At 51.2% G+C, this 57671-nt stretch carries 38 protein-coding genes and 1 riboswitch (1 of these 39 cut by a window edge); of the genes, 32 read left to right on the forward strand and 6 right to left on the reverse strand.

Annotated elements, in window-relative coordinates; all coding sequences use genetic code 11:
* Both GQY55_RS22270 and GQY55_RS22275 read right to left on the reverse strand, forming a co-directional pair.
* On the reverse strand, window positions 1–2265 hold a 2265-nt coding region (locus GQY55_RS22270; protein WP_201452212.1), incomplete at its 3' end, for a X2-like carbohydrate binding domain-containing protein.
* Between the two features lie 512 nt (window positions 2266–2777).
* On the reverse strand, window positions 2778–3698 hold the full coding sequence (locus GQY55_RS22275) for an AraC family transcriptional regulator (protein WP_160044116.1): 921 nt from the start codon (window positions 3696–3698) through the stop codon (window positions 2778–2780).
* Between the two features lie 250 nt (window positions 3699–3948).
* Here GQY55_RS22275 and GQY55_RS22280 point away from each other — a divergent pair, with 250 nt between their 5' ends.
* From GQY55_RS22280 to GQY55_RS22330, 12 genes are all read left to right on the forward strand, one after another.
* The gene (locus GQY55_RS22280; RefSeq protein ID WP_160044117.1) at window positions 3949–5748 is read left to right on the forward strand and encodes a class I mannose-6-phosphate isomerase; all 1800 of its coding nucleotides are present in this window, start codon (window positions 3949–3951) and stop codon (window positions 5746–5748) included.
* Window positions 5741–6652 (forward strand): ROK family protein, encoded by a 912-nt coding sequence (locus tag GQY55_RS22285; RefSeq protein WP_160044118.1) that lies wholly within the window; start codon window positions 5741–5743, stop codon window positions 6650–6652. The genes GQY55_RS22280 and GQY55_RS22285 overlap by 8 nt, the downstream gene beginning before the upstream one ends.
* A gap of 171 nt (window positions 6653–6823) precedes the next feature.
* Window positions 6824–9280 (forward strand): glycoside hydrolase, encoded by a 2457-nt coding sequence (locus tag GQY55_RS22290; protein ID WP_160044119.1) that lies wholly within the window; start codon window positions 6824–6826, stop codon window positions 9278–9280.
* A gap of 372 nt (window positions 9281–9652) precedes the next feature.
* Window positions 9653–10291, forward strand: a complete 639-nt coding sequence (locus GQY55_RS22295) for a YhbD family protein (protein WP_160044120.1) — start codon at window positions 9653–9655, stop codon at window positions 10289–10291.
* A gap of 2 nt (window positions 10292–10293) precedes the next feature.
* Window positions 10294–11010 carry a hypothetical protein gene (locus tag GQY55_RS22300; RefSeq protein ID WP_160044121.1) on the forward strand — a complete coding sequence of 239 codons (717 nt, stop codon included), beginning with the start codon at window positions 10294–10296 and terminating at the stop codon, window positions 11008–11010.
* Window positions 11011–11042: 32 nt separating this feature from the next.
* Window positions 11043–11783, forward strand: a complete 741-nt coding sequence (locus GQY55_RS22305) for a cytoplasmic protein (RefSeq protein WP_160044122.1) — start codon at window positions 11043–11045, stop codon at window positions 11781–11783.
* 22 nt (window positions 11784–11805) lie between these two features.
* Complete coding sequence (locus GQY55_RS22310) at window positions 11806–13335, forward strand: MDR family MFS transporter (protein ID WP_160044123.1); 1530 nt, start codon at window positions 11806–11808, stop codon at window positions 13333–13335.
* A 110-nt stretch (window positions 13336–13445) separates the two neighbouring features.
* Window positions 13446–13601 (forward strand): hypothetical protein, encoded by a 156-nt coding sequence (locus GQY55_RS31070; protein ID WP_201452213.1) that lies wholly within the window; start codon window positions 13446–13448, stop codon window positions 13599–13601.
* A gap of 46 nt (window positions 13602–13647) precedes the next feature.
* Entirely contained in the window at window positions 13648–14394 is a 747-nt protein-coding gene (locus GQY55_RS22315; protein ID WP_160044124.1) for a 4'-phosphopantetheinyl transferase family protein, read from the forward strand.
* A 164-nt stretch (window positions 14395–14558) separates the two neighbouring features.
* A riboswitch (cyclic di-GMP riboswitch) is annotated at window positions 14559–14659 on the forward strand.
* Between the two features lie 104 nt (window positions 14660–14763).
* Window positions 14764–21627, forward strand: coding sequence for a non-ribosomal peptide synthetase (locus tag GQY55_RS22320; protein ID WP_236575791.1), 6864 nt, complete (start codon window positions 14764–14766; stop codon window positions 21625–21627).
* A gap of 123 nt (window positions 21628–21750) precedes the next feature.
* Window positions 21751–22095 carry a hypothetical protein gene (locus GQY55_RS22325; protein ID WP_160044125.1) on the forward strand — a complete coding sequence of 115 codons (345 nt, stop codon included), beginning with the start codon at window positions 21751–21753 and terminating at the stop codon, window positions 22093–22095.
* A gap of 92 nt (window positions 22096–22187) precedes the next feature.
* Window positions 22188–23462, forward strand: coding sequence for a methyl-accepting chemotaxis protein (locus tag GQY55_RS22330; protein WP_160044126.1), 1275 nt, complete (start codon window positions 22188–22190; stop codon window positions 23460–23462).
* Window positions 23463–23596: 134 nt separating this feature from the next.
* On the opposite strand, the gene GQY55_RS22335 is transcribed toward GQY55_RS22330, so the two are convergent.
* Window positions 23597–25033 (reverse strand): VanW family protein, encoded by a 1437-nt coding sequence (locus GQY55_RS22335; protein WP_160044127.1) that lies wholly within the window; start codon window positions 25031–25033, stop codon window positions 23597–23599.
* A gap of 209 nt (window positions 25034–25242) precedes the next feature.
* Between GQY55_RS22335 and ftsE the strand changes: the two genes are divergently transcribed.
* The 5 genes from ftsE to GQY55_RS22360 all read left to right on the forward strand — a co-directional run bounded on the left by ftsE (window position 25243) and on the right by GQY55_RS22360 (window position 31149).
* Window positions 25243–25929: a cell division ATP-binding protein FtsE gene (gene ftsE, locus GQY55_RS22340; protein ID WP_160044128.1), complete on the forward strand. Its 687-nt coding sequence runs from the start codon at window positions 25243–25245 to the stop codon at window positions 25927–25929.
* The gene (gene ftsX, locus GQY55_RS22345) at window positions 25919–26833 is read left to right on the forward strand and encodes a permease-like cell division protein FtsX (protein ID WP_160044129.1); all 915 of its coding nucleotides are present in this window, start codon (window positions 25919–25921) and stop codon (window positions 26831–26833) included. Before ftsE ends, ftsX begins: the two co-directional genes overlap by 11 nt.
* Before the next feature lie 78 nt (window positions 26834–26911).
* A complete protein-coding gene (locus GQY55_RS22350) occupies window positions 26912–28189 on the forward strand; it encodes a murein hydrolase activator EnvC family protein (RefSeq protein WP_160044130.1) in 1278 nt (425 codons plus the stop codon).
* Window positions 28190–28284: 95 nt separating this feature from the next.
* Window positions 28285–29745 (forward strand): S41 family peptidase, encoded by a 1461-nt coding sequence (locus GQY55_RS22355; RefSeq protein ID WP_160044131.1) that lies wholly within the window; start codon window positions 28285–28287, stop codon window positions 29743–29745.
* 90 nt (window positions 29746–29835) lie between these two features.
* Complete coding sequence (locus GQY55_RS22360; protein ID WP_236575792.1) at window positions 29836–31149, forward strand: PDZ domain-containing protein; 1314 nt, start codon at window positions 29836–29838, stop codon at window positions 31147–31149.
* Between the two features lie 52 nt (window positions 31150–31201).
* Here GQY55_RS22360 and GQY55_RS22365 read toward each other — a convergent pair whose 3' ends face one another.
* Together GQY55_RS22365 and GQY55_RS22370 are read right to left on the reverse strand one after the other, a co-directional pair.
* Window positions 31202–32002, reverse strand: coding sequence for a flagellar motor protein MotB (locus GQY55_RS22365; RefSeq protein ID WP_160044132.1), 801 nt, complete (start codon window positions 32000–32002; stop codon window positions 31202–31204).
* Window positions 31986–32786, reverse strand: a complete 801-nt coding sequence (locus GQY55_RS22370; protein WP_160044133.1) for a flagellar motor protein — start codon at window positions 32784–32786, stop codon at window positions 31986–31988. Before GQY55_RS22370 ends, GQY55_RS22365 begins: the two co-directional genes overlap by 17 nt.
* 174 nt (window positions 32787–32960) lie before the next feature.
* On the opposite strand from GQY55_RS22370, the gene uvrB reads away from it, so the two are divergent.
* The 7 genes from uvrB (at window position 32961) to galU (ending at window position 46004) form a co-directional block, all read left to right on the forward strand.
* Entirely contained in the window at window positions 32961–34952 is a 1992-nt protein-coding gene (gene uvrB / locus GQY55_RS22375; protein WP_160044134.1) for an excinuclease ABC subunit UvrB, read from the forward strand.
* A 152-nt stretch (window positions 34953–35104) separates the two neighbouring features.
* Complete coding sequence (uvrA, locus tag GQY55_RS22380; protein WP_160044135.1) at window positions 35105–37966, forward strand: excinuclease ABC subunit UvrA; 2862 nt, start codon at window positions 35105–35107, stop codon at window positions 37964–37966.
* 376 nt (window positions 37967–38342) lie between these two features.
* Window positions 38343–38552 carry a hypothetical protein gene (locus GQY55_RS22385; RefSeq protein ID WP_160044136.1) on the forward strand — a complete coding sequence of 70 codons (210 nt, stop codon included), beginning with the start codon at window positions 38343–38345 and terminating at the stop codon, window positions 38550–38552.
* Window positions 38553–38852: 300 nt separating this feature from the next.
* A complete protein-coding gene (locus GQY55_RS22390) occupies window positions 38853–39992 on the forward strand; it encodes a S1C family serine protease (protein WP_160044137.1) in 1140 nt (379 codons plus the stop codon).
* 34 nt (window positions 39993–40026) lie between these two features.
* A complete protein-coding gene (locus GQY55_RS22395) occupies window positions 40027–41925 on the forward strand; it encodes a copper amine oxidase N-terminal domain-containing protein (RefSeq protein ID WP_236575793.1) in 1899 nt (632 codons plus the stop codon).
* A gap of 536 nt (window positions 41926–42461) precedes the next feature.
* Window positions 42462–44978 carry a U32 family peptidase gene (locus GQY55_RS22400; protein WP_160044139.1) on the forward strand — a complete coding sequence of 839 codons (2517 nt, stop codon included), beginning with the start codon at window positions 42462–42464 and terminating at the stop codon, window positions 44976–44978.
* A gap of 141 nt (window positions 44979–45119) precedes the next feature.
* Window positions 45120–46004: a UTP--glucose-1-phosphate uridylyltransferase GalU gene (gene galU, locus GQY55_RS22405; RefSeq protein WP_160044140.1), complete on the forward strand. Its 885-nt coding sequence runs from the start codon at window positions 45120–45122 to the stop codon at window positions 46002–46004.
* Between the two features lie 116 nt (window positions 46005–46120).
* On the opposite strand, the gene GQY55_RS22410 is transcribed toward galU, so the two are convergent.
* Window positions 46121–48580, reverse strand: a complete 2460-nt coding sequence (locus GQY55_RS22410) for an O-antigen ligase family protein (RefSeq protein WP_160044141.1) — start codon at window positions 48578–48580, stop codon at window positions 46121–46123.
* Between the two features lie 110 nt (window positions 48581–48690).
* Here GQY55_RS22410 and GQY55_RS22415 point away from each other — a divergent pair, with 110 nt between their 5' ends.
* The 8 genes from GQY55_RS22415 to GQY55_RS22450 all read left to right on the forward strand — a co-directional run.
* Complete coding sequence (locus GQY55_RS22415; RefSeq protein WP_328803757.1) at window positions 48691–49980, forward strand: glycosyltransferase; 1290 nt, start codon at window positions 48691–48693, stop codon at window positions 49978–49980.
* Between the two features lies 1 nt (window position 49981).
* Window positions 49982–51058 (forward strand): mannose-1-phosphate guanylyltransferase, encoded by a 1077-nt coding sequence (locus GQY55_RS22420; RefSeq protein ID WP_160044142.1) that lies wholly within the window; start codon window positions 49982–49984, stop codon window positions 51056–51058.
* A 30-nt stretch (window positions 51059–51088) separates the two neighbouring features.
* Entirely contained in the window at window positions 51089–52054 is a 966-nt protein-coding gene (gene gmd, locus GQY55_RS22425; RefSeq protein ID WP_160044143.1) for a GDP-mannose 4,6-dehydratase, read from the forward strand.
* Window positions 52055–52138: 84 nt separating this feature from the next.
* Window positions 52139–52891, forward strand: coding sequence for an ABC transporter permease (locus GQY55_RS22430; protein WP_236575794.1), 753 nt, complete (start codon window positions 52139–52141; stop codon window positions 52889–52891).
* Window positions 52891–54132 carry an ABC transporter ATP-binding protein gene (locus GQY55_RS22435; RefSeq protein WP_160044145.1) on the forward strand — a complete coding sequence of 414 codons (1242 nt, stop codon included), beginning with the start codon at window positions 52891–52893 and terminating at the stop codon, window positions 54130–54132. The genes GQY55_RS22430 and GQY55_RS22435 overlap by 1 nt, the downstream gene beginning before the upstream one ends.
* The gene (locus tag GQY55_RS22440) at window positions 54114–55541 is read left to right on the forward strand and encodes a methyltransferase domain-containing protein (protein ID WP_160044146.1); all 1428 of its coding nucleotides are present in this window, start codon (window positions 54114–54116) and stop codon (window positions 55539–55541) included. Before GQY55_RS22435 ends, GQY55_RS22440 begins: the two co-directional genes overlap by 19 nt.
* A 33-nt stretch (window positions 55542–55574) precedes the next feature.
* Window positions 55575–56681, forward strand: coding sequence for a glycosyltransferase (locus tag GQY55_RS22445; protein WP_160044147.1), 1107 nt, complete (start codon window positions 55575–55577; stop codon window positions 56679–56681).
* A protein-coding gene (locus GQY55_RS22450; RefSeq protein ID WP_160044148.1) for a glycosyltransferase family 4 protein crosses the window boundary here: on the forward strand, window positions 56678–57671 show its 5' portion. 50 nt of this gene lie beyond the right edge of the window; 994 of the gene's 1044 nt are visible here — the first part of the coding sequence; the start codon lies at window positions 56678–56680; its stop codon lies off the right edge, out of view. Before GQY55_RS22445 ends, GQY55_RS22450 begins: the two co-directional genes overlap by 4 nt.

The following is a 57671-nucleotide window of genomic DNA, read 5'->3' on the forward strand; positions in this document are numbered from 1 at the left end:
CAAGTAGGCCTTCGAAATCGTAACGGTGTCGCCGGACAACGTGTAATCGATACCTGACGTAAGCGGGGCTGCTCCATTGGCGATGCCGCTCAGCGTATTGCCGTTTAATGTCAACGTTGTCTTCACATCGGCGTTGGCCGTCGCCCCGGCATACTTGTCAAAGGTTGCTGCCGAAGGATTGATCGCGCTATTGCGAGGCGTCGAATCGGATACGGCGATGGTCATTGTCTGGTCCGCTCCGCCGCTAAACGTAAAGGTCAAGACCGACGTACCTGTCGGCTGCGCGTTCAAGTAGGCCTTCGAAATCGTAACGGTGTCGCCGGACAACGTGTAATCGATACCTGGCGCAAGCTGGGCTGCTCCATTGGCGATGCCGCTCAGTGTATTACCGTTTAGTATTAGCGTCGTTGTAACATCAGCGTTGGCCGCCGAGCCCTCGTATTTATCGAAGCTAGCGACCGCGGGATCGATCGCGCTGTTGTCAGGCAAAGGCACGATATTCGTTACATTGATTTTTTCCACGGTTTCGTTGCCTGCCAGGTCTTTGGCATACACGGAATATGTACCGTTTCCGGCGGCGGCAAAGCTCTTCGGAATCAGGATATCCGTTCCCGCGTTCGCGAATGCGGCGGCGTTATTGTCCCCCGGAAGCCACTTCAGATTGGCCAGAGCATTCGAATTCCCGTAGGTCTCTACCGTAACCGTCATGATGACAGGGTCATTCGTCGGCCCCGTCGTCGATGGAAGGATCGAGACGGATGGCGCATCCGGCATGGTGACCGTGATACCGATCGGGTTTGTCTTCTCTGCCAGGTATAGGCCGTCCCCCTCATATGCGGCTGTGACATGATGAAGTCCCGGCTGCAAGGAGGTAAGTTTCAATTGGGCGTAACCTTGGTCGTTCAGCATGACGCTGCCTAATGGCTGGTTTCCTTCACTGAATGTGATGCTGCCTGAAGGTACGCCGAAATTTCCTGTCACGGATGCCGTAAACGTGATCGGCTCAAGATAAGTGGATGTCGTCACCGACGAGGTGAGCGATAGCTGCGGCTTCATGGGGATTTTTTTCGGCGTCATTTGCGCGCCGCCCCCGGAAGTATTGTCTCCGAGGAGATTTTGCTTGCCCCAGGACCACAATCGTCCGTCCGCGTCAAGTCCATAGGATGCTCCGTAACCTCCATAAACGGAGACGAATGTGACAGGAGTTCCGTTATCCAAGGCCTGCACTTTATGGGGAGCGGCGTTGACGGTTGTGCCATCCCCCAGCTGACCGGAATCGTTAAGACCCCATGTCCACATGTCGCCATGCTCATCGAGTGCCAGCACATGCTTCAGTCCCCCGGAAATCCGGACGAATGTGGCGGGGGTTCCATTGTCCGTTATGGAGAGCTTGGTTGGAATCCAGGTTTCCGGGAGAGCTTTATCGCCAAGCTGGCCCTGATCGTTGCCGCCCCATGACCATACGTTTCCGTCCGTATCGATGGCCAACGCTAAAAACGGGCCTGTCCCATAAGTGGATCCTGCAGAAATCGATTGGAACTTCACTTCTTGGCCGCCGTCTATCAAAGTATGCTGCGAAGGACGATAGTCGGGCTGATAGAGGGTCCAAAGGCGCTGCCGGGAGTCAAGCGCGATCGCAAGCTCGTCATTCGCTTCCAGGGCATCAAAGACGACCGGATCGCCGTTGGGGTAGGTTAACTGCTGTTGGATAGGAACGGTTGGATCGGCCGTATACGTTCTCTGTCCCCATATCCATAACTTGCCGTGGACGTCCAAGGCAAAAGAAGAAGAACGCGCGGCGGCAATCTCTTTAAACTCGACAGGGGCCCCTCCGTTCTTTACGTCGATCTTTGTCCAGTTGATCACATTCGCTGTTGTTTGGCCTAGTCCCAGCTGCCCTAGCACGTTTTGCCCGGCCCCCCACAATCGGCCATTGCGGTCCAGAGCTATCGCATGATTTAAACCGACTTTGATTTCCTTGAATGACACCGGTACCCCGTTGTCCATTACATTGATTTGAAGAGGGGTGTAAGAATCGGACGTTGTTCCGTTACCGAACTGACCGGAAAGATTGGAGCCCCATGCCCAAATCCGGCCGCTCGAATCCAGCGCCAAAGTCGTATCCCGTTCCGTCGCCACCGAAGTGAACATCAAACCCGCCCCCGCTGCTTCCGCCTGCGGCGGTTGAACGAGAGTCAAAGGGGAAAGCAGCAGCATCAGGCACAGCAACGCAGCAATACGGCTTTTCATAAACGTTTTCGTCATCGTCATTTTCCTCTCATATAGTCTCGTGCCTATGCATAAAAGAGTTTGAGTACTGGAAGCCCCGGATTCGTCGAGTAAGGCAAGTTTTTATCGTCCTAGCACCTCCTTTTTCGATAGCCTGCCATCGCGATTTTCTGAACATAGGGAAAGTTTCTAACACGCTGCTCGCTTGCGCACTTCTTTCCCGGTTTTATGGACGTCCCTCAACCGTTTGCGGCATCCATTGCCGGTGAGGCTTAAGGACGGCATATACCAATACGTACACATGATTAATATATCGTCTTCCCGGGAATCTCTCGATAGATTTTTGCGAAATCCTATTAAAAATGTCGTCGATAGGCGATCCGCGCTGATTCAGGGGGAGCAAACGCATACATACCGCAGAGTGAAAAGGCTGACCCTCATTCATCATCCGGTATCAGCCTCTTTAAATTATATTGTGCTTTGATAAAGGTCCGAATCAGCATGGGGGCTGCATCGGGCCAAGATTCTTTTTGCGGGGTCACATGGCGTTATTCCGTAAAATGAGATTTTCCGGAACGTCCCTCCGTAAACTGCGCGCGCCTGAATTTGGCGGGGGATACGCCGAGCTTTTGGGTGAAAATCCGGGTGAAGTAGTGGACCGATTGGAATCCGCACCGGGAAGCGATGTCCTTGATGGACAAATCCCCGTGTAACAGCAGCTGCGAGGCGAGTTGGACCCTGTGTTCCTGAATATAGTGGACAAAGGTTTGGTTCGTATGCCGTTGAAACAATCGCGTCAGATGCCGGGGAGAAATATGAAGATGGCCCGCGACCTTCGGCAGCGTCAGCTCTTCGCTCAAATTGTCGTGAATAAACAGCTTCGCCTGCCGGAAAAGGATGTTTTCTTCCCAGGCATGATCTGCCGGGTGCGGCAAAACGCTTTCCCGTTGAGGCCCGTGAAGGGCCGGAATGGACAGCAGCAGGGAAGCGGAGGCGTGCTTCAGCAAGGCGGGGACGACAGGTTTTTGTTCATCGAAGATCGATATGACCGTTTCCCATAAATGGCCCAAAGGTTCGGCATCCGCGCCGTACACGACGGGCTTTGCCCGCTCCATAAGCAGGCGGTAATCTTCGACGGCGTTTGCCCCGGTGCGCTCCCCATCCACCTCGAAGGCTACATAGACCAGCGTGAGTCCCGCGACGCTTCGGATTTGATGCCATATGCCGGGCAAGGACAGGAAAGATGTCCCCTTGCTGATCGGATACTCGGTGCCGTTATCGATGTATGAACCGCTGCCGTCGACGACATAACAGGCTTCGAAAAACGAGTGGCGATGCAGGGCATTGTCGAAATGTTTGGGCATAAACCCCCAATAAAGAATCGAAAGACTGAAGTCCTCCGTTTCGATTCGGGTCAGCTGACGGTTGCATATGTGGTTGGCTTTGCGAAAGCTGGTTTCGATGGACATGAGGAAGCTCCCCTAAAATGTATTCGGAAAGGCGGCGCGTGGTTGGTCCGTTTATTGCAAAAGGATGGCCCGTTCATGCAAAGACGCCCGCAAGGTCCTTTTGTACAATGTTACACGAGTTCGTTTTCGTTTGAAATACGGCAGTCCGGATGATCGCGCAAAAAGAAAAGGAAGTGGAAACACGGCGCTTGCGCCGGATGCCGGTTCGGATGTTTGATCGAAAGACGCGGGTGGGAAAGGAAGGAACGATATGTTTGAAAAAAGACCGCTGAACCCGGTTCGTCAAGCCGTGCTTGAAGACGGGATTCTGCAAGGATACGAGGCCGTTCTGGAGAGGGCGGTTTCCCAAGCGCATGGCCAAAGCGGCCATGTTGCCACGCTTGTGATCGACGGGACGCACGGGACCGACTTTCAGGCGCTGCTGAGACGTTTGATCCCTTACGCGGAAAAGCAAGGGTTTCGTTTCGCCGCCGCGGATACCTACGGTTATTTGAAATCGGGCACGGAGCTCCGGAACCACTTTCGGCGGAACATCACCGATAACCGTGCTTTCGGGTACGTCGCGGAAGGCAGCATTGAAGAATATTTCGTGAGCGATGCGAGGGAACGCTTTGCGGCATACGCAGCGGAGGTATCGGAATCTGCGGCGGAGCCGACGCTGTTCGTCGTTTTTGGTCCGGGCGCTTTATGGCTGTGCGACGGCCGCTGCGATGCATCGATGTATCTCGACGTTTCCCGGGAGTACCAGGAGAAAGCCCATAAACAAGGGCTGCTGAACTTCGGGTTCGCGTGGAACGCGGATGCCGTGGAAGCCTACAAAATCGCTTATTTCGTGGAATGGCCGCTCTTGGAGGCTTATCGCAAGGAACGCTTGGAAGCCTTCGACCTGTACGTCGACATGAATGATCCCGACCGGCCCGTCCTGCTGACGATTCGCGATCTGCTTGCCGTTATCCGCGATATCGCGCGTTATCCGCTGCGCGTCAAGCCGTTTATGATGCCGGGCGTATGGGGCGGGCAATACATGAAGCGGCTCGCGGATTTGCCGGAGGACATGGTCAACTGCGCCTGGAACTTCGAGCCGATCGCGCCGGAAAATTCGCTGCTCGTGACGTATGAAGGGCGGGTCGCGGAAATTCCGTTTTTGCTTGTGATGGCGTATGCCCATCTGGAAATGATGGGAGCGCGCAACGTCCGTTTGTTCGGCGATTATTTCCCCGTGCGGTTCGACTACCTGGACACGATGGACGGCGACAATCTTTCCTGCCAGGTTCACCCGAAGCAGCCCTTTATCCGGGAGCGGTTCAACGAGTTTATGGAACAGCAGGAGTCGTATTACGTCATGGAAAAACAGGGCGATGCCAAAATCTATCTCGGTTTGACGGAGGGATGCGCGCCGGAGGCGCTTCGCGAAGCGGCCGAACGTTCCCAGGTTACCGGGGAGCCGATCGCCTTCACGGATTACGTTCAGGAATGGGCGAGCGAAAAAGGCAGCTTGTACCTCATTCCGACAGGCACGGTCCACTGCTCGGGAAAGGACAATTTCGTGTTGGAAATTTCCGCGACGACCTGGTGGTTTACGTTCAAAATATACGATTACGCGCGAAAGGATCTGGACGGCAAGCCGCGGCCGCTGAACATCGATTACGCCTTCGAGAACATCGATTTTTCGCGAACAGCGGAGTGGGTACGGAAGAACCTGATCCCGGGCCCGAAGCTGCTGGGAACCCAGGGAAGCAACGAGGAATACGTGCTTGGGGAAAGGGAGGATCTGCTGTTTTACGTCAACCGCATCCATTTGAACGACCGCTGGGAGGATGCCACCGGCGACGAGTTCGTCATGCTGAACCTGGTCGAAGGGGAATCCGTGCGGATCGTTTCGCTGGAGGACGAAGCGGCATACGCCGAGTTTCGTTATGCGGAATCCTATATCATCCCGGCTTCGTTTGGCGCCTATGCCATCGTTAATTTGGGCGAAGGACCGTGCAAGCTGATCAAGGCGGGCGTTTCGAAATCGTGGAACATCAGCTTGGTGGATGCGGATGAATGAAGGCGTGTTGGCTTTTGATGTCGGCGGTACGTACGTGAAGGCGGGCATTGTGGGAATCGACGGGAGCTTGTTCGGGCCTCTTTGTTCTTTTCCCGCGAGATCCGGCGATCCGAAGGAGGCGCTGCTGCAGTATTTTACGAAGCTGGTGGCGACTCAGGGGAAGCGGATTCCTGACGGATGCGCCATTCGGGGCGTAGGGCTGGCTTTTCCGGGCCCTTTCGATTATGAACGGGGGGTCTGTCTCACCCGGGGCTTGAACAAGTTCGAGGCTTTGTACGGTGTCAATCTCAAGGAGGAATTAACGGCCAGAATCGCTGCAATTCCGGAACTGGAAGGGAAATGGAGCGGCGCCCCGGCGGTTGTTATTGAAAATGACGCGGCTTTGTTCGCGCTTGGCGAATACGCCTTTGACGCGGGAAGGTCCGGGGTAAGGACGATGTATCTAACGATCGGTACGGGGCTTGGCTCCGCTTTCTTATGCCGCGGTAAGCTGATCAAACGGGGCGTCGGGGTTCCCGAAGGCGGCTGGCTGTACCGGCTCCCCTACCGGGAGGGCGTGCTGGACGATTATATTTCGCGCAGGGGCATCGTCCGGCTTGCCGAAGAGTTGGGGATCCAAGGGATGACGTCCGGAGAAGAGGACGTGAAACGTTTGGCGGAGCGGGCGTATGCCGGCGAAGCGCAGGCCGTGCAATTGTTCAGCCATTTTGGCGAAAGGCTGTCGGAGGCGCTGCTTCCCTGGCTCCGCTCCTTTCGGCCCGATTCGGTCGTGATCGGCGGGCAAATCGCCAAATCGGCGGACCTGTTCGTTTCAGATCAGCTCGGCGGCGTTCCGGTTCGAATTGCGGCGGATACGTCGATAAGCGTGCTTAGAGGGGCAAGCCGGCTTTTTGTCGACATGTAGGGTGCAGTATTCGCTTCAGTTTCTCCGATTCTTTGAATGAAATTTGGCATGAGATGCTTAAATTTCGGCTCAACATCATCATTAGTGATTTAAAAATAACGAGAGTAACGGAAGGGACGGAATCGGTTCTTCCGATTTTATTAAAAAATCTTCATGATGGGAGAGGTACTCATGAATAAACCAACCCGAAAATGGCGCATGTTTGTGATTCACCATTCGCATACCGACATCGGTTACACCGATCGGCAGGAGCGGATCGAGCAATACCATGTCGATTTTATCCGCCAGGCCGTCAACATTTCCAAAGACATCCGGTCCGGAAAACGCGAAGAATGGCGGGGGTTCACATGGACCTGCGAGACGTTTTGGGCAGTGGAGCGGTTTTTGAAGGAAGCCGGCGGCGAAGAGCAGCGGGATTTTGCGGAGGCGGTGCGGCTGGGAGACATTGAACTTTCGGGAACCTACCTGAACATGACGGAGCTTGCCGACGAGGACCTGCTCAGGTCCATCCATGCCAAGGCGGCCGCATACGGGCGCTCCATCGGCCGTCCCGTGGATTCGGCGATGACCGCCGACATTAACGGCTACAGCTGGGGGTATGCGCAAAGCCTGCTGGATGCGGGCATTTCGCATCTGTTTTCATGCATTCATACGCATCACGGCATGTTTGCGTTGGGCCGCAAGCAGACCCCGTTCTGGTGGGAAACGCCGGACGGCAGAAAGCTTCTCGTATGGAACGGGGAGCATTACATGTTCGGGAACGAGCTGGGCCTTTGCCCGGACGGGGTCGGCAGCTACATGATCCGGGACGAATTCCGGACGCCGGCGATCGTGGACAATCGGGAAGAGATCATGGAAACGCGCATCGAACGGTATTTGTGCAAGCTGGAAGAGGAAGGATACCCGTACGACTTCGTTCCGGTCATGGTATCGGGACTGGCGACGGACAACGGCTCGCCGAACGGCGAAATCGCGCGGGCCATTCAGGCATGGAATGAACGGTATGGGGATGGAATCGTATTGGAAATGTCCACGTTAAGCCGGTTTTTCAGCCATTTGAAGAAGCAGGAGGCGGAAATTCCGGTGTACCGCGGGGATTGGCCGGACTGGTGGTCGGACGGGGCCGGCTCCACGCCGATGCAAACCCAATTATTCAGGGATGCCCAGCGGACGCTGCGGAAGGTGAAAAGCTTGGACCCCGGGCAGCAAATCGTCGGCATCCAGGAACTGGCCGACATCGAGCAGGAGCTTGTAATGTATGCCGAGCATACATGGGGATTTCACGCCTCGGTGCATTCGCCTTGGCACTGGAACGTGCAGATGCTCGAAGCGCGCAAGCTTGCCTTTGCGGCGAACGCCAGCCGTTTGGCGCACCGGGCGTTGGATAAAGTGCAGCGCGCTTTGGGCGGGTCTCTGCTTCATCCCGGACGCCCCTTCCGTTACCGGGTGGCCAATACGGAGCGGCACGCATTAAGGCAGCTGGCGGATTTCGAATGGGACGGCTTCGAAAACGAACGCTTCAAGGACGGCATGGAAGTGGTTGACGAAAGCACGGGGCAGGTTGTTCCCCACCAACCTGGCGTTCAGTGCGCCACGGTTGACGTGAATCTCATGCCCGGGGAACGGAAGCAGTACCTGATCCGTCCCGCCAAAACGCCGCCAAAGGCAAAAACGACAAGCAACGTCAAGCTGGTCGGCGCCGATACGGTGTACGACATCGAGGATATGTACCCTTCGGGCGAGGCGATGGACGCATGCGTCTTTTCGCAGCATGGCGCTGAATCCCCGTATGTGAACATCCGCTGGAACGAAGAAGGGATCGTATCCTGGGTCATCAAAGAAACGGGAGAGGATTTGATACGCAAAGACCGGAAACACGGCGCGTTTACGCCTGTATATGAAGTGACTCCTGCGGATGGCCCCGTGAATCCGGGAAGCATGTATGCCGTGCGCAGCGCGATGGGCCGAAACCGCAAGGGGATGAACGTCCAGCGTTCCGCCGGCCGGCTCACGAAGGCCAAGGCCGTTTCGAACGGCCCGTTGTATGGAGCGGTGGAGCTGCAGTTTGAAACGCTTGGAATGAGCTGTTATTCGGTATTTCTGAAGCTTCATGCAGCGTCGAGCCGGGTCGACGTCTCCGTTCGTTTCCACAAGGACAGCGTATGGGAACCGGAAAACGTCTATATTTCATTGCCGTTTACTTCCGGAATGCCGCATGCCGAGACGTTGTGGCTGGATAAAGCCGGAGCGCCCGTCCGTCCGTGGATCGACCAGCTGCCGGGAACGCTGCTGGACTACTATTGCATTCAGGAAGGACTGTCCTATGTAGGAGAAAACCGTGCCATTATGATCGCCGCGCCGGATACGCCGCTCGTGCAGTTAGGATCGCTTGAATACGGGAAACGGCTGCTTCATACGCAGCAAAACGAGGAGACGGAACGCCACCTCTACGTGTGGGCCATGAGCAACTATTGGGAAACCAACTTTAAGGCGACGCTGGGCGGGTTTTACGAATTCCGCTATTTCATCGAATGGAGCAAGGACGTCGGGTCGGCGGAAGAAGCGATCGGCCGGTGCAAGGCCCTGAGTGCCGGGGCTGCCGTGTGGCGGACGCAAGCGGACGCATAACATCGGATCGCCAAAATATATTGTAAGATAGGATTTTGCAAACATCCCAAAAGGTTATCAATCCACCGCATATCGAGCGTAAGAGCGGGACGGTTTCGTTCGCTCTTATACCGGCAGCCGGTAGCGATGGGAGGCGATGTTTGCAGCGTCCTGCAGGCAAGTGGAGCAGAATTCATCATTCTGCTCTTTGTTTTATTTTCGGGAGCAGTTTCCTATTTCGGGCGGACCCCACCGGGTACCGATTCGTTCGTTCGAAGCCATCTTTGTTCTTGGGGGTTATCTTACCGCGAACCCGCAAATCATAAAAAATGTTTTAAACCCATTTACAACGTAACAATGTTATGTTACATTATGGAGCGAGGAGGCGGTGTCATGAACGAAGAGGATCTGATTTCGAAAAAGGAACTGCTGGAGCTGACGGGGATCTCCTACGGACAATTGTACCGCTGGAAGCGCAAAAACTTGATTCCCGAAGAGTGGTTCGTCCGCAAGTCGGCTTTTACGGGGCAGGAAACCTTTTTTCCGAAAGATAAAATCATGCAGCGAATCGAACGCATTAAAAATATGAAAGACGGCCTGTCGTTGGATGAGCTGGCGGACGTGTTTTCCCCAAGCTCGAACGTCCAGTCGATGTCTTCGGCAAAGCTTGTAAAACGTAACATTGTTACAAACATTTCGCTGGCTTTGTTTGAGGAAGTGGCCGGGAGCCAGGAGACGCTGCCCTTTAACGACATTTTGACGGTGTACGTGCTGCAGAAGCTGCTGCAGGGCGGGGATATTACAAGGGATGAAGGCCGGATGCTGATTGCCGTCATGCGGGAGCATTACGGAGCGCTTGCAGCCAAACCGTGCGAGCTCGCGCTCGTGCGGAAAATGGGGGTCCCGCTCATGTTTTTGGCGGAATCCGCGGAGCATGTTTATTTCGACCAGGAAACAAAGTGGATTTTTCGGCTGCCGCTTGCGGCCATCATTGAGGAATTGAAACTGAAATTAAACGAAACGGAGGCATGAGGATGGAAAGAACAGAAATGCGCATTTCCGGGATCGGCAATTCGCAAGGCGGATATTATTCGCATGTCAGGGTGGACGGCATGGCCAAAATCAACGGGGACACCGACTGCATTTCCTTCGACAGCAACGGCACGTTAACGGTGGAGGGATCGCTGCAAAGCGAATCCGTCACGATGAACGGAACGGCGAAGATCGAAGGCCGGGCCAGCGCGAACCGCATGATGTTGGATGGGCTCGTGACCATTAAGGATCAAGCCGTTTGTCATGAAACGCTTTCGGCCAACGGACGTCTGTCGATCGCGGGCGGGCTGATCGGCGAGAAGGTTGAAATCTTCGGCAGTTTGAAATCGGGCGGCGGCGTGCAGTGCGAAACGTTTAACGTTCACGGCGGATTCAATATCGACGGTTTGCTGAATGCCGGAATGATCGACGTCAAACTGAGCATCCCCAGCAAAATCAAAGAGATCGGCGGGGATGCGATTTCGGTGAAACGCTTCAAAAAAGTAAGCGTCCTCGAGCAGTTTGTTCCGGCGTTTTCCGCCCGGCTTCAGGCGCAGGTCATCGAAGGCGACGAAATCGACCTGGAATATACGGAGGCGGATATCGTCCGGGGGAATGTCGTGCGCATCGGCAAAGGCTGCAAAGTCGGCCGCGTGGAGTATAAAGACCGGTTGATTCGGGAAGACGATGCGACGATCGGAACGGCTCATCAGATGTAATATATGTTCATATAACAAGGAGGTACAAACATATGGCTATGAACGGAAATCCAAACGGAACCCGCGGCGATTTGAAAATTACCGGGAACGCCCAATCGGGAGGCGGTTTCTTCCGCAACGTCAAAATCACGGGAGATGCCGTCATCAATAACGATACGGAATGCGAAATGTTCAAGTGCCTGGGCGGTTCCGAGGTGAAGGGATCGTTACGGGCGGGAAGCGTATCCTGCAACGGCACGCTTAAGGTTGCGGGAAGCGTAAGCGGCGGAAGCGTCCGGACGCAGGGCGATCTGCGGATCGGCGGCGACTTGGCGGTTCAAAGCGTCTCCATCTCCGGCGAGTTGACGGTCGGCGGACGGGTATCGGCGGAAAAGGCGAAAATTACGGGGGAACTGCGCGCGAGCTCGGATTGCCAGATGGAAGAGCTGTCTGTCCGGGGAATGGTCGACGTAAACGGCATGCTGAATGCCGAGCAGGCGGATTTCAAACTGCACGGGCACAGCCGGCTGCGCGAGCTGGTCGGAAGCCAGATCACCGTCAAGAGAGGAAGCGGCATGTCTCTTCTCGGAAGTTTGTTCATGGGATCGGACGGCGTGCTTACGGCGGAAACGATCGAAGGGGATACGGTCATGCTGGAAAACACCAAAGCAGCCGTAGTGCGCGGACGCAGCGTCACCATCGGCGCCGGCTGCCGAATCGGGCTGGTGGAGTACAAGGACGATCTCAAAAAGGACAACGAAGCGGTCGTTTCACAGTCCGTCAAAATCGGATAATTGGGGAGGGGCAGAACATTTTATGGCTGCTGTGAAAAAGAACAGGCTGGGATTCATCGTTGCCGGGCTTTTGCTCGGCATTTTGATCTCGGCCATCGACAATACGATCGTGGCGACCGCCATGGGAACGATGATCGGGGACTTGGGCGGGCTCGACCAGTTCGTTTGGGTGACTTCGGCGTACATGGTGGCCGAAATGGCGGGTATGCCGATTTTCGGGAAGCTGTCGGATATGTACGGCAGGAAAAGGTTTTTCATTTTCGGGATCGTCATATTCCTGATCGGCTCCATGCTGTGCGGCACTGCGCATTCGATTACGGAGCTCAGCATCTACCGCGCCATTCAGGGCATTGGCGGCGGCGCGCTCATCCCGATTACGTTCACGATCATTTTTGACATTTTTCCGCCGGAGCAGCGCGGCAAGATGTCGGGGATGTTCGGCGCGGTATTCGGCATCGCCAACCTGTTCGGCCCGTTGATGGGGGCATACATTACGGATTATTGGCATTGGCGCTGGATTTTCTATATTAACGTCCCGCTGGGGTTGATTGCGTTTTTTCTCGTCGTATTCTTTTACCGGGAATCGCATGAGCATTCGCGGCAAAAAATCGACGTTTGGGGTGCGGCAACGCTTGTTGGCTCCGTGGTCAGCCTCATGTTCGCGCTTGAGCTCGGCGGCAGCAAATATGCGTGGGATTCTTTCGCCATTATAGGATTGTTTGCGGCGTTTGCCGTGCTGTTTATCGTCTTCCTGCTCATTGAGCGCAAAGCGGCCGAACCGATCATTTCGTACGACATGTTCCGGAAAAGGCTTTTCGCCGCAAGCAGCGCGGCTGCATTGTTTTACGGCGCGGCGTTTATTACGGCGGCGGTGTACATTCCAATTTTCGTCCAGGGCGTCATGGGAGGAAGTGCGACTAACTCCGGACTGATACTACTTCCGCTTACCCTGAGCTCGGTTGTCGCTTCGCAGGTCGGGGGCATGCTTTCCGTCAAAATGACGTTCCGCAGAATCATGGTTTTTTCGGCCGTCGTGTTTTTGCTCGGCATGTATTTGCTTGCCACCATTACGCCTGACACGTCCCGGACCTTACTCACCCTGTATATGATTATTACCGGTTTCGGCATCGGCTTCTCGTTTTCCGTGCTCAGCATGTCGGCCATCCAGGGGATGGAGGCGCGGCAGCGCGGCTCGGCGAACTCGACCATTTCCTTCCTGCGTTCGCTTGGGATGACGATCGGGATCACGATTTTCGGCATCATTCAGCGCAATGATTTCAAGAGCCAGCTGGCGGAAAAGCTGGGAGACGCGGGAAAAGCGATGCCTGCAAGCGCCGACCCGCAGCATTTGCTGTCGCCCGAGACGAGGGCGCTCATTCCGCAGCCGGTCATGGAAAAAATCAGCGCGGCGCTGTCGCTTTCCGTCGACCATGCATTTTTGTGGGCGCTGCTTCCGGTATTTTTTGCCCTGGTATCGGTGTCGATGATGGGAGCGGGGCGGATGCAGTTCGCCAAAGGGCCTTCGCCGGCGTCGTCGAAATCGAAGGCATAAGGGATCGTTGAGCTTATTCTCCGTTCCGGTTATGGGTTTCTGGTCGACAAGGGCTCCGGATTGGGTAATACTTGAATAAAATACGGTCAACAGTAGGAGGCTGGTCAAGGATGAAGGTTATCATTACCCAAGAGGAAGCCGTGGAAAAGGGAATTTGGTCCGAAGTCATGGGCATGTTCGGCATGGATGACGAAGACGAGGTGTGGCCGGCCGAGGAATTTATTTTGACCGAGGAGCAGGCGCGCAAGCTCAAACTGATTCCTTGACGGGACATGGCGACGATCGCACGGGAGGGGCAGAAATACGAAGAAGGTGGAAGGCATCGCAACGATATATACCGTAAATCTTAAAGATTGGCAGGATGGGGCGCATATTCGGAGGCTGCTTGCCTACTTGCCCGACGAGGTAAGGACCCGGGCCGCAACATACAGGTCGGAACGGGATGCGGACCGCCGGATCGTTTCGGATGCGCTGAAGCGGGTGGCGGCTTGCATGGAAAACGGTCTTCGTCTCAACGAGATCGAGCTCTTCAGGGATGGTTTCGGCAAACCATCCCTGAAGGGCTTTCCGGACTATTTTTTTAACGTGTCCCATTCCATGGATTGGGTCGTGTGCGCCGTAAGCGCAAAAGGAATGATCGGCGTCGACGTCGAACGCGTCGGCGGCGCCGAAGCGGAAGCGGCCGAGCTTTGTTTCACGCCGCGGGAGCTTGCGGAATGGAAGATGCAACCCCCTGAGAGGAGGGACGCGTTCTTTTTCGAGTTATGGACGCTCAAAGAAAGTTATGCCAAGGCCGTCGGCCAAGGGCTTTCGATCGGATTATCTTCGCTGGAAACGATCCGGCATCAAGAGACGGCGCATATCATGCGACAAGGCCGGGTCGATTCCGGGCTGCGTCTGCGGCTTGTTCCGCTGGACCCCGACTACAAGTGTGCCGTCTGCATGCCGGCCGACGAGCGAACGGTCCAATGCCGCCGTTTGTTCCCGGACGAGATGCTGGCTTGCATGAAGTCGTTTGACGGTCATTCAGACAGCGATGTACGGCGCATCTTCCATTGATAACCTATGGAATTTCCCATAATTTCGGGATATAGACACTTTTATTACCTGTTTATGGAAAGATCTAACCTGTACTTTATATTTAAACATGATATATTTAAAGTGTATTTTCAGATGATTTCATTTTATTTTCTGTAAAATCTGAAATATTGTACTTTGAAAACTCAAGCTAAAGGTAAACCTGCCGAAAGTCAGGGACACAAAGCTAAAGGGGCTTCGAGCGTCAAGATTTCCGGTCTTTACGCCATGCCAGCCAGCTGCCGAAGATGTTTTCGCAATCGAAGCAACTCTACTCTCGGCAAGTAGAGTTTTTTTTGTTTTTTATTTTTTAACGATCCAAACCTATGAAGAAGCAAAGGAAAGATGAACATGACGGTGCTAACAACTGGAAAGTCGAATTTGGATGAATGGAAATGGTATGTGAACCAACTCGAGGAACGGACGATCCTGCGCATTCATTCCGGAAAGGCGTCCATTCCGATGCTGAAGGTAACGCATCCTTGGCAGGAGGAAGCAGGTCGGAATATCCGCCGGGCATGCGAAACCGCGGGAATTGATCCGAACGCGCTGCTAAGCGCGGCCTGGAGCGTTCTCCTGATCCGGTATTTGCGGAGGGAGGAGGCCGCGTATGCCGTGATCGGTTCAGGGGAGCGGGCGTACCCGTTCATTGCGAAAGCGGATGGGGCGACCTCGCTCGGTGCGCTCGTGACGCAGGTATCCTCCGCCATGGCCGAGCATGAGCTGAAATCGTCGACGTTCGGGGAAATCGCCGCCCTATGCGCCGGCTCTGATGAAGGATCGGCTGTGTGCAATACGGCCGTTTTGACGGGTGAGGGCTTCCGGCATGAGGAATTGCAGGGGAAATTTGATCTGGCCGTCTCGCTGAACGGGGACCGTGCCGGCGGTTTCGCGGTTTGGTATGCGGACGGCGCGTTTTCGGACGAATTCATTCGCCGGATGTGCGTGCATCTGCAAAACGTCATGACCGCCTGGGCGCAAGCTCCGGACATGACGATCGGCAGCGTTCGGCTGCTTGCGGAAGATGAGGAAGCGTTGTTGGCCGGTTGGAATCAAACGGCCGCTTCGGCCGGATTGGACCGGACGGTCCATGGATGGTTTGAGGAAAACGCCCGAAAAAATCCGGATCGGGTCGCCGTGGTTTACAAAGGCGAATCTTTGACTTACGGCGAGCTGAACGAGCGGGCGGACAGATTGGCCCGGATATTGGCCCGCAAGGGTGCGGGCCGGGAACGAATCGTCGGCATCATCGCGACGCCGTCCCTTGAAATGATCGTCGGGACGCTGGGGATCTTGAAATCGGGAGCGGCTTATATGCCGATCGACCCCGCCTATCCGGCCGACCGCATTTCATACATGCTCGAAGACAGCGGAACGGAGCTGCTTGTCACCGAGCCCAAGGTGAAGCTGGACGGACAAGTCCGCTTCCAAGGCGAGACGGTCTGCGCGGCGCAGGCATCCGTGGATACAGTTTCCGAGGCGGAGGATTCAGGCGTCGAAACCCAGAGGGTCCGTGAATACCCGGGACCGGATGATTTGGCTTACGTGATCTATACGTCAGGTTCGACGGGCCGTCCGAAAGGCGTGACGGTCGAGCATCGCTCGCTTGTCAATCTGTGCGCGTGGCATATCCGGGAATTTAACGTGACCGACCGGGACCGGGCGACAAAATATGCGGGTTTCGGCTTCGATGCCTCCGTATGGGAGATGTTCCCGTATCTGGTGTCGGGTGCGGCCATCCACGTCATTCCCGAAGAAATTCGGCTGGACTCCGGAAGATTACATACATATTTCAAACAGAACGAAATTACGATCAGCTTTTTGCCGACCCAATTCTGCGAGCATTTCATGACGCTGGATCACCCGACGCTGCGGGTCCTTCTGACGGGCGGGGATAAGCTGAAGACGTTCAGCAAGCAAACGTACGACCTATACAACTGCTACGGACCGACGGAAAACACGGTGGTGACGACTGCCTATAAGGTGACGGAGCTGACGGCGAACATTCCGATCGGCCGTCCGGTCGATCATGTGAGAGTTTACATCGTGGACGCCTACGGCCATCCGCAGCCGGTCGGGGTCGCCGGCGAGCTGTGCATCGCCGGAAAGGGGCTCGCGCGCGGTTATTTGAACCAGCCGGAGCTGACGATGCAAAAGTTTGTTCCCGGAGGCACAACCGGAGAAGAACGTTTGTACCGCACGGGCGACTTGGCGAGATGGACGGAGGACGGCGTCATGGAGTTCCTCGGACGGATCGACCATCAGGTGAAAATCCGCGGCTTCCGGATCGAAACGGGCGAAATCGAACACCGGCTGCTGCAGCATCCGAACGTGTCCGAAGCCGTGGTCATCGATCTCGAGGACGCCTCGGGCGCCAAATATTTGTGCGCGTACGCAGTGGCGGACGGAGCGTTTTCTTACGGCGAGATGAAGGCGTTTTTGACGGAGCAGCTGCCGGATTACATGGTGCCTTCCAAGCTGGTGATGCTGCCGGAGCTCCCGTTGACAGCCAACGGCAAAGTCGACCGGCGCGCGCTTCCGGCACCGGAAGTTTCATTCGATGAAGAAAACTTCGAAGCGCCGGTGGGCCAGCGCGAGGAAGAAGTGGCGGCATTATGGGGCGAAGTGCTCGGACTGGCCCGCGTGGACGCATGCGAATCGTTTTTCACGTCGGGCGGGGATTCGCTGAAGGCCGTCCTCCTGCAAGCCAAGCTTGAACGGCAATTCGGCATATCCGTCCCGGTGACACTGCTGTTCGAGCGGCCGACGGTCCGCGGGCAAGCCGAATGGATCGAGCAGGCGGTTCGAAGCGCATCTTCAGAAAACGAGCATGCGGCAGGGATCGAGCTGGCTGACACTAGCAAGGATCGCATTCTCAAAGTTTCCGCGCGCGACAGCTATCCCGTCGCATCCGCCCAAAAAAGGCTTTACTTCATCGAGCAGATGGAACAGGTCGGCACCGCCTACAATGCGCCGTTTGCGTTCCGGATCGAAGGGAAGGTCGACGAGCGGCGTCTGGAACGGGCATTCCGCGCGATGATCGCCAGACACGATGCCTTCCGCACATCCTTCCAATGGGAAAACGAAGAGATCGTACAGCGGCTGCATGGCGAGGTCCCGTTCGAGCTCGTGCTGCAGGAAACGTCGGAGGACGGCATGAATGAACTCATTCAATCTCTTATCATGCCGTTTGACCTGGCAAAAGCGCCGCTCATGCGGGCATGGCTCATCCGCTATGGCGATGGGGACCGCTGCGTGCTGCTGGTCGATTTCCACCACATCGCCGTCGACGGCATTTCGGCGAACGTCTTTTTCGATGAGCTGTCCCGGTTGTACCGGGGCGAATCGCTCGAGGAGCCGGCGATCGGGTTTGTCGATTTTGCCGTGTGGGAGGCGGAATCGTCCCAAAGAAAGGCAAACGGAAGTCAAAAAGCTTATTGGGAAAAAACGCTGTCCGGCGAGCTTCCGATCCTGCAGCTTCCGACCGACCGGGAACGCCCGGCCAAGCAGAGCTTTGCGGGAGACACGGTCACGCTGAGGCTTCAAGCGGAAGATGCAGCCCGTCTGAAAAAATTCGCGCTCGACTCGGGCGTTACGCCGTTTATGGTGCTGTTTGCGGGATATCATGCGCTGCTTTCCCGGTACACGAACCAGGAGGACATCATTACAGGCGTTCCGGTTGCGGGGCGGCTGCGCGAGGAGTTTTACGCCCTGATCGGCATGTTCGTCAACACGCTGCCCGTCCGCTGCTATCCGGAAAAGCGCAAACCTTTCATGCAGCTGCTTCAGGAAGTAAAAACGGCGCTGCTCGAAACGTTCGAGCATCAGGATTACGAGCTGGAGGAGCTGGTGCGCTCCTTGAACATCCCGCGCGATCCAAGCCGGAACCTGCTGTTCGACACGCTGTTCGTCATGCAAAATACGGGCAAGCTTGAGCTTTCGCTTGAGGGAACGGAAACATCCCTTTATCCGTACGTCCACCCGATTTCGAAATACGACCTGATGGTCGATTTGACGGAGGAAGAGAGCGGCATCCGGATCGATTTGCAGTTCTGCACGGATTTGTTCGAACGGGAGAGCATTGAATCCTTTGGAGCCCGTTTCCTGAAGCTGTTGGACGATGCGATGGTTCATCCCGGCAAAATGCTGTGCGAACTCGAGATTTTGAGCGAGGACGAACGGAAATTCCTGGTCGAAGGGCTGAACGCAACCGATTCCGCTTACCGCGACCAGATGACGATTCACGGGTTGTTCGAGGAACAGGCCCGGCGTACCCCGGACAAACCGGCGCTTGTTTTCGGCACGCGCAAGATGTCCTACCGCGAATTGAACGAACGCGCCAACCGGCTTGCTTACACGCTGCGCGCCAAAGGCGTCGTGCCGGATCAGGTCGTCGGGCTGATGGTTGACCGCTCCTTCGAGATGATCGTCGGACTGCTTGCCATTCTCAAGGCAGGCGGCGCCTATGTGCCGATCGATCCCGAATATCCGCAGGACCGCGTCGTCTACATGCTGGAGAACAGCAACACCCGGCTGCTGCTGACGCAGACGCATCTGGCCGGCCAAGTGTCCTTTGGGGGCGAAACGCTGCTGATCGACGGCGAAGAAGCTTACGGCGACCATACGGACAACCTGCCGCAAGTGAACGGCCCGTCCGACCTGCTGTACGTCATTTATACATCGGGCACGACCGGAAAACCGAAGGGCGTCATGATCGAGCACCGGAACATCGTGAACCTGCTTCATTTTGAATACGAGGCGACCAACGTCGATTACAGCGGCAACGTGCTTCAATTCACCACGATCAGCTTCGACGTCTGCTCCCAGGAAATTTGGTCGACGCTGCTGGCCGGCGGCACGCTGCATTTGATTACGAACGAGCTGCGGATGAGCGTCGGGGATTTGCTGGACCATATCGAAAACATGGGCATCGAAATCCTGTTTATGCCGGTATCGTTCCTGAAGTTCATTTTGAACGAAAAAGAATATGCGGACCGCTTCCCGTCATCGGTGAAACATGTCATCACGGCCGGGGAGCAGCTGATCGTGCCGGAAAAATTCCGGGCGTACCTGAAGAAACGAGGCGTGTATTTGCATAACCATTACGGCCCTTCGGAAACGCATGTCGTGACGACGCATACGATCGATCCAAACGGCGTCATTCCGGAGCTGCCTCCGATCGGCAAACCGATTGCCAATACGCAGATTTACATCGTAAACGAACATCTGCAGCCGCAGCCCGTCGGCGTCGCCGGAGAGCTGTACATTGCCGGGCATAACGTCGGACGGGGTTATTATAACAACGAGGAGATGACCCGGGATCGCTACGTGCCGAGCCCGTTCGTTCAAGGCGAACGCATGTATAAAACCGGCGATTTGGCGAGATGGACGAAGGAAGGCACCATCGAATTTTTGGGCCGGCTCGACCATCAGGTCAAAATCCGCGGTTTCCGCATCGAGCTGGGCGAAATCGAGAACTGTCTGCTGAACCACCCGGCGGTGTCGGAAACGATCGTCGTGGCCAAGGAAGACGGCAAAGGCGGCCACTATTTATGCGCGTATTTCACGGCTGCGACCGACATGTCGGTCGGCGAGCTGAGGGAGCATATCGGCAAATCCCTGCCGGATTACATGATTCCCTCCTATTTCACGCAGCTGCCGGAGATGCCGCTGACGCCGAACGGAAAAATCGACCGCAAGGCTTTGCCTGAACCCGATGCGTCCCAAGGCCGAAGCCGGGATTACGCAGCGCCGAGAACGGAGACGGAGCGGGCCGTGGCCGAGGTATGGCAGGCCGTGCTTCAGGTGGACCGCGTCGGCATCCACGACAATTTCTTCGAGCTCGGCGGCCATTCGCTGAAGGCGACCATCGTTGTCGCAAGGCTGCAGAAGCAGTTCGAAATCGGCATGAACGATATGTTCGAGCATCAGACCGTTGCGGAGCTGGCAGGCAAAATCAAACCGAAGACGGGCCATCTGCACAGCAGGCTGGAACAAGTGAAGGAGCTGTACGCCAGCTTAAAGAATATCGACGTTTCTGCCGATAAATCCATTTATGAAGAGCGTAATCGGGATTACGAGCGGATCGACACGGCAGCGGTGAACGGTTACGGCGGCATTCTTCTGACGGGAGCCACGGGATATTTGGGGGCCCATTTGCTCTGCGAGGCGATGACCGAAAAAGATTGGGACGTTTACGCGATCGTCCGGGCCGCATCGGACGGCGAAGCGGAAGCGCGGCTGAGACAAAAATGCGACTATTATTTCGGGCCCGACTGGTTCGATCGGTATCGCGATCGCATCAAGGTTTACGCGGGCGACATCATGAAAGAACGCCTTGGGCTGGAGGCTGCCGCGTATGCGTCGCTGGCGCAGCGGACGGACGCAATCGTTCATTCGGCCGCCAATGTCAAACATTACGGAAGTTACGCCGATTTCGAGCTGCAGAACGTGAAAGCGACGGCCCATTTGCTTGATTTTGCGGCCGAAGGCCGTCCGAAGCATATGCACCATATCTCCACGCTCGGCGTGGCGACAGGCGTCGTGGAAGGGGAACGGCATATCTGCTTTACGGAATATGACCTGGATAAAGGGCAGCGGTTCGAAAATTATTACGCCAAGACGAAATATGAGGCGGAGCGTCTCGTAGCGGCTGCCCGGGAGCGGGGGATCGTTACGAACATATACCGGCTCGGCAACATCGTCTTTCATTCCGAAACGGGAAGATTCCAACAAAATATCGCGGACAACGCGTTCTATACGACGATGAAATCGTTCCTGGAGCTTGGCATCGCGCCGGGAGAGCTTAGCGACTTCGACTTTACCTATGTCGACCAGTCGAGCAAGGCGATCCTTCTTCTTGCCGATTGCGGGGCGCTCCGGAACGAAACGTTCCATATCGCCAATCCGCATGAAGCGAATATCGGCGCCGTTGTGCGGGAGAATCCGTTCGGCAAGCCCGTCGAGCTGCTGCCGTTCGACAAATTTGTCGATTATTTGGGAGAGCGGTACGACGACGACCGTTTCAAACGCATCATCGAACAGATCATGCTTCATTACGGCTGGATGGAGGAGAACCTTTCCACGACATTTTTCACCATCTTCACGGCCAAAACGACGCAGATATTGTCGAAATTTGGCTTTTCGTGGAGTGCGCTTGATCAACAAATGATCCATGGGATGTTTAAGCATAGCAGAAAAGAAGGATTTATCTAATTCGACATAATTCTACATAATTCGGTAAATTCTTCTTTACAAATCTATTATTTTTGCTTATGCTAAAACCAATATATTCTATTCGGGATGTTCAACGTCCCGACAAAAATGGGGGAGAAGAGCATGTACACAATTAATTATGATGCTGGACTGAACCGCGTGATCGTCAAGGTAAGCGAAATTAACAAGGACAACGTGAACCAGTACATCGAAGACTTTTCAAAAGAGCTTGAAAAAGTGAAGCCAGGATTTACCGGTTTGACCGATTTGAGCGAAGGCAAGCTGTTCACGATGGACGTCGCTGAAAAGCTGAGCCCTCTGGGAGAGCTCTCCGTTCAAAAGGGATTGACTAAATGGGCTTATTATACGGGATCTGCCGTATCCAAGCTTCAAATGAAGCGGATGTTCGGCGAAGTGGTCGATTCGTTCGAGAAGCTGGAAGACGCGGAAGAATTTTTGAGAAGTTAATAAATGAGGATTTTGCAAAAAAACTGAAATAGATTACGCACCCGATGTCCCGCGGACATCGGGTGCAACCGGATAGGTGGGGGAGATGCACCATGAAAGTCGAAAATTCCGACTTGCAAAAGCAGTATAGAATGATCGGCCTGAAAGGCGCCGGATGTTTTGCGGGGGCCGTCGTCGTCATCAACCTGATTTGCCTGTTATGCGGACTCCCCGTATGGGCGGGGTTGATCGCGAGCCTGGTGCTCGGGGCGCCGGCCGGCTATTTCATTACGGCATGGCTGCTGCGTTCTGCAGGGGCCGGGCAGCAGGGCCTGTTCGCAAGCGGCAGCGCAAATTCGGCAGAGCATCACGCAGGAAGTACGGGAGACCATTTACATAAGTTTGGGCTTCAATACAAGGAACTGTCCGATGAGTTCAATACCCGTATCTCACGGATGGCCGGCACCATCGATGAAGTCAAAGCAAGCGCAGAGATGGGCTTTTATGTTTCGGACATGATCAAGGAAGCGACGCTTGGCGTATCCGGGGATGCAGGCCAACAGACCGAAATGATCCGGACGAGTTCCAATACGGTGGGAGACGTGGTAAACGCCATCCGGCATATCGCCGGGAGCGCCGACGAAGTCGCTGCGGCGGCGGGCGAATCGTCCGAAAAGTCCGCCGAGGGCCAGGAAGCGATTTTGGCTGCCATAAAACAGATGGACGAAGCGAACACAACGGTTCATACCTTGGTCGAAATGATGAACCGGCTTGACGAAAGTTCCCGCGAGGTCGTATCATTCGTGGCGATGATCCGGGAGATCGCCGAGCAAACGCATCTGCTATCCTTGAACGCGGCCATTGAAGCGGCGCGGTTCGGGGACGAGGGCAGAGGGTTTTCCGTCATTGCCAGCGAAATCCGGAATCTTGCGGAGCAATCGTCCAATTCGGCCAAGCAGGTCACGCAGGTCGTTTCGGTCATCCTGAAAGAAACGACTCAGGCGGTGGCGTCTACCAAATTGGTAGCCGAGCAGGTAGGCGACGGGCTGAAAGTCGTCAACCAAGCCGGAGAATCCTTCGAATTCATCAAGCTTTCGATCGGCGAGGTCGCCGGGCAAATCCAGGAGGTATCCTCGGCCGTGGAAGAAATCGCGGCAGGGGCGGAGCAGTTAGTCGTAAGCATGGAAAAAACGGAAGAAATCGCGGTCAAAACGATGTCGGAAATGAACAGCGTAACGCAAGCCGTAGAAGAGCACCACTCCATCATGGAGCAGATTTCAAACGCGACCGAAACGCTGAGCGCGTATTCGAAAGAGCTGGACCTTTCCATTCAAAAGTACCACGAATTGCTGGGCGATGCCGAGCAGCCTGCAAAACTCGTAAGCTAGGGAACATTCGCTATGACGATCGTATAGCTCGACCGGACTTATTCCGCGTATTATATATGGTACGAATACAGGCGGCCTTTTCGCTTTCAAGCGAAAGGCCGCCTGTCGTTTTCTGCAACCGATTCCTGTGTATCCTAGAAATTCGGCCCGCTGATTCCGTCCTCGACGATCTGCTCCTTTGAGCCCGAAGAATCGCCGTCCGTGTCCGCGCCTTTGGAATTTACGGCTATCAACCGGTTTTGCGGACGGTAGGTGTCCCGGGAGACGCGCTTCCGGTCAACGATCTCGCCGTTTACTTTTTTGATCTGATAGGTTTCCACGACATACCCCGGCTTGCCTTCTTGGAGCACTTCCTGGGCGCCGACCGGAATGTCTTTGTTCTGGACGTATTTTTCCGTCACGGGGAGCGTTTCGATGGTTCGCGATTCCAGATCGTATTCGGTGTTTTGCGGGAACGTGCCGAAAAATTTGACGGTTAAATTGTTGCCTTCCACGAAAGCGCGGATCAGCAGCGACTTGCCGGTCGTATTTTTGAAACGGAAATTGATGGAGCCTTCGGCGAACGTGGCGTCAAGGCCTTTGGGAAGATAGCTGACCGGCAAGGAGTGGTTGCGGCGTTCGACGATCTCGAGTCCGGTCCGCAGCGCCGCGTTATATACGGTACTGGACACCTGGCAGATGCCGCCGCCGATCCCCGGCACCAGCTTTCCGTTCAAAATGACCGGGGCTTCGCGGAAACCGTATTTTGCCTCGGCTTTTGCGATCACCTGGGCATAATCGAATATTTCCCCCGGTTTCAGGACCATCCCGTCGATCGCCTTGGCGGCGGAACCGACATTGTATACCCGTCCCGCGGCGCTGGAGCCGAGTCCGGTGCTGAACTCGATGATTTTCCTTTCGATGCCTTCCCCCTTCAGGCTGTCTATGGTCACTTTCGGTTTCAAGCTATATAAAGGAAGCTTTATCTTAAGCGGCACGCTCGCGTCATCCGGGTCCGGGAAGCTTTTGGGGATGAGGGATGTCAGCGTTTGGGTAAAGGTATCCCAATCAATCCGGGAAACCGATACTTCCGGCGTATACACCACTTTGTCGTTTTTGGTAATGCGGCGCGAGGCGTTGACGGGGCTGCCGAATTGCTTTTCCTCCCATCCGGGATGAAATCGCTCTTTGAGCACCCCCCGATTCCAGTGCGGGGACAGCGCCCAATCCTGCCCAAACTGCCTGCGCGCCTTGAGCCGGTCCATCCAGCTGCCTTCATAGAGGGAAGCAACGGCTTTTTTGAAGGCATCGGCCTCGAATGTGACGCCCGCCTCTTTCAGCGTCATGTTGACGTCCCTCGCGTTTTTAGCCGCTATTGTTAGCGTAAAGGGCTGTCCCTCGAGCTTTTTGATTCGGGTGTCCAGCTCCTTGAGCACCTCGTCCTTTTTCATCCCGCCGACGTCCCAACCGCCGATCCGGACCTGTTGAGGAATCGTGTTTTGGCCGATATAAATATGGATGCCTCCCGCAGCGACGGAACCGACCAGCATGATCGCGGCGATGACGATCAGCGCCAAATGAATTTTTTTCATGGCTCCCACCTTTTTCGCTTCTTATTAAACGCAGTTGATGCCGTCTTTCAAATATATGTAAAGAAAATGGAAAAATATCAGGTACTCAAAAGGTAACAAATTTGTTACAATAAAAAACATCGTGATGATTCCGAAAGATTTTTAAAGGAATTAGCTGGAATGTGTCGAAATTATAATGGCTAATTATGTAATTAGGAAGTGATAATGAAGTGATCGAAATGCAGGATGTGTGGAAGACGTACCCGAACGGAACCCATGCGCTTCAAGGGGTGTCCGTCAAGATTGACCGCAATGAATTCGTTTATGTCGTCGGCCCGTCCGGCGCAGGAAAATCGACATTCATGAAGCTTATTTACCGCGAAGAGGTCCCTACCAAAGGGCAAATCTCCGTAAACGGGTTTAATATAGGAAAGCTGAAGCAGCGCAAAATTCCTTACGTCAGACGCAATATCGGCGTTATTTTTCAGGATTTCCGCCTATTGCCGAAGCTTACCGCTTACGAAAACGTGGCGTTTGCCATGGAAGTCATCGAAGCCCCGAGAAGACAAATGAAAAAACGCGTCATGGAAGTGCTGGACCTTGTCGGCCTGAAGGCCAAAGCGAACCGCCAACCGGCCCAGCTCTCCGGCGGGGAGCAGCAGCGCATCGCCATTGCCCGCGCCATCGTCAACAATCCCTCGGTTATCATCGCGGACGAGCCTACAGGCAACCTCGACCCCGAAACGTCCTGGGGCATCATGCAGCTGCTCGACGAAATCAATTTCCGCGGAACGACCATCGTCATGGCCACCCATAACAAGGATATCGTGAACACGATGCGCAAGCGCGTCATCGCGATCGAACATGGCAACATCGTGCGGGACCAGCTGAGAGGAGAATACGGATATGACTTTTAACACCTTCTTGCGGCATTTGCGGGAAGGGGCGAAAAACATATTCCGCAACGGCTGGATGTCCGTCGCATCGATTATATCCATTATCGTATCTCTATTCATTTTGGGCGTATTTATTCTGCTTGTACTAAATGTAAACGCCCTCGCTGACAAAGCGGACAAGCAGGTCCAGATCCGGGCATACCTGAATTTGAACGTGGACCAGAAGCTTCGCGAAACGGTGCAGAAAGAAATTGCCGCCATGCCGGAGGTCAGCAAGATCGACTTCATTTCCAAAGAGCAGGGGCTTGAGGAATTCCGCAACAGCATGGGCGATGAAGGCAAAGAGCTGCTCGAAGGTTTCGACAAGGACAACAATCCGCTTCCGGACGCGTTCAAGATCGAAGTATACGAGCCGACGACCGTTCCGTTCGTCGCCAAAAAAATCGAAGCCCTGAACACGAGCCATGCCGACCAGCAGCCGATCATGAAGGTGAAATACGGCAAAGGCACGATTGAAACGCTGTTCAAAGTGACGCGCATGGTGCGCAACATCGGCTTTGTTTTCGTAGCCGGGCTTGCCGTCATGTCGATGTTCCTCATTTCCAACACGATCCGGGTCACCATCCTTGCGCGGCGCAGGGAGATCGGGATCATGAAGCTGGTAGGCGCGACGAACACGTTTATCCGCTGGCCGTTTTTCGTTGAAGGGACGCTGATCGGCTTGATCGGTTCGATCATTACCGTTGCGGTCCTGTTTGTAGGATACGACCGCCTGGCCGCATCCATCGGTTCCGATTTCACGCTGCAGATGTCGCTGCTTCCCGTAAGCGCGCTCTGGCAATGGGGAGGCCTGTTGGTCGTCCTCGGCGTCCTGATCGGCATGTGGGGCACAACCCTTTCCATGCGCAAATTTTTGAAGGTTTAGACGACTCACGCGGGAAAACAGCCCGAGCCTAGGGCGACTCCATACGGAAGATTATTTGAAAAGGATGGGGAGCGCAAGTTGAAAAAGATAGCTTCAGTACTTGCCGTTGTCTTGCTGGCGGCGGCCGTTGTCCAGCCCTCCGAGGGCTACGCCAAGAAGAGAACCGTCGACGAAATCGAACATGAGATGAGAGTGCTTCAACAGCAGGCGCAGGCGGCCAAAGCCCAGAAGGAAAAGGCCGAGTCGCAAAAGCAGGAAGCGCAGCATTACAAAAATAAAACGACGCAAAATTTGCAATACGTGCTGAACCAAATCGAGCAGGTCAGCAACAAGATGACCAAAATTTCGGTCCAAATCGACGAAACCCAGGACAAGCTGCGCGAAACGGCAACCCAGCTGGACGCGGCGGAAGACCGGATCCAGTCCCGGGAAAAAATGCTGGAATCCCGCGTCAGACTAATGTACACGGACGGCAGCGTTTCTTATCTGGAGGTGCTCCTTTCCTCGACAAGCTTCTCCGATTTCCTGGAGCGGGCGGACACGCTCAAGAACTTCGTGGACCAGGACAAGGATTTGCTGGAGCAGCATAAGAAGGATAAAGCGCTTGTGCTGGACAAGAAAAAAGAGCTCGAAGGGCAGTATGCGAAAGCAAAGGATCTTTACGCCGAGATGGAAAACCAAAAAGCCATCCTGGACGAAAACGAAAAGCAGAAGCAAATTCTGATCGCCAAATACGATCAGCAGATCGAGGAATCCGACGGAATCAGCGATGAACAGGACGCCTTGCTCGTGAGCCTGGTAAGCAAACGTTCGGCGCTGCAGCAGGAGAAAAACAAGCTGAAGGCCGAAGAGGCGGCCAGACGCGCGGCGGCGGCGAAAGCGGCAGCAGCGAAGAGGGCGGCGGCGGCCAAGAAAAAGGTCAGCACATCCGTGGCAAGCTCCGGAGGATTCTCCGGCAATGGCGGGCCGCTGTACATGCCGGTAAGCGGAGCACGGGTATCCTCGGGATTCGGCCGACGCGTGCATCCGGTGACGCATGAAGTCGGCAAAATGCATACGGGCGTCGATTTGGCGGTTCCGGAAGGAACGCCGATCCACGCAGCCGATGAAGGCACCGTGACGCTTGCCGAGTGGTGGAGCGGATACGGATACTGTGTTATTATCGATCATGGAGGCGGGATGTGGACGCTGTACGGCCATATCCGCAGCGGCGGCATCAAGGTGAAGGTCGGCGAACACGTCAGCCGCGGCCAGGTGATTGCCGAATCCGGATCGACGGGACGGGTAACGGGTCCGCATCTGCATTTCGAGGTCCGCGAGAACGGTACGCCTGTGAATCCGATGCCTTATTTGTAATCACATAAATATTCCGTACAAGCCGGACATATACTACAATGGTTAGGACTGGTCCCTACAAGGCTTGGCCGGAAAATAAAAGGCGGTGATCACACATGAAAAAACGTACGGTCGTAGTACTGGTCCTTCTGGCGATGGTATGCGGGAGCGGGCTCACGTTCGCTTTGACGGGTTCCAGCTTAGCCAACCAGGCCGCGCTGGGGCAGGGCGTGCTCGCAAGCGCAGCCAGCGGCCTGAAGCCGGATGAAGTGAAAAAATTGGGCACGGCCCTGGACCTCATCCAGTCGAATTATTATCAGGACGTGGACCGCACCAAACTGCTCGACGGCGCGATCAACGGGATGACGCAATCCCTTGACGACCCGTATTCCTCTTATATGGGCAAAAAGACGGCCGAAGAATTCGAGGAGACGATCGAAGGTTCGTTCAGCGGCATCGGCGCCGAGGTTTCTTCCGAAAACGGCAACGTCGTCGTGGTGTCCCCGATCAAAGGTTCGCCTGCGGAGAAAGCGGGCATCCGTGCGAAAGACGTTATTCTGACCGTCAACGGCGAATCGCTTCACGGCCTGGAGCTGAACGATGCGGTAGCCAAAATCCGCGGCCCGAAAGGCAGCGAAGCCAAACTGACGATCAAACGCAGCGGCTCGGCCGCGCCGATCGAATATACGATTATCCGCGATGACGTCGACGTCGAGACGGTGAAGGCCCACATGGAGCCGGGCAAGATCGGTGTCATCGAAATCACCCAATTTTCGCTGAATACGGGCGAACGCTTCAAGCAGGAACTCTCCACGCTTGAAAAAGAAGGCATGAAAGGCCTGGTCATCGACGTCCGCAACGATCCGGGCGGCGTATTGTCCGTCGTCATCGACATCGCCGAGCAGTTCGTGCCGAAAGGCAAAGTGATCGTTCAAGTCGAAGACAAAAACAAGAAACGGGATCAAACCCTCTCGAAGGGAAGCGGCAAACCGTATCCGGTGACGCTGCTGATGAACAAAGGAAGCGCCAGCGCGTCCGAAATTTTGGCAGGAGCGCTGCAGCAGTCGGCGGGAGCGAAGCTGATGGGCGAAAACTCCTTCGGCAAAGGAACGGTGCAAACAAGCTTTAACAAGCAATTTGACGACGGCAGCCTGCTGAAAATCACGATCGCCAAGTGGCTGACGCCAAACGGAAGCTGGATCCATCAAAAAGGGCTCAAGCCCGACATTGCGGTAGCGCAGCCGGACTATTTCTCGGTGGCGCCGATCAACAAAAATGCGACGTTGAAGTTCAATATGAACAGCGACGACGTGAAAAACGCGCAAGTCATGCTTGACGGTCTCGGTTACAAGCCGGGGCGCAAGGACGGATATTTTGACGAGAAAACCGCTTCCGCGGTCAAATCGTTCCAGAAAGCGCAGAAGCTCGGGGTAACCGGCGCCGTCGACGCCAAAACCGCCGAAGCGCTCGAGACGGAATTGATCAAAAAAATCCGCGACCCGAAATACGATAATCAGCTGAAGTCAGCGATTGCCGAGGTTCAGAAGGAAATTACGGCAGCTGCGTCGAAACATTAAAGAAGGCTCCCTGAGCCTTCTTTTTTCTTTGCTATCGATGTCCGCTGAAATCGAAGGTTTCGGATCATCCAGAAAGGAGAGTGACGTCATTTGGAAGTCGCTTTGGAATTGTTGTGGAACTTTACGGATGCACTTGTACAGCTGCTGCTGCAGCCGTTTTACTATATTTCGATCCTGTTCGTAATGCTGATGTACCGCAGGCAGGTGCTGCTGGAACGCAAGCTTTTCCATGTGAGGCTTCACAGCTGGGGGCTTCAGACATGGCGTACTTTTATCGGGGGATTGCTGGCCGGCATTTCGGTGTCGCTCGTCATCGCTTTCCTCGGCATTTCGCTTTCGCAGGAAGCCGTCGTTTGCATTTGGATCGTCGCGATCATTTTGCTGCTTTTCCGCGTAAGGTATTTATGTTTTGCTTATTCGATCGGCGTTTTGGGCGTCATCCAATTCGTACTTGGCTTTTTCCCGGGCTTCAGTCCGGCGGGGCTTGCGGGAACGGCCGTCGATACGGTTAGGGGACTCGACATCCCTGCGCTGCTGGCATTGGTCGCCGTTTTGCACCTGGCCGAGGCTTTGCTCGTGAAGCTGCAGGGCGCGGGTTTTGCGAACCCGCTGTTTATGGAAAGCAAACGCGGCAAGCTGGTCGGGGCGTATCAAATGCAGGCGTTTTGGCCGATCCCGCTGTTTTTGCTGATTCCGGCTCACACCGGCGGAGCGGTGCTCCCGTGGACGCCGCTGCTTGGCGGAGACGGCTGGAGCGCGGGGTTCAGCATGGCGGCACTGCCGGTGGTCATCGGCTTTAGCGAAATGACCCAAAGCATGCTGCCGCAGGCGAAGGCGGGAAAAACGTTCAAGCGGCTGCTTGCGTACAGCATCGTTTTGCTGGGACTCAGCCTGCTTGCCGCATGGTGGAAGCCGCTGGCGATCGTGGCCGCGGTCGTCAGCATCCTTGCTCATGAAGGGCTGTTATGGTACAGCCGCCTGGAAGAACAGCAGAACAGCCCGATGTTTGTCCACCCGCAGCAAGGGCTGAAGGTGCTCGGCGTCATTCCGGGCAGCCCTGCCCACGAGCTGGGTATCAAAGCCGGGGAAACCGTCGTGAAAATCAACGGCATCGGCATCCGGTCGAAGGAACAGATGCATGCCGCCCTCCGGAAAAATCCGGCCTTCTGCAAGCTCGAAGTGCGCAATTTGCAGGGGGAAAGCAAGTTTCTGCAGCGCGCGATTTATGCCGGTGATCATCATCAGCTTGGCGTCATCCTGGCGCCGGACCCGGATGCCGGAGTCGTTCTGGTCATGAAGCCGGTCAGCATTTTTCAGCTCCTGGCCATGAAGGTCCAGGCCAGAAACAAAACGAACGAGGTGCAGCTCGGCAAGCCGCATGAAGGGGATTCGGCCCAGATGTGATGACCGGGGCATGCAGCTTAAAAGGCGAGGAACAAGAAGTTCCTCGCCTTTTCTATTCCTTTAACTGCCGCAGCACGATGATTTCCACGCGCCGGTTTTTCTGGCGGCCCGCCTCCGTGCGGTTGTCGGCTGCCGGCCGGGTATCTCCATAACCCGCATACTGAAAGTTGTTGGCGTCCAAATGCTTTTCATCAAGGAAATAACGAAGGACGGACAGCGCCCGGGCGCCGGATAGCTCCCAATTGTCTTTATATTGCGATGCATAAACGATCGGCAGGTTATCCGTATGTCCTTCGATGCTGATGACGGTGTGCAGCTCCTTGAACAAGCTGGCGAGCTTGTCCATGACGGGCATGGCCCCCTTCTTGAGATCGGCCTTGCCGACATCGAACAACAGCTTGTCGCTCAGCGTAATCGAGATTCCCTTCGGCTGGTCGGCGACGAAAATTTGGTCTTCGAGCTTGTTGTCCTTCACGTATTTGGAGATGACCTTCATCAGGTTTTGCAGCTCCTGCTCCTGTTTGCGGAAGGCAAGCTCGCGGTCCGAGAGCTGGTCGGCCCCCTTTTTTTGCTGATCGGATTTCTGTGCGGTGTCCGGATTTCTGTGCGTATATTTGTCCGCGGTGCCCGTAATGCCCGAGCCTTGGCTCAGAAGCGAATCGCCGCTGCGGAACGTATGCTGGAGCGATTGCGTAATTTCCTTGTATTTTTCGGTGTCGAGCCGGCTCATCGCAAACATCATCACGAAGAAGATCAGCAGGAGCGTGATCAGGTCGGCGTAGGTAATCAGCCATCGGTCCTGGCCGTTTTCTCCGCCTTTGTCCCGTTTTCGCCGGTTACTCCGCTGTCTCATGGAATCCCTCCTTCATCGCGGGCGCGGAAGCGGCATTACGTTCTTCGGGCGTGAAGGACAGCAATTTTTTGCGTACAAGGTTCGGGTGCTCGCCGTTTTGCACGGCCAAAATGCCTTCGATCAGCAGCTCCATCGTTTGAATTTCATCGGCGCTTCGCGACTTAATTTTTGACGCAATGGGTAAAAAGATAATATTGGCGATGGCGACGCCGTATAACGTGGCCGTAAAAGCGACCGCGATGGAAGGCCCGAGCTCCGTCGGCTCGGTCAAGCTTCCGAGCACGTGGATGAGACCCATGACCGTGCCGATGATCCCCATCGTCGGGGCGTACCCGCCGGCGGATTCGAAGATTTTGGCATAACTTTCGTGCTTGTGCTCGACGGCATCGATTTCGAATTCCATGATCTGCCGCAGCAGCGCTCCTTCCGTTCCGTCGACGACCATTTGTATGCCTTCGCGAAGGAAGGGGTTCGGATGGTTCTCCACCAGTCCTTCGAGGGACAGAACTCCGCTCCTCCGGGACGACGTGGCCATGTTGACCAAGTCCTCGATCAGCTGCTCGGTATTGTCCGTCTGGCGGGTGAAAGCAAAACGCAGCGCTTTGGGAATCGTTTTAAGCTTTGCCAACGGGAAACTGATAACGACGGCAGCGATGGTGCCGCCGAATACGATGAGCGCCGCCGCTCCCTGCATAAGTCCATTAATTTGGCCCCCTTCCCATAAGAAGCCTCCCACCAGTGCGGCAAGGCCTGCCAGAATGCCAATGATCGTTGTAATTTCCATGTTATCGTTACCACTCCTATTCATGAGTTAGGGTTTGCATAGCGCAATCGTTCAGAGTATAATAGACGGGAACAAGCATTCCTATTTAAGCAAGGATTTCCTATTCATATTATCGGGAAATCTCGACATATAGTTTAGAATATCTATTTTAGATGATGAGGGTGATGTTGGGCAATGAGTGATATTGTCGTTAGTACGAAACCGTTTGAGCTGATATCGGACTACAAGCCGCAGGGCGACCAGCCCAAGGCGATCGCGGAGCTGGTAGAAGGGCTTGAGCAGGGGAAAAAACATCAGACTTTGCTTGGCGCGACGGGGACCGGCAAAACGTTTACCATTGCGCAGACGATCGCCAAGGTAAACCGTCCGACGCTGGTCATCGCCCATAACAAAACGCTGGCCGCCCAGCTGGCGAGCGAATTCAAGGAATTTTTCCCGAACAATTCGGTGGATTATTTTGTCAGCTACTATGACTATTATCAGCCGGAAGCTTATATCCCATCATCCGATACCTATATCGAAAAAGATTCGAGCATCAACGAGGAAATCGACAAACTGCGGCACTCCGCGACGAGCTCGCTGTTCGAACGCCGCGACGTCATCATCGTGGCCAGCGTGTCCTGCATATACGGCCTCGGTTCGCCTTCCGAATATTCTAGCCTCCTGCTGTCGTTGCGCATCGGCATGGAGAAACCGCGGAACCAGATCCTGTCCCGGCTTGTCGATATTCAATACCAGCGGAACGACATCAACTTCGTCCGGGGGACGTTCCGCGTTCGCGGCGACGTGCTTGAGATTTTCCCGGCGTCGCAAGGCGAACACGCCATCCGGGTCGAGTTTTTCGGGGACGAAATCGAGCGGATTACGGAAATCGACGTCCTTACGGGTGAATTGATCGGAGAACGTGAGCATGTCGCCATCTTTCCGGCCTCCCACTTCGTTACGAAAGAGGAGACGATGCGGATCGCGCTGAAAAACATCGAGCGCGAGCTGGAAGAACGGCTTGAATATTTCCGTTCCGAGGGCAAGCTGCTGGAGGCCCAGCGGCTGGAGCAGCGCACGCGCTACGATATCGAGATGATGAAGGAGATCGGTTTCTGCTCCGGGATCGAGAACTATTCCGGTCCGCTGACCTTCCGCGAACGCGGCGCAACGCCTTATACGCTGCTGGATTATTTCCCGGACGACTTTTTGATCGTGGTCGACGAGTCCCACGTCACCATCCCGCAGATTCGGGCCATGTACAATGGGGACCGGGCGCGGAAGACGGTGCTGGTCGATCACGGATTCCGGCTGCCTTCGGCCCTCGATAACCGTCCGCTTCAATTCGAGGAGTTCGAGGACAAAGTGAACCAGATCATTTACGTATCGGCCACGCCGGGACCTTACGAAATGGAGCATTGCAATACAATGGTCGAGCAGATCATCCGTCCGACGGGCCTGCTGGATCCGGTTATCGAGGTGCGTCCGACCGAAGGGCAAATCGACGATCTGATCGGAGAAATCCGGGAACGGATCGATCGTGACGAACGCGTGCTGGTGACGACGCTTACGAAGAAGATGGCCGAGGATTTGACGGATTACCTCAAAGAGATCGGCATCAAGGTCCGTTATTTGCACTCGGATATCAAAACGCTGGAGCGGATGGCGATTTTGCGGGATCTCCGCCTGGGCGTGTTCCATGTCTTGATCGGCATCAACCTGCTGCGGGAAGGTCTGGACTTGCCGGAGGTTTCGCTTGTGGCGATACTCGATGCGGACAAGGAAGGCTTCCTGCGTTCCGAGCGGTCCCTGATCCAGACGATCGGCCGCGCGGCGCGGAACTCGGAAGGTTTCGTCCTTATGTACGGGGACCAGATTACCGAGTCGATGGACAAAGCGATCAAGGAAACGGCCCGCCGCCGCGGGCTGCAGATTGCGTATAATGAAAAACACGGCATCACGCCGCAGACGATCCGGAAGAAAGTGCGCGACGTCATCGAAGCGACGAAGGTCGCCGAGTCGAAGGCGGAGTATTTGACGGACGCGGCCGGCAAAATGTCGAAGAAGGAACGTCAATCCGTCATTCAGCGTCTGGAGGCGGAGATGAAGGAAGCAGCCAAAAACCTTCAGTTCGAGCGTGCCGCCGAACTTCGCGACGCTTTGCTGGAGCTGAAGGCGGAATAATTGCAAGGACAGAATGGAGAAGAGAACGGCCCATATTTGCAGGTCGTTCTCTTTGTGGATATTAGAAACGTCATTTGGCGTTATCATACACAAACTGATGCCATAAAGCCGGCGGAAAGCCGGCTTTATGAACCAAAGGAGATGAACGAGCATTGGCAAGCGAAAATATCGTCATCAAAGGTGCACGGGCTCACAATCTGAAAAATATCGATATTACCATTCCGCGGGATAAGTTTGTCGTCCTGACCGGCTTAAGCGGATCGGGTAAATCCTCCCTGGCCTTTGATACGATTTATGCCGAAGGTCAACGCCGTTACGTGGAGTCTCTGTCCGCGTACGCGCGTCAATTTTTAGGCCAAATGGAGAAGCCGGACGTGGATTCGATCGACGGCCTGTCCCCGGCCATTTCCATCGACCAGAAAACGACAAGCCGCAACCCGCGTTCCACGGTAGGAACGGTAACGGAGATATACGACTATCTGCGCCTGCTGTTTGCCCGGGTCGGGCATCCTCATTGCCCTGAGCATGGCATTGAAATTACGTCCCAGACCGTGGAACAAATGGTCGACCGGATCATGTCGTATCCGGAAAAAACGAGGCTGCAGCTGATGGCGCCGATCGTCTCGGGACGCAAAGGCGAGCATAAAAACCTGTTCGCCGACGTGGCCAAGCAAGGTTTCGTCCGGGTGCGCGTCGACGGGGAGATACGCGATCTTTCCGAAACGATCGAGCTGGAGAAAAACAAAAAACATACGATCGAAGTGGTCGTGGACCGGATCGTCATCAAGGAAGGCGTCGAAACCCGGCTTGCGGACTCGATCGAAACGGCGCTTAAGCTATCGGGCGGTCAGATTCTCGTCGATATCATCGGTCAGGAAGAGCTTCGTTTCAGCTCCAATTTTGCCTGCCCGATTTGCGGATTCAGCATGGAAGAGTTGTCTCCGCGCATGTTTTCGTTCAACAGCCCGTTTGGCGCCTGCACGGAATGCGACGGCCTTGGCGTCAAAATGATCGTCGACCCGGAACTGCTCATCCCGGACATGGAGAAATCCATCGAAGAAGGGGCATTTTTGGCATGGACGGGGAGCACCTCCAATTATTATCCGCAGTTTCTGAGTTCGGTATGCGAGCATTACGGCATCCCGCAGGACGTTCCGGTCAGCCAGCTGAAAAAAGAGGACATGGACAAGCTGCTGTTCGGAACAGGCAACGAAAAGGTCCGCTTCCGTTACGAAAATGACTTCGGGCAGCGGAAGGAAGCGAATGTCGTATTCGAGGGCATCATCCCCAACCTGGAGCGCCGATACCGTGAGACGGCTTCGGACGGAATCCGCGAATTCATCGAGAATTTCATGAGCGCCAAACCTTGCGAGGTGTGCAAAGGGCATCGTTTGAAAAAGGAAGTGCTTGCGGTTACCGTCTCCGGGCATAATATCGCCGACGTGACCAGCTTGTCGATCGGCGAAGCGATGCAGGTGTTCGATTCGCTGGAGCTGTCCGAGAAGGAACGCTCCATCGCCCATTTGATTTTGAAGGAAATCAACAGCCGGCTCGGATTCCTCGTAAACGTCGGTCTGCAATACCTGACGCTCAGCCGTGCGGCGGGCACCTTGTCCGGCGGGGAAGCGCAGCGGATCCGGCTGGCAACGCAAATCGGCTCCAGCTTGATGGGCGTATTGTACATTTTGGACGAGCCGAGCATCGGTTTGCATCAGCGCGACAACGACAGACTGATCGCGACGCTGGAGCATATGCGGGATCTCGGCAACACGCTGATCGTCGTCGAGCATGACGAGGATACGATGCTGGCCGCGGATTACATCATCGACATCGGGCCGGGTGCGGGGATTCATGGCGGCCGCGTCATCGCGCAAGGAACGCCGAAGCAAATCATGAACGACCCGAACTCCTTGACCGGGCAATATTTGAGCGGGCGGAAATTCATCCCCGTGAACCCGAACCGGAGAAAACCGGACGGACGTTGGCTGGAAGTTCGCGGGGCGCGCGAGAACAACCTCAAAAACCTGAACGTCAAAATACCGGTCGGCGTCTTTACGGCGGTGACGGGTGTCTCGGGTTCCGGGAAATCGACGCTGGTCAACGAGATTTTGTATAAAACGCTCGCGAAAGAGCTGAACAAAGCCGTGAAGGTGCGTCCAGGGGCGCATAAGGAAATTAGGGGCCTCGAGCATTTGGAGAAGGTCATCGATATCGACCAATCGCCGATCGGACGGACGCCGCGCTCGAACCCTGCGACCTATACGGGCGTGTTTGACGATATCCGCGACATTTACGCGCAAACGAACGAAGCGAAAATCCGCGGATACAAAAAAGGCCGCTTCAGCTTCAACGTCAAAGGCGGACGCTGCGAAGCCTGCCGCGGGGACGGGATCATCAAAATCGAAATGCACTTCCTGCCGGACGTATACGTGCCTTGCGAAGTTTGCAAAGGCAAACGTTATAACCGCGAAACGCTGGAAGTCAAATATAAAGGCAAAAGCATCGCCGATGTGCTGGAAATGACGGTCGAGGATGCGACGGAGTTTTTCAAAAACATCCCGAAAATCCACCGGAAGCTGCAGACGCTGCTTGACGTAGGCCTCGGATACATTACGCTGGGCCAGCCGGCAACGACGCTTTCCGGGGGCGAAGCCCAGCGCGTGAAGCTCGCTTCCGAGCTGTACCGCCGCAGCACCGGCAAAACGATGTACATCCTTGATGAGCCGACGACAGGGCTTCACGTGGACGACATCGACCGTTTGCTGACCGTGCTGCATCGTTTGGTCGATTCGGGCGAATCGGTGCTTGTGATCGAGCACAATCTCGATGTCATTAAGACGGCCGACTATTTGATCGATTTGGGGCCGGAAGGCGGCAGCGGCGGCGGCACGATCATCGCGACGGGAACGCCGGAGCAGCTCGTGAAAGTGGAGGATTCCTACACCGGGAAATATCTCAAACCTGTTTTGGAACGGGATACGGCCCGCACAGAAGCGCTGCAAGTAAGCAGCTGAGCACGGAGGCTGAAGCTGTAAATGCCAGAATGCCGTCGGAGGATGACTCCGGCGGTTTTTTCATTCCTTTTATAAAATCCCTTTATAAATCTGAGTCATCCGCAAAGTATCTGAATCGGCTTCGTAGCCAAAGCACCGCTTTTCCCGTTATTTAGCTGCTACCGAACATATTTTGGGAAGAATACGTTCATACTTATATAAAAGCGATATTGAACTTCTTTGGAGCCCAACCGCTCACAGCGTCAACAACCAAATATAGGCAAATTCATGACAATTTCAATTTTTTGTGTGGAAAGTCTTGCATCTGTCACTGCGGAAGGATAACATGTAGAGAGATATGTAAAAACGAGCGAACGTTCATAGAGGAGGTCCAATCATGTTGCTTGCAGAAGCTGCTGCATCAGCTGCATCCAAATTCAACACCTTTGATATTTTTATGATACTGTTTACGCTGCTTATTTTGATCGGAACCATTCGTTTGATCAGACAGCCGGTCAAAAACAAGTTTGCAATCGGATTCAGCATCGTTTGTTTGCTGGTTTTCCTTTTGTCCGACTACGCCATGGTTCAAAACTGGCTGAGCTAGGACGACATAAAAAAGTTAGACGAAGACACCTTGCGCTCCGAAGCGAAAAAGGGGTCTTTTTTTATTCCTATCAAGTTCATAAAGCGCTGCAAACATCTCATGGAGGCCAACCGGTATATTCATGCATGGCAAGGGGCCGTATTGGGCGCTAACGCTGTCGTTACCTGTTGTTTTTGCTTCAAAAAGATAGGGCTTGGGATGAATTGTCCAGTTTCTATTTCTGTGTTACATTTGGCATTAAGGTTCAGGGGAGAACCACCAATATTGCGAAAAATTAGAAAAAAGAGGCTAGGTGAGGACATGAAGCCTATGGGGAAAAAGAGGGTCATTACGCTGCTTTGCAGCCTGCTGCTGCTCAGCGGGGCGGCCGAAGCCGGAGCGCAAAGCGCAACCAAGCAGACCGGGGCAAAGACGAAAGCGGCAACAACTGCTGTAACGGCGGCAAAAACTCAAAAAAATGCGGCTAGCAATCAGATGCAGTTAGCCGCGGATCCGGTTCCGCAAATCGTGAAGAACATTTCGCCGTCCGTCGTCGGCATCATCGGCCGGGCTCCGGCAGGGCAGACCACAGCGGACCGCAACAATTTGATGCATGGTACGGGCGTTATCATTCGTTCGAACGGATGGATCGTCACCAACGCCCATGTCGTCAACGGACTTCAAAGCACGGTCGTCGTCACATCGGACGGCAAAACGTATAAGATTACCGATACATATGTGGATGAAATCAGCGATTTGGCCTTGATCAAAATCAATGCGTCCAACCTGAAGCCGGCCGTTTTTGCCAAGTCGGCGCAAAGCTCGCAGGTCGGTGAAAAGGTTGTGGCGATCGGCACGCCGATTTCCTTCTCTTTTCGCAATTCTGCAACCGTGGGCGTGGTCAGCGGCTTGAACCGGGCCATTAACGCCTCTTACCGCTTGATCCAAAGCGATACAGCCATCAACCCGGGCAACAGCGGCGGACCCTTGGTCAACATGAAAGGCGAAGTGCTGGGGATCAATAGCATGAAATTTTCAGCGATCGGCGTGGAAAATATGGGATTTTCAATCCCGTCGGAAACCGTACAGTACGTGATCAACCAGTTGTTCAAGTACGGGGAAGTCATGCGGCCAAGCCTTGGATTTAACATGGAGGAAAGCTGGTCCGCCATTGTGGGGCTGCCTACGCAGGATCCTTTGACCATCACGAAAGTCGTCTCCGACGAAGCAAAAAAAGCGGGCATACGCGAAAACGACGTATTATACAGCATTGACGGCAAACGCGTCACTTCGGTTGTGGACATCAATGAATTGTTTAAGTCTTACATGCCGGGACAAACCGTCAAGCTGCTGATGCAAAGCGACGGGGATATCGTGGTGCGCAAGCTCGTGCTGTCGCTGGACAACGGGGCGGATTCGCTTTATGAGACGGCCGCGGGCGACGCCGGGGATGAATTTTAAATAGGGAAAGGGACATGCACGGATGAAGAGAGATATGCTTTTCAAAGTAAGCTCCGCGCTTTTGGCGGGCAGCATCGTATTTTCGGCGGCGGTGCCGGCATGGGCCGACAATGCGGCGGACAAACTGTCGTTTAAAATCAAAACGGGCAGCACCTCGGCATGGTTGAACGGAAAAGACGAAACCATCGCCAAACCGTATCTGGATCACGGTACAGTGATGGCCCCCCTGGGTTTGTTCAAACGCGCTTTTGGCAGCCAGGTTCGGCTTGAAGGCGGGAACGTCGTTAAGGTCATGTACGGGGCTCATACGGTCTCCATGACGATCGGAAGCCAAACCGCTTGGGTGGACGGGCGTAAGGTGAAGCTGGACGCCGCGCCGGTGATGGTTTCGGGGACGCTGATGGTGCCGCTCAGGGTGGTGGCCGAAGGCATCGGGGCGGAACTGGCGCCGGGGAGCACGGGCGCGCTTGTCGTCAGCCTTACCCCGTCGGACACGTCCGTCGAGCCGGACGATACCGGAATCGATACCGACCAGGGCAAAACGAAAATCGGCAACAGCTATTATCAATGGTCGATGAATTATCCAAGCGGGCTGCTGCTGGGCGATTCCGAACTGGATGAGAGCATCGTGTCGTTTGGCGATGCGGAGAACACCTATTACGTCGAGGTACACGCGATCGATCAGGACGTGAAACTCGGGGCGGACGAGCTGCTGGAAAAGCTCATCAGCGATGCGAAGGATGGCGGAGAGCTGGTCGTGGACCGGGAAAGCTTCCCGCAGGCCAACGTGCCGTACGCCCGAATCATCAGCAAAGACGGGGACGGGACGTTCTGGGAAAACCGGATGTATTATGCGAACGACCGGGTATATGAGGTGTATTTTGCCGACCTGAAAGCAACGAACTACAAAGACTTGAAACGATATGCCGGGTTCCTTAATTCGTTCAGCACGGGTTACAGCGGTTCGGATAAAACGGTCAAAGATCTGTCTACCGTCAAAAACGGCATGCGCCATGAATCGAATGACGATTACGGCGTTTCCTTGGACGTGCCTGCAGGCTGGAACGTAGACAACGGCAACATGTATTACGAAAGCAAAAACGGCAGCTATCTCAAGCTGGATGTGTCCTCTTCGCCAAAAGGCGAAAACCTCGAGCAGTGGAGCGAGGAGTTAAAAACATGGGTGAAAGAGTCGTTTGTGCAGGATGCCTACCAAATCGTCGGTACGTCGCCGATCGAGGTTTCCGGGGAAAAAGGACTCGTGAACGAGGTTCGGTACAACTACGGCGATGGCTGGGTGACCGAATACGAAGTGATGGTGCTGCATAACGGCTACCGCTATTACGCGGAATACGCCGTGCCGGAGAAAAACAAAGAAGATTTGAACAAATTCAAGGATTTGATGAAATCGATCGAAATCGACTTTGACGTGGTCTCCGACACGTTTGGCAAAATGGAAGAAGACGCCTTCCTGATCAGCAAAACGAAAACGACGACCAAACAATCGAAGGCGTTCGGCTACAAAATCAATATCCCGCAGTATTGGACCGCCAACCAGGATAAGTTCGATAAGTCGCCTGTAGACTATCAGTTCGTGGGCGGAAGATTCCGGATTGGGGCTGAGAAGTCGGGCGTCCTGGATTCGACGGTAAACCAGCTAAAGACGTATTATGCCGAGGCGGCCAAAGTCCAAAAGGATCTGAAGGTGGAAAAAACGGAAAACATCACGTTCGCCGGCGTACCGGCCGTCTCGATCACGGTGCATCAGGTCAAGGACGGCATTCCGTACAGTGCGCGCCAGATTTTGTTCCAAAAGGACGACATCGTGTATACGATCAGCACGTCCCTCAACGACGCGAACGCGACGGAACCGCAAAAGGCTGCGCTGGAGCAGACGCTGAATTCTTTTGCGTTTACGGATAAATCGAAATAACGACTTATAGGATGCTCTCATTCTCATAAGATATCGGCATGACCGCAAGCGGCCTTCACAAAAGGCTGTTTGCGGTTTTTTAATGAGATAGCATTCGTTCGGCGATGGCTTCTTTATATCTCAAGGAAAATTTCCGCTAAGCGCGGGTAGTCTTCTCTGAAAGTACGTCGATAGTCGTTTTTCTTCCGTGAAAGTTTGCCGATAGTCGTTTTTCTTACGAGAAGGGACAGCGCAGAATCCTCCGGTTTATGTGAAAGCCTCTGTATCTCACGCCTGTAAGCGCCCGAATGGCCGGCTTCTATTTTGACCAAAATGGTAGAAAACAGGTTTGCAAAATCCTCCACCCACAGATCGCTCCGACGTAGTAGAAGGATTGCGGGATGTCTGGTAAACTAGATAAGTTGAAGATGAAGTGAAAAAATTGCAGGGAAACATAAGCGGTTTTCACATCATTTCAAAGATAAACGATGGTCTAATTCATTCGATGGAAAAACAAAACTGGAACAACCGGCAATGGCCGGTTTGGGAGGATATACATGAGTACAAAAACATTGCGCAGGGAAGATGTGGAGCTGCTTGCGCCGGCCGGCGATTGGGATTGCATGCGGGCGGCGGTGGCGAACGGGGCGGACGCGATCTTTTTCGGCGTCGAGAAGTTTAACGCCCGGGCGCGCGCCAACAACTTTTTGATGGCCGAGCTTCCGGAAATCATGTCGTTTTTGCACAGCTATGGCGTAAAAGGGTTTTTGACGTTTAACATTTTGGTGTTCGAAAACGAGCTGGAGGATGCGAAAGAGCTGATCGATGCTTGCATCGACGCGGGCGTCGACGCCGTCATCGTCCAAGACCTGGGGCTCGTCAAAATGATCCGCGAAATTTCTCCGGACTTTCCGATCCACGGCTCCACGCAGATGACGATCACCTCCCCGGAGGCGGTCGAATTTACGAAACCTTGGGGCATGGAACGCGTCGTTTTGGGCCGTGAAAACAATTTGAAGCAAATCCAGAAAATCGGGGAGCAGGCGAAGCTGCCGATGGAGGTTTTCGTGCACGGGGCGCTTTGCGTTTCCTACTCCGGTCAGTGCTTGACTTCGGAAATGTGGGGCGGCCGCTCGGCGAACCGCGGCGAATGCGCGCAGGCATGCCGTCTGCCGTACGACTTGATGGTCGACGGCGAGCAAAAGCCGATGGGCGACGTTGCGTATTTGCTTTCGCCGAAGGATTTGGCGGCGATCGATTTGATGCCGGAGCTGATCGAAGCGGGGGTGACCTCCTTTAAGATCGAAGGGCGCCTCAAAAGCCCGGAATACGTCGCGAACGTGGTCAGCAAATACCGCAAAGCGATCGACCGTTACTTCGAAGGAGACGACACGAAGCCGAGCAAGGAGGAGATGCGCGAGCTGCAGCAGAGCTTTTCGCGCGGGTTTACGCATGGCTTCCTGGAAGGCACGAACAATAAAAAGCTGGTAGACGGCACGTTCCCGAAAAGCCGCGGCGTGTATGTCGGACGCGTGGAGAAAATTTTGCGCGACGGCGTCGTGTGCAAAATCGAAGCGCCGCTCAAGCGCGGGGACGGCATCGTGTTTGACGCCGGGGACCCGACCAAGCCGGAAGAAGGCGGACGGATTTACGATCTGCGCCGCAAAGGCGTCAAGCTCGAAGGGGAAGCGGACGAAGGTTGGATCGTCGATATCGTTCCCGGCCGCAGCGACGTGGACCTGCGCAAGGTGCATGTCGGCGACCGCATCTGGAAAACGAACGACCCGGCGCTGGACAAGCGCCTGCGTCAAACGTTCGAGACGGATAAGCCGTACCGGGTCTTTCCGGTGCATGTGAGAGCATTCGGCCATGCCGGCGGCCTGCTGACGACGATATGGACCGATGTGCAGAAAGGCACGACGGTCCAGGTGGATTCGGAGCTGGAACTGGAAGTCGCCAAGAAACGGCCGATGGATTACGCGCTGCTCGAAGAGCAGTTCGGCCGTTTGGGCGGCACCGTGTTCCAGCTGGAGAAGCTGGACGTCGACCTGCAGGGCGACGTCATCGTGCCCATGCGCGAGCTGAACAGCATCCGCCGCCGTGCGGTGGAGCTGCTCGCCGGCGAGCGCCCGAAGCCGCCCGTGTACGTGAAACGGGCGGTGGATGTGTTCGGCGATGCCGCGCCGCGCAGCGCATCGCCGGTGGCGCGCGGTGAGGCGAAGCTCACCGCGCTGTGCCGCAGCCTCCCGCAGGTGGAGGCTGCGCTGGAAGCTGGCGCCCGATTCATCTACGCCGACTTCGAGTTCATCAAGCAGTTCAAGGAAGCGGTGGAGCTCGTTCATGCGGCCGGCAAGCGGATTGCGCTCGTGACGCCTCGCATCCATATGCCGATCGAGAACGGCATCCACAAAAACATCCTGCGCCTCCAGCCGGACGCCGTGCTGGTGCGCAACACCGGCGCGCTCTATTTCTATCTGCGCGAGCGGATGCAGAACCCGGATGCGAAACATCCGCAGCTGATCGGTGATTTCTCGCTGAACATCGCCAACCATAAAGCGGTAAACCTGTTCCTTGAAGCAGGTTGCGACATCGTTACGCCGTCGTACGACCTGAACATCCAGCAGATGGTCGATTTGCTCGAGCGCTCGGAAACCTCGCGGATGGAAGTCGTCATCCATCAGCATTTGCCGATGTTCCATACCGAGCACTGCGTGTACTGCACCTTCCTGAGCGAAGGCACGGATTATACCAACTGCGGCCGTCCGTGTGAAGAGCACCGGGTATCGCTGCAAGACCGCATCGGCATGTCCCACCCGGTCCGGGTGGACGAAGGCTGCCGCAACACGGTCTATAACGCCATCGAGCAGTCCGGCGCCGAATACTTGACGAACTTTATGGACCTTGGCGTATCTCACTACCGCGTCGAGTTCCTCGAGGAAACGAAAGAGCAGGTACACGAGGTCATCGACCTCTATAACCGCGCCTTGCGCGGCGAAATCAGCGGCACCCAGGTATGGAAAACGCTGAAAGCCACCAACCAGCTTGGGGTAACGCGCGGGCAATTGGTGAAATAATAACGATATCGCCCCTGCATTGATCATTTGTCCCTGATCAAGCGGGGGCTTTTTTTACATTCAAGCGAATTCGAGCAAAGTCCGATATAATAGGGGAATAGATCGTGTATTACATAGAACTTCCGGATAAGGAGTATATAGATGAAAATTAGAAAAGCCATCATTCCTGCGGCAGGCCTGGGCACGCGTTTTCTTCCGGCGACCAAAGCGATGCCGAAAGAAATGCTCCCGATCGTCGATAAACCCACCATCCAATATATCATTGAAGAAGCCGTTGCTTCCGGCATCGAAGATATCATCATCGTTACCGGTAAGGGCAAACGCGCGATTGAGGACCATTTTGACTATTCCTTTGAGCTCGAACATAACTTAACCGCCAAAAAGAAATGGGATCTCCTGAATGAAGTCCGCAAGTCTTCCGAAATGGCGGACATCCATTACATACGGCAAAAAGAACCAAAGGGCTTGGGCCACGCCATCTGGTGCGCGCGCAAATTTATTGGGGACGAGCCTTTTGCGGTTTTGCTCGGCGACGACATCGTCGAATCCGAAGTTCCTTGTTTAAAACAGATGATCGATATATACAACGTACACGAATCTTCCATCGTCGGCGTTCAGCCTGTAGAATGGTCCGAGGTTTCCCGTTATGGCGTGGTCGATGCGGCGAGAGTGAATGATCGGGTTTACCGTGCAAACGCGCTTGTAGAGAAACCACAGCCGTCTGAGGCGCCATCCAATCTGGCGATTATGGGGCGGTATATTTTAACCCCGCAAATTTTTACGATACTCGAAGAACAGTCGGTTGGCGTCAATGGCGAAATCCAGTTAACGGATGCGCTCTCCAAGCTGAGCGAGACGGAATCGATCTTTGCTTATCATTTTGACGGGCTGCGTCATGATGTCGGGGAGAAGCTCGGGTTCATCAAAACGACCATTCATTATGCGCTGCAGCATGGGGAGTTGAAGGAAGATTTGCTGGAGTTTATGAGGGAGATTGTGGAGAGGGATCGGAAGTATACTGTTTAGTTAAAGGAAAGCGGTCCCTGAGCGCTTACAGAAATTGAGTAGACATCCCTAATTCTAATACTTCGAATAAAAAAGCAGCTCACTTTAAAAAGTGAACTGCTTTTCCTCTGTTTCTACTAAAAGTTTATCTTAACAAATTCCTCAATCGATTCTTTTTCGCTTGGGTTTGCTTTTATGAGTTGGTCATACACAGCCTGGTCGTTCGAACCTTGCTTCATCAATGCCGCTATATACCAATGAGCGATCTCACGATTCGTCGGATCGCTGAAATCCTGAGCGATACCCATTTTTAACGTCTCAGAAGCCTTGTCCAGCTGGTTGGTCATGTAGTACATTTTTCCGGTATCAAGAATCATAATCGGTGAATTGGAAAACGGACGGCCAGCCATTTGCTCTTTTGGCAGGGTAGCCAAATGCTTCAGACCGGCTTGAACCTTTTCAAAGGCGGCGATTCCTGATTTAAAGTACTTCTCTTTTGCAGCAGTATCTCCCTGGCCAAGCGCCGTATACCCAAGCTCAAAACCTTGCGTGATCATCTTCTCATACCATTCGATATCCCAGTTGAACTTTGGTGCACTTGCGACCAGAATTTCATAGGCCTTGTCGTTTTCATTTTTCAGCTGGTAATTGGTAATGAGTCGGTTGATCATGCTTTTATTGTAAGGCTCTTTTTTCAGCGCATCCGTCAGGAGCGAATTCGCCGCATTGTAAAAGTCGTCGTTTTGGGTCTGTTTATACACCGATTGATACAGCGAAGACATCAGCAGCACGGAATCCGGATGGGTATGACGAATCTTCAAGTCCTTATCCAGAGCTGCTTTGATTTCCTCATAAGAGGTGCTCGTTTGCGCTATTTTTTTGGCCTCCAGACCGGCATTGCTTGCCTGTACAAAACGAACCGAAGTAATCAGCACGATGATCCCACAAATGCCGACCACCAAACTATAGATCCAACCTGCACCCTCTGTTTTCCAGGCCATCTTCTTCAGCGGTTTGCTGTCCATTGCAGCGGCCATGCCGCCAAGTCCTATGAACACCAACATCCCAATAAATACGTAACTCATGTTAAAGTCCAAAATACTGTGAATAAGAATGGACAAAGTCAGTATGAGGTACAGAAAATATGAATCTTTTCTTTCCGCATCCGATTGGATATATCCGCGAATATATTTATAGAAAATAAACAGGACAAATGCCATGAAAATAACGAAACCGACAATCCCTACTTCCAACAAGTACTGAACGAAGAAGTTATGCGCCTGACGGCTTGTGTACGGGTTGTTCTGATACTTCTCGTACAATGCAGCCCAAGCGCCGCCGCCGGCCCCGAGAAGCGGGTAATCTTTGACGACCTTCATGCCGTCTTTATAAAACGTAATCCGCTCCAGCACGCTGTGCTGATTGAAGTTGATATTCTCAAGACGCGTACTGATGTTTTGCGGCAAAACATTGCGTACGCTGGTTCCGATAAGCAAAAAGGAAACGACGCCAACAACGATAACCGATCCGATCGGAATCCACAGACTGGCAAGCTTTTTAGCTGAAGCCTTAGCCAGTCCCTGTTCCATTTTAGGGGCAAGCAATGCTTGAACGACCCAGCCGATGATAGCAACAACAGCAGAGGTAATTAAGAGAAATGCCCATCCTTTAACAGCTCCGCCAGCTTCGAATTTTTGGTTCAGTTGGAGTCCCAGATCAGTAACCTCTTTGGAAATGGCGAGGGAAGCAATGCCTGCAATCGCGCAATATACAACCCAAAGAATTTGCTTCGCCGGCTTAAGAAAAAGAAGCAGAAGAACGAACACAACAGGCAGCATAACCAGACCGCCACGGGAAAGCGTGAGCAATATCGACACAATAATCGGTACCAGCATAAATGCGTGAAAGGCCTGGCCGTACCATTTTTTCGAGCGAATCAGACAGAACACGGCAGCAAACAAAAATGCCATGAGGAATGCCGCATATGTATTGGCATACTGGAAGACGGAGGTCAAACGCAGACCGTTGGAATCCGTCATCACCGCATCGGTATATTTACCGTGCAGCACAGCATTCGAAAACCAAACGACAAGCGTGCCTGCAAATTTCCCATGACCGAACCAGTTCAGGAAACCGAACCATACAATAATATACGCGACCGTCATGATCGTCGTCTGAATGATCTTATTCGCTCTCTGATTCTGGAGCAGGTAGATGCTAATAATGAACATGATGGCGTACAGGCATTCAATCAGCACCATATTCATCGCCAAATAATGCGAAGCCGCTCCAAAATACGACAATAGGTATGTAATAGGGAGCAACAGCACCGCTAGAGGAAGCCAGTCCCGCTGCTCATTAAGTTTAAAGCTTTTGTAGTAGTTGACGATCCATAGGAACAGCAATACTGAACCCAAGGCAATCGCCCAAAACAAAGGCTTCTCAAACTCTAACATCTGACCGTTAAAAAGCGCTACCTGAAAGGGAGTCCAAACTAAATATGCTATCATGGCAACAATTAACACCCATAGAAGCGCAGGCTTTTTATCGACGTTACTCGACCTTTTCGCCTGTTTACCGTATACTGGATTAGACAAAGTTTCCATTCTCCTTTTTGTGAGATTCGACAATATTTTAGCATATTGAATCAAAGCGGGCTAGATTTCCATACGCTAGGCCCTCCTAGAACCTGAGTTACTAATTGGTGGTGTTGGCTATTAGAAATAAAATTTACAAAACTACATATAGAATGGCTGTCTTTTTTAAACCCGTTGCAATGCAGATTTTGTCACCAGCTTTAAGACAGAAAGTAAAGAGGATTCTGTTGAAAAGGGCTTACCCCTTAGATAAAGAAACTATTAAGGGGAAAATGTCTGATTTAACAAAAGGGGTGAATTTGATAGGTTATGCACGGGCAGAGATGGGAATAGGTGAATCATGCAGAATCGCTGCCAAAAGCATGGAAGCTGCAGGAATTCCATTTGGCATTCTTAACTTCACTGGAACAAACAGCGCTAGAATGTCCGACCTTTCTTGGTCACATAAAGAGATACCTGATCCATTATATAGTATTAATTTGATTCATATAAATGCCGAACAAATGATGGAGGTATATGCCGAATACGGTAATTCTCTGTTTCAAAATAGGTATAACATTGGTTACTGGCACTGGGAACTACCTGATTTTCCGGATGAGTGGGTAGAGAATTTTGAATTGATGGATGAAATATGGGTTCCTTCAAATTTTGTTGCCGATTCAATATCAATTAAAAGCCCGGTACCTGTTGTAAAAATCCCACATTCAATAAAGGTGGATATTCCTGAGTCGCGAAACAGGGAGTTCTTTGATCTTCCGGAAGCCCCCTTTTTGTTTTTGTCCATGTATGATATGAATAGCTATCAGGAACGTAAAAACCCGTGTGCTTCGATTGAGGCTTTTAAGATGGCATTTGAACCAAATGATTTTCAGGTAGGGCTTGTGCTCAAAGTGAATAGTTATAACAGTAATCCGTCCGAACTTAACAAACTTTATGAGACCATAGGAAACTACAAGAATATTTACTTAATCAAGGATACAATAAGTCGTAACGATGTTAACGCATTGCTTTCTGTAGCGGATAGTTTCGTTTCACTTCATCGAAGTGAGGGTTTTGGGCTGGGATTAGCTGAGGCAATGTATCTAGGGAAACCAGTTATTGGTACAAATTGGTCCTCTAATACAGATTTTATGAGTCATAATAATTCGTGTCCTGTGGACTATAAGTTGGTTCAGGTCGGACAAGATTACGGACCATATAAAGCCAATCAGTATTGGGCAGAACCAGATATTGAACATGCAGCCTATTATATGAAAAGGCTTGTTTCGGAAGAGCATTTCTATCTTCAGATAGGAGCGAGGGGGAGAGAATATATTAAAAAGAACTACTCTCCAGTAGCAGTAGGACAACTAATAGAAAAACGCCTCGAATATATTTATAAGTGGAAATTTGGAGGATAATATGACTATAACTTGCGTATTAATGGCAGGAGGAAAAGGAGAAAGATTTTGGCCTAAAAGCCGAACAAATTTGCCGAAACAATTTTTGAACATTTCTGGGAATAAGTCGATGATTCAGCAATCTATTGAAAGATTAGAAAAATTGGTTGATATCGACAAGGTTTTTGTGGTAACTAATGGCCTTTATGCAGAATTAATTAAAGCTCAAGTTCCTCATCTTCCTCACGAGAATATTATTGTTGAACCTATAGGCAGAAATACTGCACCTTGTATCGGTCTGGCTTCAATAATAATCGAGGAGCGATATCCTGACAGCACAATGATTGTTCTTCCATCTGATCATATCATTGAGAATGAAGAAGGATTTATAAAAATTCTCAAAACAGCAGTAGAAGTTGCACAAGATAATCGAAGTCTAGTGACATTGGGTATCGAGCCTTCCTATCCTGAAACTGGATATGGATACATCGAAAGTTTAGGCGAAGAATATTGGATTAATGATTTGGAAGTTTATAAGGTAAATAAGTTTGTCGAAAAACCGGATATTGTAACTGCCCAGAAATATTTGCAGTCGGGGAATTTTTACTGGAATAGTGGTATCTTTGTTTGGAGAACTGAAGTTATAAGAAGATATATCAAGGATTTAATGCCCGAAATGCATGATATATTGGAAACAATGCGAGTTTCGTTTAAAGGGGTAGATCGAAACAAGGTTATCGAAAGTGAGTTTATAAAAATGCCAGATCAATCAATTGATTATGGTATTATGGAAAAGGTTCACGACATTTATGTTATTCCATGTGTATTTGGATGGGATGATGTTGGAAGTTGGACAGCTTTAGAAAGAATAAATGAACTTGATGAACATGGAAATGTTATCAAAGGGAATATCCTCAATCTGGATACAAAAAGATGTATTATTGAGAGTAATGGGAAGCTAATAGCGACATTAGGTATTGAAGATTTAATTATTGTTGATACAGAAGATGTCACACTAATATGTGCTAAAGATAAAGCGCAAGAGGTCAAGTTATTATTGAAAGAGCTTAGAATGCAAAAACTAGAGCAATATTTGTAAATTATTTATCTTAAGGAGAATGATTTAATTATGACAAAAAGTGCATTGATTACCGGAATTACTGGACAAGATGGCTCTTATTTGGCTGAACTTTTACTTGAGAAAGGTTATAAAGTTTACGGTTTACGTCGTAGAACAAGTACACCGATGATGGAAAATATCGAGCATATTAAAAATGAAATTGAATTTATTGAGGGAGATCTACTAGATCAAGGTTCTCTTGTAAATGCAGTTAAAATCTCTAACCCAGACGAAGTATACAATCTTGCTGCTCAGTCATTTGTTGGGACCTCATGGGATCAACCGTCGTTGACTGGCCAAATTACAGGGATTGGGGTAACTAATCTGCTTGAAGCTGTACGCTCCAAAAAGCCTGAGGCAAGATTTTATCAGGCTTCCAGCAGTGAAATGTTTGGCAAGGTAATGGAAACTCCGCAAAAGGAAACAACACCATTTTATCCTCGGAGTCCTTATGGAGTTGCTAAGGTCTATGGTCACTGGATAACTGTGAATTATCGCGAAAGCTATGATTTATATGCGTGCTCTGGAATCCTATTTAATCATGAATCACCGCGGCGTGGGATAGAATTTGTTACTCGGAAAGTCACTACAGCTGCCGCTCGAATTAAATTAGGATTACAAAATGAGTTGCGGATGGGCAATTTAGATGCTAAACGGGATTGGGGCTTTGCAGGAGATTATGTGAAAGCCATGTGGCTAATGCTACAACAAGACAAGCCGGATGACTTCGTAATTGCAACAGGTGAGACACATACAGTGCATGAATTGGTCGAAATTGCATTTAGCCATGCTGGATTGAATTGGAGAGATTATGTAGTAATTGATCCTAAATTTGTTCGTCCTGCCGAAGTGGATCTACTGTTGGGGGATTGCACAAAAGCTAAAGAAAAATTGGGTTGGAAGCTTGAAGTTGGTTTTGAAGACCTTGTGAAAATGATGGTAGATAGTGATATAGAGAAATTTAAATCATGCTAAAGTGGTTATAAAACCCTTGATGTATGAGGGGTTTCAATTGGAGTGATAATTATTTTACATGCATTATGGAACTATAAGTCTCTAGTGTTTGGTTTGATTAAAAGGGATTTCAAATCTAAGTATTTAAATTCGGCGTTGGGGTCTCTTTGGTCAATACTAAATCCTTTAGCAATCATCTTAGTTTACACTTTAATTTTCTCACAAATTATGGGGGCTAGGCTGCCAGGTGACAATAATACTTTGGCATATAGCATCTATTTGTGTGCTGGCCTACTTCCTTGGCAATTATTCTCTGAAATGTTGAGTAGACTGCAAAACATTTTTTTAGAACAAGGATCGCTTTTGAAAAAGGTCAGCTTTCCTAGAAGTGCGTTACCAATTTATACTTCAATATCAGCTAGCATCAATTTCTCTATTATATTCCTGCTTTATATTATTTTTCTTATAGCAATTGGTAAATTTCCAGGCGCCGTATTTATTCATGTGTTTCCTTTGCTGCTTTTTCAACAAGTCTTTGCACTTGGATTGGGAATTATTATTGGCACATTAAATGTTTTTTTTCGTGACATTGGCCACATTCTTGGTGTTATCCTGCAATTTTGGTCATGGTTAACTCCACTAGTATATGCACGTTCTATTATACCTGAAAAATTTCAGGTTTTTATAAATTGGAATATCATGGTCCCTCTTGTTGAGGGTTACCATAATATATTCTTATATAATAAGGCACCTGATTATATCTCGATATTACCTCTTTGTCTTGTAAGCATTCTTTTGTTGTTCTTTTCTTATATTGTATTTAAAAAGTTGGATAAAGAAATGGTGGATGAACTCTAATGTATATCATTGAGGTTAATAATCTAACCAAAATTTATAAGAAGTTCCCAAGTAAGTGGTCCAGAGTTTTAGAGTGGACAACAAAAAGAAACTTGCATAAGGATCTTCCTGTTTTGAAAAATATCTCATTTAAAGTTAAGCAAGGTGAATCGGTAGGAATTATTGGCCACAATGGGGCAGGAAAAAGTACATTATTAAAGATATTAACTGGTACTACTCAACCGACTTCTGGTAAGGTTGTGACTAAAGGGAAAGTTTCAGCACTACTTGAATTGGGAATCGGTTTTCATCCGGATTTTACTGGCCTGCAGAATATTTATATGCTAGGGCAAATAATGGGGATGAATAATCGAGAGATAGAATCTGTTATACCTGATATTATAGAATTTGCTGAAATAGGCGAGTATCTCTATGAACCTGTAAGAACATATTCCAGTGGAATGTCAGTAAGGTTGGCTTTCTCTACTACGACTGCTATTCGACCAGACATATTGATAGTAGATGAGGCTTTATCGGTTGGGGATACTTATTTTCAACATAAGTGTTTTGAGAGAATTAGAAAGTTCAGAGAAGAAGGTACTTCTTTGTTGTTTGTTTCCCATGACCCATCAGCGGTAAAAAATTTGTGTGATAGAGCAATACTATTAGACCAAGGTTGTGTAATTAATGATGGCTATCCAGATGATGTTTTAGACTACTATAATGCAATAATAGCTAAACGAGAGGCCGAATACGAAATAAAGCAAAGTATTTCCGGTGACAAAAAAAGAGTAAGATCCGGGAATAATTATGTATGTATTAAAAAAGTTAGTTTATTATCTAATAATTCGGATGTACAAGCAGTTCAAGTGGGAGAGGATGTTATCCTAAGAGTAGATCTGGAATGTAATCAAAATGTTATAAATCCAACAGTAGGATTTATAATCAAGGATCGGTTGGGAAATGAAGTTTTCGGTACGAATACCTATCATTTGGGATTAGTACAAGGAAATTATTCTCAAGGAGATTCGTTCTCAGTTGATTTTAATCTATCCCTTAATTTGGGGGTAGGTAGTTATAGCATTACAGTTGCAGTACATGATAGTTATGAACATATTGAAAAAAACTATGATTGGTTAGATTACGCAAAGACTTTTCAAGTAATTCCTGGGAAAGAGGCATTATTTAAGGGGGTTGCTTTCTTACCTACTTCTGTTGTTTCTCATAGAGAGGGTGTTATTTCATGTCAGGAGAAGAGATAACTTTAAAACAAATAAAAGAAAGAATTAAAGAGAATTTAGCTAAGGCTAAGTCTATGAGTATAGGCACTCAAAGAAATTCACTCGATAACGATATATCGAAACTTATGACGCAATTAAGAATTGAAAATGCTCAAGTTAATCGAGCGTGGGATGTAAATCCTGAATTCTTAATTACCTCACATAGACGTTTCATTGGTAAATTTATAGTCCTTGGAAAGAAGTTTGTAAGAAAATTTCTCCGTTGGTATGTTGGTCCGGCATTCTTAAAACAAAGAAACTTTAATATTAGTGCTACTAAAAATATAAATTCCATTAATGATTTATTAATCAAGATCATGGATGAGCGTAAGGAATTGATGAATAAATTTAATGAACTGGAATTTTATAAGCATGATATGATTATAAAAAATCAGCTAATTGATAATTTGAATTTTGAAAAGGATAAATTAAATGTACAGATCCTTGAGTTAGTAAAGAAAAATGAGACATTAAGTCATAAAGTGAACTTACAAAACGAACAAATAATTGAAATTTTAAATCATATTGAGGCAATTAAAATAAAAATTAATAGTGATAGTAATTCGCTAAGTTTGGTAGATAAAAAAATAGAGCAACTCGACTCAATGGTTGGATTCACCAACGAAAGATTGAGACGTCTAAAAAAACAAACTAATAAAAATAATATAACCTATATCGAAATGAAAGATTCCGCAAGAAGTGTACCTGAAGATAATGTTTCAGGTAACCAACTAGATTATCTATTATTTGAACAGAAATATCGTGGGTCAAGGGAAACAATTATAAAAAGACAAGAGGTATACCTGCCTTATTTTAAACATTCTAAAAAGGTACTGGATATTGGTTGCGGCAGGGGGGAATTCATTGAATTATTGCTTCAACAGGGTATTCAGGCACAAGGTATTGATTTGAATCAGGAAATGGTGGAGTATTGTCAAGAAAGAGGCTTCGATGTAAGCTATTCAGACGCCAATCAATATTTATCCAAAATGGATGGACCGGTATATGATGCAATATTCATGTCGCAGGTTATTGAACACCTCTCCTTCAAAGAATACTATTCCTTATTGGAGCAGATTCATAAGTGTTTGCTTCCAGGAGGATTTGTAGTGATTGAAACTATTAATGTGCAAAGCGTTTTTGCCATGAGCAATTGGTTTTATATGGATCCAACTCACGATAAACCGGTTCATCCAGAAACACTAAAGTTTGTTATTGAAAGTATAGGCTTTGACCGAATCGAAAAGAAATTGTTAAGTCCTGTGTCTGAAATGCAAGTTCCTAAACTTCAGGTTGAAGGGGAAGAAGTCGATAATTTTAATAGATATTTCGAAAATTTGAGTAATTTCATCTATGGCTATCAAGATTATGCGATTATTGCTTATAAATAATCCTTACTAAATAGGATAAAGGAAAATGTAATAATGATAAATATCATTCTACTACATCAAACTGTTGCAGATGGGGATGCTATCGGAAATGATATTTCTGAAATGTTCCGGATCTTAAAGCAACAGGGATATCAAGTGTCGGTTTACTGTGAACATCAGCATTCAAATGGGGAAATGTGTTTTATTACTTATAATGAATTGTTAGACAAAATCAAGAATCCACACAATTTAATAATATATCACCATAGTATTTATTGGGAAAAAGGGGAGGAGATAATAAAAAAATCATTATGTAATGTGGTTGTTCGTTACCATAATATTACACCAAATTATTTTTTTGAAGAATATAGCAAAAGATATTATGATACTACTACGAAAGGGCGAGAACAAACACGTCGTTTAGCAAGTTATAAAAGATTCAGATGGTTGAGTGATTCACTTTATAATAATAATGAGATTCTTGAATTAGGAGTGGATAAAACACAGACTTGTGTAATTCCACCATTTCATAAGATTGAGCTAGTAAGCCAAATAGAACCGGATTATATTACTCTTGATCTATTATTAAATAGTGATGATATAAATATACTATTTGTTAGTAGGGTAGCACCCAATAAAGGTCATTTAAATATTTGTTATGTTGCTAATAGCTATAAAAAAATATTTGGAGACAATTTCAAAGTATGGGTTGTTGGCGGTTTTGATGATGAATTGAGAAAATATAATGAGAGTATTTTTAGTCTCATTCATCAATTTAATCTTGAGAATAATATTACATTTACTAAAAAAATATCACCAGAAGAACTTAAGTCATATTTTCTGGGGTGTGATATTTTTTTGTGTTTAAGTGAACATGAAGGTTTTGGTGTACCGTTGATTGAATCTCAATATTTTAATTTACCCGTTGTGGCAATAAGTTCATCTGCGGTGGATGAAACACTAGGAGAAAATCAACTTGTGTTTGACAATTTTAATGATGAATTAATTGCATCGGCTATTAACTTAATATCGAATAATAAACAAACCAGGGATTATCTTATATCTAAAGGTAAGGATAACTACAATAATCGTTTTTCGCCGAAATTACTTGAAGAAAAGTTCATTGATTTTATAAAAACAATTGAGGAGACTTCACAATGAAAATAGCAATCGCCTCAGTTCAGGTTCCATTTATTAAAGGTGGAGCAGAGGTTCATGCTCATAATTTATGCAAAGAATTGATAATTAGGGGATATGAGGCAGATGTCGTAACAATTCCATTCAAATGGTACCCAGCTTCCTCTATTGTTGATGGCATGCTAGCAGCCAAGCTATTAGATTTGTCAGAGGTAAATGGAAATAAAATTGATAAGGTGATAGCTCTAAAATTTCCTGCCTACTTATTAGAACACGAAAATAAAGTTGTATGGCTTCTCCATCAACATAGGCAGGCTTACGAATTATGGGGAACACCTTACGGCGATTTAGAAAACATGGAGGATGGGATTAGGGTAAGAGAAATGATAATCAATTCGGATACTTTAGCTTTGAAAGGGAGTTCTAAAGTTTTTGCGAATTCCAAAACTGTAGCTCAAAGATTAAAAGCATATAATAATGTTGATTCAATTCCTTTGTACCATCCTCCATCTAATTATGAAAAATTCTATTGTGACCAATTTGATAATTATATTTTTTACCCTGGTCGTATTGACGAGATAAAGCGGCAACATCTATTAATTGAAGCCCTATCGTTCACCAATACGCCCATTAAAATTTTACTGGCAGGATCTATAGAAAATAAGTACGAAAAAAGGATTAATGATTTATTAACACAACATGACCTTAAAGATCGAGTGAAATTTGTTGGCTTCGTATCTGAAGAAGAAAAGCGAAATCTATATGCAAATGCACTAGCGGTTTATAATGGTCCCTATCAAGAGGATTATGGATACGTTACCTTAGAAGGCTTTTTCTCTGCAAAACCGGTTTTAACTCATTCAGATTCAGGCGGTCCATTAGAATTTGTACAAGATGAACAAAATGGCTTCATTACTGAACCTAGCCCATCCGCCATTGCAAAACGGTTAGACGAACTATATAACAATAAGAATTTGGCGCGTGAAATGGGGAAGAATGGTAGAAAATTGATGG

Source organism: Paenibacillus sp. USDA918EY (assembly GCF_009870825.1).
GTDB classification, from domain to species: Bacteria; Bacillota; Bacilli; order Paenibacillales; family Paenibacillaceae; genus Paenibacillus_AQ; species Paenibacillus_AQ albilobatus.

What these genes read in the sequence shown, in the direction of transcription:
- uvrB (WP_160044134.1), top strand. Translation starts at nt 32,961, where the DNA reads ATGAGTGATATTGTCGTTAGTACGAAACCGTTTGAGCTGATATCGGAC.
- GQY55_RS22435 (WP_160044145.1), top strand. Translation starts at nt 52,891, where the DNA reads ATGTATATCATTGAGGTTAATAATCTAACCAAAATTTATAAGAAGTTC.
- GQY55_RS31070 (WP_201452213.1), top strand. Translation starts at nt 13,446, where the DNA reads ATGAAGGTTATCATTACCCAAGAGGAAGCCGTGGAAAAGGGAATTTGG.
- GQY55_RS22285 (WP_160044118.1), top strand. Translation starts at nt 5,741, where the DNA reads ATGAATGAAGGCGTGTTGGCTTTTGATGTCGGCGGTACGTACGTGAAG.
- GQY55_RS22300 (WP_160044121.1), top strand. Translation starts at nt 10,294, where the DNA reads ATGGAAAGAACAGAAATGCGCATTTCCGGGATCGGCAATTCGCAAGGC.
- GQY55_RS22275 (WP_160044116.1), bottom strand. Translation starts at nt 3,698, where the DNA reads ATGTCCATCGAAACCAGCTTTCGCAAAGCCAACCACATATGCAACCGT.
- GQY55_RS22320 (WP_236575791.1), top strand. Translation starts at nt 14,764, where the DNA reads ATGACGGTGCTAACAACTGGAAAGTCGAATTTGGATGAATGGAAATGG.
- GQY55_RS22305 (WP_160044122.1), top strand. Translation starts at nt 11,043, where the DNA reads ATGGCTATGAACGGAAATCCAAACGGAACCCGCGGCGATTTGAAAATT.
- GQY55_RS22420 (WP_160044142.1), top strand. Translation starts at nt 49,982, where the DNA reads ATGACTATAACTTGCGTATTAATGGCAGGAGGAAAAGGAGAAAGATTT.
- gmd (WP_160044143.1), top strand. Translation starts at nt 51,089, where the DNA reads ATGACAAAAAGTGCATTGATTACCGGAATTACTGGACAAGATGGCTCT.
- ftsX (WP_160044129.1), top strand. Translation starts at nt 25,919, where the DNA reads ATGACTTTTAACACCTTCTTGCGGCATTTGCGGGAAGGGGCGAAAAAC.
- GQY55_RS22310 (WP_160044123.1), top strand. Translation starts at nt 11,806, where the DNA reads ATGGCTGCTGTGAAAAAGAACAGGCTGGGATTCATCGTTGCCGGGCTT.
- galU (WP_160044140.1), top strand. Translation starts at nt 45,120, where the DNA reads ATGAAAATTAGAAAAGCCATCATTCCTGCGGCAGGCCTGGGCACGCGT.
- GQY55_RS22445 (WP_160044147.1), top strand. Translation starts at nt 55,575, where the DNA reads ATGATAAATATCATTCTACTACATCAAACTGTTGCAGATGGGGATGCT.
- GQY55_RS22295 (WP_160044120.1), top strand. Translation starts at nt 9,653, where the DNA reads ATGAACGAAGAGGATCTGATTTCGAAAAAGGAACTGCTGGAGCTGACG.
- GQY55_RS22290 (WP_160044119.1), top strand. Translation starts at nt 6,824, where the DNA reads ATGAATAAACCAACCCGAAAATGGCGCATGTTTGTGATTCACCATTCG.
- GQY55_RS22355 (WP_160044131.1), top strand. Translation starts at nt 28,285, where the DNA reads ATGAAAAAACGTACGGTCGTAGTACTGGTCCTTCTGGCGATGGTATGC.
- GQY55_RS22365 (WP_160044132.1), bottom strand. Translation starts at nt 32,002, where the DNA reads ATGAGACAGCGGAGTAACCGGCGAAAACGGGACAAAGGCGGAGAAAAC.
- GQY55_RS22325 (WP_160044125.1), top strand. Translation starts at nt 21,751, where the DNA reads ATGTACACAATTAATTATGATGCTGGACTGAACCGCGTGATCGTCAAG.
- GQY55_RS22390 (WP_160044137.1), top strand. Translation starts at nt 38,853, where the DNA reads ATGAAGCCTATGGGGAAAAAGAGGGTCATTACGCTGCTTTGCAGCCTG.
- GQY55_RS22280 (WP_160044117.1), top strand. Translation starts at nt 3,949, where the DNA reads ATGTTTGAAAAAAGACCGCTGAACCCGGTTCGTCAAGCCGTGCTTGAA.
- GQY55_RS22440 (WP_160044146.1), top strand. Translation starts at nt 54,114, where the DNA reads ATGTCAGGAGAAGAGATAACTTTAAAACAAATAAAAGAAAGAATTAAA.
- GQY55_RS22335 (WP_160044127.1), bottom strand. Translation starts at nt 25,033, where the DNA reads ATGAAAAAAATTCATTTGGCGCTGATCGTCATCGCCGCGATCATGCTG.
- GQY55_RS22395 (WP_236575793.1), top strand. Translation starts at nt 40,027, where the DNA reads ATGCTTTTCAAAGTAAGCTCCGCGCTTTTGGCGGGCAGCATCGTATTT.
- GQY55_RS22330 (WP_160044126.1), top strand. Translation starts at nt 22,188, where the DNA reads ATGAAAGTCGAAAATTCCGACTTGCAAAAGCAGTATAGAATGATCGGC.
- GQY55_RS22400 (WP_160044139.1), top strand. Translation starts at nt 42,462, where the DNA reads ATGAGTACAAAAACATTGCGCAGGGAAGATGTGGAGCTGCTTGCGCCG.
- GQY55_RS22370 (WP_160044133.1), bottom strand. Translation starts at nt 32,786, where the DNA reads ATGGAAATTACAACGATCATTGGCATTCTGGCAGGCCTTGCCGCACTG.
- GQY55_RS22385 (WP_160044136.1), top strand. Translation starts at nt 38,343, where the DNA reads ATGTTGCTTGCAGAAGCTGCTGCATCAGCTGCATCCAAATTCAACACC.